We start from the raw sequence: 57671 nt of genomic DNA on the forward strand, positions 1-57671 counted from the left end.
TACGACACCCAGATGGCCGACCAGCTCGACGCGGCCATCGAACAGAACGGCAAGGGCGACCTCGCCGCACTCCTCGCCGGCGGCGACACCTGGACGGTCGTCGGCTGAGTCCGTCCACGGGCGTCCGTCCACGGATATCTGTCCGCAGGCGTCCGTCCGCGGGCATACGTCCGCACGCGCTTTTCTAGGAGGCCCGGGCCTTGAGCGCCCGGGCCTCGTCGTACGCGCCGCGGGCCCGTTCGACGTCGGCCATGCGCTCGTTGGTCCACAGCGCCAGCGACCGCACCTGCTCGGCGGCCTCCCGGCCCAGGTCGGTGAGGGAGTAGTCGACGCGCGGCGGGATGACCGGCTTGGCGTCGCGATGGACGAGCCCGTCGCGCTCCAGCGTCTGCAGGGTCTGGGTGAGCATCTTCTCGCTGACCCCTTTCCCGACCCTGCCGATCGCCCGGCGCAGCTCGCTGAAGCGGTACGAACGCTCCAGGAGCTCGATCAGGACGAGGACGCCCCAGCGGCTGGTGACATGTTCCAGGACCAGTCGGTAGGGGCACATCGCCTCGCCGGCGTCGTATCCGTCCGCTGCCTTGATGCTTACGGCCATATCAGTACCTTACTTCAAGGTGGGCACTTTCCATCAGTTAGTGCAGCTCTTAGGGTGAGTGACATCCGCACCCGTTACATCCGCACCCCACAAGGAGATGTACGTCATGAGCATCGTCGTCACCGGAGCCACCGGACACCTCGGCCGTCTGGTGGTCGAGCAGTTGCTGGAGAAGGTCCCCGCCGAGCGGATCACCGCCGTCGTGCGGGACGAGTCCAAGGCCGCCGCTCTCGCGGCCCGCGGCGTACGGCTCGCGGTCGCCGACTACAACACGCCGGAGACCTTCGACGGCCTGTTCGCGGCCGGTGACAAGGTGCTGCTGATCTCGGGCAACGAGTTCGACAAGGGCCGCGTCCAACAGCACAAGGCCGTCATCGACGCGGCCAAGGCGGCCGGCGTCTCCCTGCTCGCCTACACCAGCGCCCTCGGCAGCCTGACGGCCGCGCTCGCCGACGACCACCGCGCCACCGAGGAGGTCCTGCTCGCCTCCGGACTGCCCTACACACTGCTGCGCAACGGCTGGTACCACGAGAACTACACCGAGAACCTCGCCCCCGTGCTGGCCCACAACGCCGTCGTCCAGGCCGCCGGCGAGGGCCGGATCGCCTCCGCCTCACGCGCCGACTACGCGGCCGCCGCGGTCGCGGTGCTGACCGGCGAGGGCCACGAGAACAAGACGTACGAGCTGAGCGGCGACGAGGCCTGGGGCTTCGCCGAGTACGCCGCCGAGCTGAGCCGGCAGACCGGCAAGGAGATCGTCTACAACCCCGTCTCCCCCGAGGCCTTCGCCGGCATCCTGGCCGGCGCCGGGCTGCCCGAGGCCTTCGCCGGGATCCTCGCGGGCGTCGACGCGTCCATCGAGAAGGGCGAGCTGGCCGTCACCAGCGGTGACCTGGCCCGCCTGGCGGGCCGTCCGACCGCGCCGATCGCCGAGTCCGTCGCGGCGGCGCTGAAGGGCTGACGTCCGCGCCGACACCGGGTGCCGGTCCCACGCGCCTCACCTGTCATGACCGTATGACGGTACGGACATGACAGGCGAGGGTGTGCGGAGCTACCTTCTTTCATGCTGCACGGATTTCCCTCGCACGGGGCCCGGAACGCAGGGGCGCGATGGGCGTCCGAGGTCGTGGAAGAAGGAGACGCCGGTGGCCGGGAAGTCGAGAAGCGAGCAGCGCACAGGTCTGCTGAACGGCTTCGCGGCGTACGGGATGTGGGGGCTCGTCCCCCTCTTCTGGCCGCTGCTGAAGCCCGCCGGAGCGGTCGAGATCCTCGCCCACCGGATGGTGTGGTCGGTGGCGGTGGTCGCAGTCGTACTGCTCGTGATGCGTCGCTGGGCCTGGGCGGGCGAACTGCTGCGGCAGCCGCGCAAGCTGGCTCTGATCACGGTCGCGGCGGCGGTCATCACCGTCAACTGGGGCGTCTACATCTGGGCGGTCAACTCCGAGCACGTGGTCGAGGCCTCGCTCGGCTACTTCATCAACCCCCTGGTCACCATCGCGATGGGCGTGCTGATTCTCAAGGAGCGGCTGCGGCCGGTGCAGTGGGCCGCCGTCGGAGTCGGCCTCACGGCCGTTCTCGTCCTGACGATCGGCTCCGGCCGCCCGCCGTGGATCTCCCTCTGCCTCGCCTTCTCCTTCGCCACGTACGGCCTGGTGAAGAAGAAGGTCAACCTCGGCGGCCTGGAGTCGCTCGCCGCCGAGACCGCGATCCAGTTCCTGCCGGCGCTGGCGTATCTGCTGTGGCTGGGCTCGCGGGGCGACGCGACGTTCGCCGCGCAGGGGCCGGGGCACGCCTCGCTGCTCGCCGCGACCGGCGTGGTGACGGCGATCCCGCTGATCTGCTTCGGCGCCGCCGCGATCCGCGTGCCGCTGTCCACTCTGGGCCTGCTCCAGTACATGGCCCCCGTGTTCCAGTTCCTCCTCGGCATCTTCTACTTCCACGAGGCCATGCCCGCCGAGCGGTGGGCCGGGTTCGCGCTGGTGTGGCTCGCGCTGTCGCTCCTGACGTTCGACGCGCTGCGCGCCGCGCGGCGGGGTGCGCGGGCCCTGAGGGAGTCGGCCCGCGCGGCCGAGTCCGCGGCCGTCGCCGATGCCGTGGGCACGGCCGCCGAGGTCGTGCGTACGGCCGCCGATGCCGGGGTTGCCGCCAGCGAGGTCGCGGGAGTCGCCGCCATCGCCGCGGGGGCCGTCGAGTCGGCCGGTTCGGCGGGTCCGGCGGGTTCTGCGGGTTCGCGCGGCACTTCGTGACAAGCGGGCGGAATCGCCCGGGTCGAAGCGGCAGGGCCTGCGCTCGTACGACATGAGGGCCGGCCCCGGCGATTCCGTTGCCCGCCCGGTCGTGGAACCACTATGAGTGGCTCCATGACGCCGACTCCCACACCCGCGCCCACACCCGTCCCCGTCCCCGTCCCCGTCCACTGGAAACTCGTCATCGACGCCGCCGATCCGCACGCGCAGGCCGACTTCTGGTCCGCCGCGCTCGGTTACGCGGTCGAGGACAACAGCGCCTTCATCGAGCAGCTGCTGAGCCTCGGCGCCCTGCCGGCCGAGGCCGCCCTCGACTTCCACGGCCGCCCGGCCTTCCGGGACCTGATCGCCGTACGGCACCCCGACGACCCGTACGACAAGGAACGCGGCACCGGCCTCGGGCGGCGCCTGCTCTTCCAGCGGGTTCCCGAGCCCAAGACCGGCAAGAACCGGCTCCACCTCGACCTGCACCCCGGCGAGGGCCGGCGCGCCGAGGAGGTCGGGCGTCTGACGTCGCTCGGGGCGAGCGTGCTGCGGGAGATGAAGGAACCGGCGGGCGAGTGGGTGGTCATGGCAGACCCTGAGGGGAACGAGTTCTGCGTCCACTGACGAGTTCCGCGTCCACTGAGGCCGCGCGCTCGCCCGTTCGCCTCGCCTTCCGGCTCTCAGTCGCTCCCCCCGTCCGCCGCTCGCCGCCCCCTGGCTCTGTTCCTGGCGCTCCGCTCGTCACTCGCCGTGGGCGCGGGGCGTCCGGGTGTACGGGTTGTCCGCCGCGACGCGGGCGCGTTCGGCGAGGCGGCCCATGCGGGTGCGGGCCGATTCGAGCTGTTCGAGGTCGTCGGCGGCGGGACCGTCGTCGGCCGTGAGCTCGGTCCACACGCCGATCAGATCGCGCCCGAGGTGCAGACCCTGGAGGGGGTCGCGGACGGCACGCCACGCGGTGGCCGCGCTCTGGACGTTGCCATAGGCCGCCCGCGCGTCCCGGTGGCGTCGGCGGACCCTCGCGAGATCCAGCGACAGGTGGAACGACCTGAGGGCGTCACCGGCCAAGTAGGCGATGTACGCGGTCAGTTCGCGCAGTTTCAGTACCTCGGGGTGTTCCTGGCCCAGCGACCGCGCCGCATCGGCGACGGCGCGCTCCGCCATCCCCGCGGCGGCCTCGATACGGCCCATCTTCACGGCCTCGTTGATCCGGGCGACGGGCTCCGCGAGGAACGCCGACGCGGCGTCGCGTTCCGAGGCCGGCTCCTGCGGACTCGGCGCGAGCACGGCCTCGGCGACGGCGTCGAAGCCGCGTACGGGAGCGGGCTTCGGTTCCGGTTCCGGCTCCACGGCCAGCAGCGACAGAGCCTCCATCGCGGAAACGGGCTTCCGCTCGGGAGCGGCTGCCTTTGGCTCGGGGGCAAGCGCCCGGTCGGAGGCGGGCTTCGGGTCGGGGGCGGGCATCCGGTCAGGGGCGGACTGCGGCTCGGGAGCGGCCATCCCGTCGAGGAAGGGCTGCGGCTCGGGAGCGGGGACGGTCAGCGGGGGCGGACCGAACTCCCCCTTCGGGACGGACGTCGCGGGGTCCGCCGACTCCGGCACCGCCCTCAGCACATGCGTCGACGCGGCCCCGGGCAACGGCTTCGGTTCCGGTACGGCCCGCAGGACGTACGTCGACTTGTCCCGGCGCGGAGCAGCCGGAGCCTCCGGGGCCTGTGCCGATCGCTCGGGGGACACCGGGGCGGCCGGAAGCGGCGGAGCCGGCGGCTCCGGACGCCGCTGGGGCGGCGCCTGCGGCGCGTGGACCCGCGCGTGCGGCACCCCGTGGACCGGCGATTGCGAGACGGGGATGTCCCTGACCTGACGCTCCGGGCCCTCCTCCGCCCCGGAGTGCGGACGCTCCTGGCCCAACGGCCGCGGGACCTCCCGGGCCGGGGGCCGCGGCGCCTCCCCGGCCGGGGGCTGTGGGCGCTCCTGAACCGGGGGTTGCGGACGGCGCTCGTGAGCCGGGGGCTCGGAGAAGGTGCGGGCCGGGGACTGGGAGTGGCCCTCGGCCGGGGCGTGCCGGTGTTCCTGGGCCGGAAGGTGCGGGCGCTGGTCGGACCGCTGCACGGGCGGCTGCACGGGCGGTGCGAGCGGCGCGCCTGGCATGGACGGCGCAGGTGGCGTGGACGGCGCAGGTGGCGCGGGCGGCGCTACGCGTACCGGGTCCGCCGTATAGCGGCTGGAGCCGTCGACGTGCACCTGGAGCGGTACGACGAAGCCGATGCGCTCGTCGTGGATGCTGGCGAGGACCGGGCGGCCGGTGGCGAGGGCCACGCGGTGGAGGTAGTTCAGGATCGCACCCTGGACCGTCTCACCGGGCGCGGCCACGACCGGCATCCCGCCGACCGTGGCACAGCTCGGAGCCCCCGCGGCACCAGGGACCGCGGCCCCCGCCGCCGCGTCCGCCGACGCCGGTACGTGGACGTCGATCGGTGTCATCCCGGTGGCCGGCTGCCCCCCGGCATCGGCCGCCGAGCGCTGCCGCTTGAGTTCCCGCTTCTGTTCGCGGCTGAGTCGAGACATCGGTTCCCTCACGAAGGGGTGGTCGAGGACGGGGACGAGGAGGAAGACGGGGACAGGCTTGAAAACCCGGGCGAGGCCGAGGGCGCGGAGGATGCCGATAAGGACGGCGGGACCACCGCCTCCACGGTCGTCGCCTCGGCGCCGTGCCACGGCCGGCCGTCACCCGCCCGGGTGGGCTCGATGCAGACGTTCGCGCGCGGGCCCGTGCCCGTCCAGCCGTCGCGACCGTGGGCCGTGCCCTCCACGAAGAAGGCGCGGTAGGCCATGACGGCCGTGTCGGCGGGGCCGTCGGCGTTGTCGTCAGAGGTCACGTCCACCATGGTCCACGCCCGGTGGCCGGCCCAGGTGTTCCACTCGTCACCCGCCCCGTTCGCGGGGTGGTACGACCGCTCGGCCGCCGCCTCGGCCGCGGTGAACCAGCGGGCCGAGCGCAGCACGGCATCGTGCTGACCGCAGTCGCCCTTGTCGTCCTTCGTGCCATAGCCGTACGCCACCTCCGCCCACGCCTCCGATACTTCCGCCGCGTCCGTGCCCGTCGACGCCCGACAGGTCCGGCAGGCGTGCGTCCACGCCCAACGGCCTGCCCTACGGGAGCGGCGCCCTCGGTGCCACGGACGGCACCGTGGAAGGCGACGAACCCGGCACGCCCACGACATCACGATGGTCCCGCAGGCCACAGCCCGTCAACGCCAGTACCCCGGTCACGGACACGACCGCCTGTGCGGCGAACACTCTCTCGCGCATCCCGCACGGACTCCCGTTCGCATGCCCGTACAGACGCTCGCCACGCATCGCCGACGCGACTTCGCGCCCGATCCCGTACGCGCCTCCGTGCCCTGCGCCCAGCCGCGAGGTCAGTCTCTCGGCTCCCACCCGATTCCCGCGTCACCACGGCGTCACAGACTCGTCCCAGGAACCCACGCCCCGTTACCCGACGCGCCCGGGCGCCGGGAGGATCAGTGCACCGACGAGGGAAGAGAGCACCCGATGCAGGGGATCGAGGGGGCGGCGATGCGCGCGAGCGAAGGAGTGCCGACGCGCGGGAGCGAGGGCGCGGTGCCGCACGGGCACGAGCCGCGGGGGCCGGGCGGCCCCGAGATATGGATCCGCGGGGCAGTCGGTGAACCGGAACAACCGAGACAGCAGTACGAGGAGGACCGTCAACCCGTCGTGAGCGCACGGCGGTTCTCCTGGGTCGCCACCCATGGCGGAGCCGGCGCCTCCACGCTCGCCACGGTCTTCGGCGGGTATGACGCGGGCCGTGACTGGCCCCGCCCGGACCTGGGCGAGCCGGCCTCGGTCCTGCTCGTCGGGCGTACGCACGCGGCGGGTCTGGACGCCGTCTCGCACACCCTCGACATCTTCCGTCGCGGCGACGCGCCGCCGGGACTCGACCTCGACGCCATCGTCCTGGTCGCGGACGCTCCCGGCCGCCTGCCACGTCAACTCACCCAGCACATCAAGGTGATCGACTCGGTCATAGACGTCTACCGGGTGCCGTGGATGCCCGCGTGGCGCATCGGCGACCTCGCCGGACCGCTGCCGCGCGAGACCGCGTCACTGGCCCGGCTGACCGGGAGAACCACGCCCTGACCACCCGGGTGCGACGGCCGGCCTGGACGGATGCATGCGTGTGCATATATTGTTCACGCGTGTAATCAAGGCCGTTCTTGGCGCGTATCCCTGGGGGAACCATGACCCGCCGATTCCTGTTCGTGCTCGGCAGCAGCCGTACCGGGGGCAACACCGAGTTGCTGGCCCGCAAGGCCGCCGAGCAGTTGCCCGCCGATGTCGAGCGGCGCTGGCTGTCCCTGGCCGAGCATCCGCTCCCCGACTTCACGGACCTGCGCCGGGACGCCGACCCTGTACGTCCTCCCGCCGAGGGCACTCCGGCCACGCTGCTCGACGCCACGCTCGCTGCGACCGACATCGTGATCGCCTCGCCGCTGTACTGGTACTCGGTGTCCGGGCTGACCAAGCGCTATCTGGACTACTGGTCGGGCTGGCTGCGCACGCCCGGCGTCGACTTCAAGGCCACCCTGGCCGGGCGCACCCTCTGGGGCGTCACCGCTCTCGCGCACGAGGAGTCGGAGGTCGCCGACCCGCTGATCGGCACGCTGAACCACACGGCGGCGTACATGAGGATGCGCTTCGGCGGGGTCCTGCTCGGAAACGGCAGCAGGCGCGGCGACGTAATGAACGACGCCGACGCACTGGCGCGCGCGAAGACCTTCTTCGCACAGGAACCACCGCTCGCCCGCTTCCCGTACGAGGTGTGAGGCGTCCCTCTTCCCGGGCGGTGACGTCCCCACGCGGACGAACGCCTAGGCGGTGATGTCCTTCGCCGTGAACCGCGCCCACGCCGCCGACCCGAACACGGCGACGTACAGCCCCTGGAGGCCGAGGTTGCGGACCAGGTCGTCCCAGTAGACGGGCTCGCGCATGAGGTCGGCGAAGGACAGCCAGTAGTGGGAGAAGAAGTACGGCCGGAGCGCGTGCAACTGGGGGATCTGGTCGAGGATCTGGACGGTGATGACGAGGCCGACCGTCGTCGCCATGGCCGCGATGCCGCTGTTGGTGAGGGTGGAGACGAACAGCCCGAGCGCGGCGACACCGGTCAGTGACGCGGCGACGACAAGGGCGATGAGCAACGCTCGGCCCAGCCCCTCGGCGAGACTGATGCGGGTCCCGGAGATCGTCGTCAGCTCGCCCAGCGGGAACAGCAGGGCACCCACCGCGAACGCCGAGACAGCCACCACCAGGGTCGCCACCAGGCAGAACGTCATCGTCGTCGCGTACTTCGTGAGCAGCAGCCGGGTGCGGCCGGCCGGCGCGACGAGGAGATAGCGCAGGGTACCGGCGTTGGCCTCGCCGGCGATCGCGTCGCCCGCGATGACGCCGATCGCCATCGGCAGGAAGAAGGGGAGGGTCGCGGCCAGCGCGGTGAACACCAGGAACAGGCCGTTGTTGGTGATCTGCGCGATGAACGCGGGTCCCTCGCCACCGCCACCGCCCCCGGCCGAGCCGTCTCTCGTCTCGATCCTGACGGCGATGCCGATGAGGATCGGCACGGCAGCGAGCACGCCGAGCAGCGCGATCGTCCGCCAGCGCCGGAACGTGGTGACGAGTTCGTCGCGGAAGAGGCCGAGTGTCCACAGCGGGCTCGGCCCCCGTCCGGCCCTCGGCTCCGCCGCCGCTCCCGCGCGCGTCGCCGCCCGGCCCGCTCCGCTGTCTCCCGACCCCGACCCCGTTGCCGGGTCCGCGCCTGCCCCTGCCCCCGTCTCCGCCTGTGTGTCAGCGTCTGGGTCTGATCCTGTCCCTGTATCTACCCTTGCGTCCGTGTCCGACTTCGGCCGACTTTCAGCCCGCGACATCGAAACCCTCCCCGGTCAGCGCCACGAACGCGTCCTCCAGCGATGCCCGTTCGACTCCGAAGCCGCGGACCCGGACGCCCGCTGTGACCAACGCGGCGTTCAGCTCGGCGAGTTCGCGGTCGGGTGGCTCCGCCGTCACTCCCGTCTCGGTCACGACGAGGTCGGTGACGCCCTGCTCCTTGAGGATCCGCGCCGCGTCCCCCGCGTCCGGGGTGGTCACCACCAGCCGGCCCCGCGCACCCGCCGCGAGGTCGGCCACCGGGCCCTGCGTGATGAGCCGCCCCTGGGCCATCACGGCCGCGTGTGTGCAGACCTGCTCGATCTCGTCGAGGAGATGCGAGGACAGGAAGACGGTCGTGCCGTCGGAGGCCAACTCCCTTACCAGCGAGCGGATTTCACGCATGCCCTGGGGATCGAGACCGTTGGTCGGCTCGTCCAGGACGAGCAGCCTGCGGGGCTGGAGCAGCGCGGCCGCGAGTCCGAGCCGCTGCTTCATGCCCAGGGAGTACGCCTTCGCCTTCTTGCCCGCGGCGGCGGTCAGCCCGACCCGGTCGAGCGCGGTCGCGACGCGTGTCCGCCGGGTACGGGGGTCGGCGGCCGGGTCTGCGGCGTCGTACCGGATGAGGTTGTCCCGCCCGGAGAGGAAGCCGTACAGGGCGGGGCCCTCGATCAGCGCCCCGACGTGCGGGAGCACGGCCCGCGTGGACCGGGGCATGGGCTGCCCCAGCACGCGTGCCGTGCCCGAGGTCGGCTCGATCAGGCCCATCAGCATGCGGATGGTGGTGGTCTTGCCCGAGCCGTTCGGCCCGAGGAAGCCGAAGACGCTGCCCGCCGGGACGGTCAGGTCCAGGCCGTCGACGGCGAGCTGTCCGCCGCGGTACCGCTTGCTCAGCGCGCGGGTGGAGATCACCGCGTCCTCGGCGGACACGGCACCCACGTCTCCCGCTCCGCGCCCAGGCACGCGCACGGCACCGATCCCTCCGCGCACGCGCACGGGCACGGCAGCGAAGCCTCCGCGCGCGGGCAAGGCGTCAGCGCCTCCTGCTCCGCCAGCGAACAAGGCGCCGGTGCCTCCCGCCTCCCGGGCAGGTCCCGTACGGGCGCTCCCCGCCTGCTCGGCGGGGACGGCAGCACCCTTGGCCTGCGCCGGATCGGGCTCGGCGGCGGACAGCTCCTCCATGGGCTCCCTCGGTTCGGTTCGCCTGGGACCTACTGGGCCGCGTTGGCCGCCTTCACCAGCGCGGCCTTGGTGACAGCTCCGGCGTACACCTTGCCGTCGTCGGTGATCAGCGCGTTGACCAGGCGGGTCGAGAAGACCGTGCCCGAGCCGAACTTGCCCTTGACGTGGTCGCCGAGGGAGTTCAGGAACCCGTCGACGTTGCTGTTGCCGGTCTTGCCGGACGCGCCGGACGGCAGGCCCTTGCCACCGGTGTTGAACACCGCGATGGAGCTCCAGCCCTTGCCGATGGTCTTCAGACCGTCGGGACCCTTCGCCGTTCCCTCGTGGCCCTTCGGCAGTGCCTTCTCCACGCGCTTCGGCTCGTCGCCCTTGGCGCGCTTCGACTCGCCGCCCTTCGCCCCCTTGGACTCGCCGCCCTCGGTGACCTTGGCGCCCTTCGGCGGGGTGAAGGCGAACGTCGACGCGGCCGGCCGGGAGAAGTCGACCTGGGTGAAGCCCGCGTCCACGACGGCCGCGCCGCCGCTGGCCGGGGTCAGCGTGAACTTCAGCGGCAGCCCCGTCTTCGCGTCCACCGCGACGCTGATCGCGCCGACCGTGGTGCCGGACTGCCTGGGCTTGATGAGCAGCTTGTAGGCGTCGCGGCCGGCGACGTGCGCGGTGCCGTCGACGGTCACGGAGGTCGTGTCGTCCACGGACTTGAGAGCCTCGTCGGCGAAGTCCTTGGGAGTGGCCGGGACATCCCGCGGCACCTTCCCCTTGGCGCTCTCGCCGGCGCGCCCGGACTCTGCGGACGTCGCGTGGTAGACCTCGTTCGACTTGCTGTCGTAGCCCCACACGTCCTTGCCGTTGTGGATGACGCTGTACTCGGCGGCGTTGTCCAGCAGGGAGACCTTGCCCCTGTCCGGGCCGTCGGTTGCGACCCGCAGCGTGTGCGTGCCCGAGGCCAGTTCGAGGATCTTGGACTGCGGGTCGGCGGAGGATCCGCCGTGACCCCCGGCCGCACCGGACATGAGGCCGCTTTCCAGACCACCCAGGTTGGGCAGTCCGAGATCGGTGCTGATCTTGACCGTGCCGGACAGCTGCTGGACGTCCGACTTGGCGATCTTCTCGATGAGTTGCTGCGCGGTGATCTTCGGCAGGTTGGGGTCTCCGGAGTCGGCGAGCGCCGGGACGAGCCCGATCGTCGCCGCCGCCACCCCCACCACCGCGACCGGAACGACGTACCGCGCGGCCTTGCGTCGCCCGGCGAGCATGTCGTCGGCCTCTGCGGCCCTCGCGCTGTCGTCGGATTCGTACGGTGCCATGTGTGCCTTACCTCCGTCGTCGGCGGCGGCCCTGCCCTCGTTCCGTGCTCCACCCCTAAGCCGCCATTCTCACCCGAACCGGTGAGGAGTGGTGTTCTCCATCTGACCAAATACGCCGGATGAATGCGTCACCCCCCGGGCTCAACTCCGCGTAGTCCTGCGGTATGACGTGAGAGGGCGGTGCCTCCCCCGACCCGTAGGGGTCGTGCCGGGAAGGCACCGCCGTGGTCGCGCACCCGGCCGGAATCCCGCCGCACCGGGCGCTCGTCTCAACGCTGCACGAACACGTAGTCCGCCCGGTAGGGGACGCCCACGACCGTGCCGGGCGAGCAGGACCCGGCCGGGGCGACGCCGCCCACGGTGTTCAGGCGCAGGATCTCCTGCGTGTCGGCCAGCAGGCCGTGCTGCCTGCCGGACCGCGCGGCCCTGAGGTCGAGCTCGGGGATGTTCGTCGCGCCGTTCGGGGTCTTGGCGATCAGCGTGCCGGTGACGGCGCTGCGGTCGGGCGCGATCCACTGCGGGGTACCGGAGTTGGGCTTCACGAACGAGTGAGCGATGTGGCCTCCGAGCAGTGCGGCGACATCGCGCTGCGCGAAGGCGTAGCCACCGCCGTCGGCGGGCTTGCACTCGTAGATCTGCTCGCCCTTGACCACGGACGCCTGGAAGTTGTGCGGCGCGTTCCGGAAGTCGAAGGCGCCCGTGACCTGGTGGAGCTGACCGCGGACGGCCCCGCCCGGGAACTCGGCGGTGTGCAGGTTGGCGTAGAACGAACCGGGGTCGGTCTTCAGCCTGTCGAGCAGGGCCGCGTCCTCGACCTTGACGGTCCCGACGACGGTGTGGCCCTTGATCCTGTCGAGCAGCCCCCCGAAGTCGATCTTGACGCCGCCGTCGGTCCCCTTGGCGCCCTGGTGGATGTGGAGCAGGGTGGGCCTGCCGGTACCGCGCCAGGTCACGGCGACGGAGACCTTGTTCCCCTTGACCTTGATGAACTCCAGTGCCGCGCCGTCCTTGTCGCCGACGGCGGGGCCGCCCTGGACGGGCACTTCATTGGCGCCGCGCAGGCTCGCGGCGAGGACGGTGCCACCGCTGCCGCCCATGACTCCGTGTTGCGTGACGACGGTTTCGTCGCCGCGCCCGGAGTGGACCATGCCGCCGGCTCCGCTCCGGCTCGTGCCGCCGCTCCCACCGCGAGCGCCGTGGTCGGCGGCGACCGCCGGGATGACGGCGGCGGCGACACCGGCCGCGGCGGCCACCGCCACACCGGTCAGGATCAGACTCTTGCGACGCGTCGTGAACGTGGCGTTCGATCCCATGATTCTGTTTTCTCCCCGTAACTGGGCCGACGCCCCCTGCGTCAGCTTCTGCGCAGATGTACGGACCTGGTCCGATCCTGGACTCATTCCAAGTGCGTGACGCCGGTCACATCGCTTCATATCGCCAGAACCGGTCGAATCCGGCGGTTATTCGAGTGAAAACCGGTGCGAATCCGTACTTACGGTTGGCAGCGAACGGGATCGCCCAGCAGTTCAGGGATCAAAGGTCCAGGAATCAAACGATCGAGGGATCGCCATGCTCGCCATCAAGCACGTCACGGGATACGCCGCCACGGGCGCCGCTGTCCTGGCGCTCGCACTCGCCGGATGCGGAGGGGGAGGCGGCGGAAGCAGCGGCGGGAAAAGCTCCACACCGAGCGGCGGCTCCACGCAGAGCAGCGGCTCCGCGGGATCGGCGACGCTGAACACCGCCAGTGTCGCGAAACTGGGCACGGTCGTGACCGACAGCAAGGGATACGTCCTGTACCGCTTCGACGCGGACTCGGCGAACCCGACCAGGATCAGCTGTTACAACACCTGCGCCACGGTCTGGCCGGCGGCCACGACCACGGGCAGCGTGACCACGAACGGCATCGACAAGAGCCTGGTCTCCACGGCGAAACGTACCGACGGCGGCACCCAGATCACCCTCGCCGGCTGGCCCCTCTACCGATACTCCAAGGACACCCAGCCGAAGGAGACCAACGGCCAGGGAGTCGACGGAACGTGGTTCGCCGTGACGCCCAGCGGAGCGAAGATCACCACGCCCGCCTCGACGCCGACATCCACCCCCACGAGCACGGGAGGAGGCGGAGGCTACTGACAGCCGCCTCCGCCGGCCCGGTGCACCACCCGATCAGCCTCAGCCGGCCCGGTGCACCACGGCGTCGACCAGCTCGACCAGCGCGGCCTTCGCGTCGCACTCGCGCAACGGCACCAGCGCGGCGCGCGCCTCCTCGGCGTAGCGCAAGGTGTCCCGGCGGGCCTGCTCGAGCGCGGGGTGCTCCCGCAGCCGGGCCAGCGCCTCCGCGTGCCGCGCGTCGTCCGTCAGGTCGGAGTCCAGCAGCTCGCACAGCGCGACGTCCTCGGCGAGCCCCAGCCGCTCCGCGCGCTCACGCAGCCGCAGCACCGGCAGGGTGGCGATGCCCTCGCGCAGATCGGTCCCCGGCGTCTTGCCGGACTCGTGCGAGTCGGACGCGATGTCGAGGACGTCGTCCGCGAGCTGGAAGGCGACGCCCAGCCGTTCGCCGTACTGCGTCAGCACGTCCACGACCGTCTCGTCGGCGCCTGACATCATCGCGCCGAACCGGCACGCGACGGCGACCAGCGACCCGGTCTTGCCGCCGAGCACATCGAGATAGTGATCGACCGGATCGCGACCGTCGCGCGGCCCCGCGGTCTCCAGGATCTGTCCGGTCACGAGCCGCTCGAACGCCTCGGCCTGGATCCGGACGGCGTCGGGCCCGAGGTCGGCCAGGATGTACGAGGCGCGGGCGAAGAGGAAGTCGCCGGTGAGGACGGCCACCGAATTGCCCCAGCGGGCGTTGGCGCTGTCCACCCCGCGCCGGACCTCCGCCTCGTCCATCACGTCGTCGTGGTACAGCGTGGCGAGATGGGTCAGCTCGACGACGACGGCCGAGGGCACGACACCCGGCGCGTAGGGGTCACCGAACTGCGCGGCGAGCATCAGGAGCAGCGGCCTGAACCGCTTCCCGCCGGCCCGCACGAGGTGCTGGGCGGCTTCCGTGATGAAGGGGACCTCGCTCTTGGTGGCTTCGAGCAAGCCCTCCTCGACAGCCGCCAATCCGGCCTGGACATCGGCTTCGAGAGCCTGGTCCCGCACGCTCAGCCCGAACGGCCCGACGACGGTCACGAGAGGTTCTCCTGTCTGCTGACGATCACATGGCGAACTCGGTCGATCATTCGGTCGATGACACGGTTTGTCGATGTGTCGCTGCCATCACTCAAGTCAGCGTATCCGGTCACGTTTCGATCACCACGAGCGCCCACCGTCCCCCGGCCGACTTCGCTCCGCCAGCAGGTATGCGGGAGTACACCCGGAAGGCACACGGGAAGCACCTGCGTGCCCCAACGGCGGGTACCCCGACTCACGGGCGCCACTCGACCACCGGCGGTATGTTCATGATCAGATGATGTGAAGCGACATGCGATGACATGCGGAGAATCACCTGGAAGCGGTTCCCTTGTCCTATAGCCCCGCCCAATCCGTGTCCCGCCCGGACGCGGCGGTCTTCGCCCTCTGGCCGCGCCGTACGACGTACACCGCCCTCCGAGGTGACTCTCATGCACATCCGTACGTCCTTCCCCTACGAGACCACTCATGAGGACACCCTCGTCCCTCTCTCGGACGGCACCCGTCCGTACGCCCGCGTCTGGCGTCCGCTGACCGAGGAGCCCGTACCGGCGCTCTGGAGTACCTCCCGTACCGCCTGACCGACTGGACGACCCCGCGCGACTGGCAGCGCCATCCCTGGTACGCCGGGCACGGCTACGCCTCCGTCCGCGTGGATGTACGCGGCCACGGCAACCCGGAGGGGCTGCCGAGGGACGAGTACTCCCGGAGCGAGCCGGACGACGGGGTGGAGGTGGTCTCCTGGCCGGCCGCCCAGCCCTGGTGCACCGGCAGGGTCGGCATGTTCGGGATCTCGTGGGGCGGCTCCGCCTCCCTCCAGATCGCGGCCCGCGCGCCCGAGCCGCTCAAGGCGGTCGTCACGGTCCGCTCGACCGACGACCGCTATGACAACGACGTGCACTACGCGGGAGGTTCCGTTCTCGCCGTCGGCCTGCCCGCCTGGGCGGCCACCCCGCTCGCCTTCGCCGCCCGCCCACCGGACCCGGCGCACGTGGGCGAGGTGATGTGGCGCGACATGTGGGTGAAGCGGCTGGAGGCGGTCGACCCCTGTGTACACACCTGGCCGGCGCACCAGACCCGGGACGCGTACTGGCGCGACGGCGGCGTCCGCGGGGACTACGGCGCGATCCGCGCGGCGGTCCTCGCGGTCGGCGGCTGGCACGACCCGTACCGCGACACGGTGCTGCGCCTGGTGGAGAACCTGCCACCGGACCGCGTACGAGGTCTCATCGGCCCGTGTCGCACCAGTACCCGGACCGGGGCCTGCCGCCCGGACCGGCGATCGGCTTCCTCCAGGAGACGCTGCGCTGGTGGGACCACTGGCTCCGGGACAAGGAGACGGACGCGCTCTCCGTCCCCCTGCCGCGCTCGTACGTGATGGACGCGCATCCTCCGGCGACCGTGTACGGAGAGATCGCCGGCCGCTGGGTGGGCGACCCGGCCTGGTCCTCGCCCTCGGTGACCCCGGTCGCGTACGCGCTTCAGGGCGCCCCGGTACTGGTGCGCTCCCCGCAGCACACGGGGGTCGACGCGGGCCGCTTCTTCCCTTTCGGCAACGACGCCGACCTGCCGCCGGACCAGCGGGAGGAGGACGCCCGGTCGGCCTGCTTCGAGTTCGAGGTGGCGGAGGAGACCTGGGTGCTGGCCGCCCCCGGTCGATCTGCGGCTGACGTCAGCGTCACCCAGGGGCCAGGTGATCGCCCGGCTGTGCGACGTGGCCCCGGACGGATCGTCCACGCTCGTCACCCGAGGTGTCCTGAACCTGTCGGCACGCCGGGGCCGCGACCAGGCGGTTCCCCGGAGACCGGGTACTACGGAGAACGTGGCGTTCGACCTGACCGGCATCGGCTACGCGTTCCCGGCGGGCCACCGCATCCGCCTGGGCGTCTCCTCCGCGTACTGGCCCTGGATCTGGCCCCAGCCGGGCTCGGAGGCGGGCTTCACCCTGGACCCGATCGGCAGCACCCTGGAACTCCCCGTACGGACAAGGGAGTCGGACCCCTCGATCACCCTCGGGGAGCCCGAGGAGTCCGAACCCCTCGGCGTGACCGTCTCCGAGACCCTGGACGAGCCCCGCCCGGAACGCCTGGTCCCGCGCGACGTGGCCGCGGGCACCTGGCGCCTGACGCCTGGAGGTGGACCCGGAGCACGGCGGCACCCGCGCGTTCCCCGACGGCCTCGAATGCACGGAGGACGCGCGGGAGACGTACACGATCGACGAGTCGGACCCGCTGTCCGCCCGCGCCCGCTCGACCCGGTCGATCCGGCTGCACCGACCGGACCTGCCCTGGGACGCCCGCGTCGAGACGGTCTCCGCCATCACCTGCGACGCGCGGAACTTCATCACGACCGACGAGGTCGTCTGCAAGGACGGCGACGAGGTCGTCTTCCACCGGACCTGGGGGAAGGGAATCCCGCGCGCTGCGGGCTGCGGGCTGACCGGGACTGGCCTGGCCAACAGGGGCCGGGCCGGGACAACAGGGTCTGGCCGGGCCGGGCCGGGCTGGGCTGGGCTGGGCTGGGCCCTGACCGGGCCTCACCTGGCCGACAAGGCCTGACCGGGCCGGGCCGACAGGGCTTACGGGGACGGGAGTTCGCCCCGTAAGCCCTCTTCGCGCCGCGCGTCCGGACGCCGATCAGCCCGGCGCCCCGACACCGATCCGCCCCGGCGTCCCGACACTGGTCACCTGGCCTCCCCGTACCGATCCGCCGGGCACCCCCGCGCCGATCCGCCGCGCATCCCCCGCGTCGGCATGCCCCGCGTCCCGGCACCGACATCTCGCGTGTGCGCCGAACACCGGTGCCACGGAACGCACTTCACCCCGCGCCCATCAAGGCTCGGGCTGCGCTCGCCCGGTTCGACGCAACTCGGTCCGGCTCGCCCGGACTCGGTCCCGAGTCCGGCGTAGCCCGCTCCGGGCCGCCGAGCCCGGTCGGCGTCCGGCCTGCGCCTCGGCCCCGGACGGGCCGCGCCCGACGTGTCCCGCGCCACAAATCTCGCTGCGCGAGGGGCCGCTCGGTGCCCTCCGGGGGCTCCGCACCCCACCACCACCCGAAGCACAATGCCCGAATTACCCGGTACGCCGCCTTGATGACCCTTGGTCTGGTGAATTGAGTCACCAGCGAGCCGGGGCGCCAACTCGCGCCGCCTCCCGACCAACCCCTTCGCCAAAGGCAAGTTGAGGATCCAATTCCGGCGCAATCGGACTTTTTCCCCGCGCCCTAACCAGGTGAAATCGATCTTCGCAGCCAAATCTTGCCTTGTTCCGGACATGTGCTCTCGCATACGTTCTGGTCGATCCCGGGCGGATCGCCGAATCCTGCCGCCGCCCGGAAACCCACCCACCCACGCACGGCAGGAGCGGGGGAACCACAGGTAAGCCGCCGATCCGGACACACCGGACCGGCTAGGGGTGAAGCCGCGCCCATAACGCGGCCGGGCATCTCCCGCCCGAACCCGACAGCTCACCTCGCAGGCGTCGGAGAGGACATTCGTCATGCCCGTACGAGGCAAGCACCGCCGCATGAAGACCAACGTCATCACCCGGGGCATGATCGCCGCCGGAACGGGTGGCATCGCCCTCGCCCTCCCGCTCGTGAGCGCCACCGGCGCCCACGCAGCGACTCCGGCGCAGGCCCCGCAGCTCACGAAGGCCGCCCACACCGCGGTGATCCCCAACGTGCAGCTCCTCACCTACAAGGTGGTCGCGGGCGACACCCTCTCCAAGGTGGCGCAGAAGCACCCCGAGAGCGGTGGCTGGAAGAAGCTGTACGTGGCGAACCGCGCGGTCATCGGCTCCAACCCCGCCCTGATCCGTCCGGGCCTGAAGCTGACCGTGGGTACGAAGAAGCTGAAGTCGACGGTCGTGACCACCACGGCGAACGCGACCCCGGCCGTCGCCAAGTCCACCCCGGCCACCGCCACCCAGGCCTCGCTCAAGACCTACTCCAACAACCTCGACGGCTGGATCAAGCAGTCCCTGGACGTCATGGCCAAGGCGGGCATACCGGGCAGCTACGACGGCATCTACCGCAACGTGATGCGCGAGTCCTCCGGCAACCCCAACGCCATCAACAACTGGGACTCCAACGCCGCCGCGGGCATTCCCTCCAAGGGGCTGCTCCAGGTCATCGACCCCACGTTCCAGGCCTACCACGTCGCCGGCACGTCGATGAACATCTACGACCCGGTCGCGAACATCAGCGCGGCCTGCAACTACGCGGCCAAGACCTACGGCTCCATCGACAACGTCAACGGCGCCTACTGATCAGACCCTGACGTCCTCGGCTTCGCCCGCGCCCGCCGGCGGCACCTCCTCGGTGCCGCCGGCGGGTGCGTTGCCGCCGCTAGAAGCCGAAGAGGCGCTCCAGGACCACCGCGATCCCGTCGTCCTCGTTCGACAGCGTGACCTCGTCGGCCACCGCCTTCAGTTCCGGGTGGGCGTTGGTCATCGCCACCCCGCGGGCGGCCCAGTCGAACATCGGGATGTCATTGGGCATGTCACCGAAGGCGAGCGTCGAGCACGGGGTGAGTCCCAGGTGCGCCGCGGCCAGAGCGAGGCCCGTCGCCTTGGTCACCCCGCATGGCTGGAGTTCGACGGTGCCGGGCCCGGACATGGTGACCGTCGCCAGCGAACCGACCACTCCCCGCGCCGCGGAGGCCAACTCGTCGTCGGACAGGGACGGGTGGCGGAGCAGCACCTTGCTGATCGGCTCCGTCCAGAGGTCGTCCCGGCGCGGCACCCGCACGGCCGGCAGGGTCGGATGCGGCATCACATACCCCGGCTCGATGAGCGTCAGTCCGTCCACGCCGTCCTGGTCGACCGCCGCGTACAGCAGCCCGACCTCCGCCTCGATCTTGCCGAGCGCCGTCTCCGCCAGTTCCCTGTCCAGGGTGACCGACCACAGCATGCGGTCCGCTCCGGCGTCGTACAGCTGCGCTCCCTGCCCGCACACCGCCAGTCCCTCACCGCCGAGTTCGTCGAGGAGCGGTCGCACGCGCGGTGCGGGGCGGCCCGTCACCACGAGATGCTGGGCACCCGCCTGGATCACCTTCGCCAACGCGGCGCGTGACCGGTCGGAGAGGGTGTCGTCGCCGCGCAGCAGCGTTCCGTCCAGGTCAGTGGCGATGAGTGAATATGCAGTCGGAGCGGCCATGATCCGAAGAATACGGATCGAACGACTCATCGGCCCGGCGTGAACCGGACGACGTCCGGTATCCCGTCAGCAACGCCGTTCACCGTACGGTGGTAAGCGCGTTGCGACCGCTTCGGATCACGCAAGGTCCGCTTCCGCCCACACCGACTTTCCCGCACACGACCGACCACAACACCCCAACACCGCCTCGCTGCAAGCCAACTCGGCGACAGCACGCACCGATGGCAGGCCGGCTCGATGACCCGACGCGACCGACCGACTCGGCGACAGCACGCGCCGCGGCGGGAATCGCCGACGAGCGTCGACAAGTCCGGGGAACGGTAGGCCCGTAGGCCCCCCGGCCAGAGGGGCCGGAAGGCGGGTCCCAAGTCCCCACGGTCGCAGGCAGGTCTCAGTCCCAACGGTCGGACGCGGGTGGACGCATTCCCCAAGTCCCCTTGGCCACTGGCTGGTTCGAGCACGCCGACCTGAGGGCGCGGCCAGGAGGCCGACGGCGAGGGGCCGGCCCGCCAGCCCGCCCCCCTCGGCCGCTCCCACCGTCGGTCGCACCCGCCGTCGGCGTGCCTCACCTCACCCGTGCGCGGCCACCAGATGCCCGGCCAGGCGCGGGGAGGCGAACTCCGTCCCGCACACGAAGCGCATCACCGGCCCGTACGAGGCCGCCGCGGGCAGGCCCGTGAAGTACAGCCCGGGAACGGAGGACCGGTACCCGGCACCCAGCTTCGGTGTACCGCGGCTCACCGCCAGCTCCGCGCGGAGCTCGTGCCCGAGGAAGTCCATCGCGGCGATGTCGACGCGATAGCCGGTCGCCGCGATCACGTGATCGGCGGAGAGCTCGTCCACCCGGCCACCATGCGTCTGCACCGTGAGGACCGGGCTGCCGTCGGGGGCCGCGGCGCCGACGATCCGCTGGACCTCGCGGACCGTGACCTTGCCCTCGAAACGGTCACGGAGCCACCAGGCGCCGAGCGGACCGAGCACCCGGCGGACCAGGTAGTGCCGGGCCTGGGCGGGCAGATAGCGGTAGGGCTGCGGGTAGTAGCTCAGCGCCCACAGGGACCAGGCGCGCCCGAACGGCGACTCGGGGCGCAGCCTGGGCTGCTTCCACGGCGGCGCGCCGAAGTCGACGGCACCCTTGCCCCGGGACACCACCAGCACCTGCGCCCCGGCCTCCGCCGCGAGCGCCGCCGTCTCCAGAGCGGACTGCCCCGCGCCGACGACTATCAGCTCCTTGCCGGAGAAGCGGCTCAGGTCGTGCTGCTGCGAGCTGTGCGAGACCGGGCCGGTCGGCGTGGGACCGTCGGCCGCCGCACCCGCGAGCTCGGCAGGCAGATGAGCCAGCCCGGAGAGCCCGGTGGCCACCACGACCGCCCGCGCGGTGAACAACTCCCCGGAGTCCAGCTTGAGTTCGAACCCCTCGGACCGGCCCGCCCCCTCCCGGCCACGCTGTCGGTCGATCGACACGACCCGCACCCGCTCCAGGTCGGGCAGCAGCTTCTGCTGGAACCACTCCCCGTACGCGATGAACGTGTCGACCGGGATGATGTCCTCGTCCGTGACCAGGCGCGGTATGCCCGCCGCGCCGCAGTAGTCGGCGAGCGTGTGCCCCTGCTGCGGAGCGTCGATACTGGACGCGGCCGGAGTCGACTTGAGGAGCATTCCCTCGGGCATGTGGTCGCGCCAGCTGACCATGGGCTCGCCGAAGACACGCACCGGGACACCACGCGCCCGCAGATGGGCGGCGGTGGACAGACCGAACGGCCCCGCACCGATGACTGCTACCGGATGAATCACGAAGTCCCCTCCCCAGGACGTACTGCGCCTACTTCGCGGTAGAACTGTTGCTACTGCCACGGCGGTTGGTCCGCCACAGCTGATACAGATGCTTCGCGCCGGGCCCCACGAAGCGGGCCAGCATCGTGAAGAACGGCCGCAGGTCGTCACCCGCGAGCCACGCCAGCTCCGTACCGCTCGCGCGGGCCGGCGCGTGCGGGGTCGTATAGCCGCTGCGCCGGTAGGCGAGCAGAGCCGGCAGGTCGATGTTCTCCACGATGTACCGGTGACCGGCCCGCTGTTCCCCTTCGGGAACGGCGCGCCCGGTCAGGTCCAAGTGCATGGCACGGACGACGTCGATCCCCGACCCGTTCTCGAAGAGCCGGAACTGCGCGCCCATGCGCGGGTTGAAGTCGAGAAGCTTGTACTGACCGTCGCGGCGGTCGAACCGCAGGTCGAGGTCGACGATTCCGCTGAAGCCGATCTGTTTGATGAAACGCGCGGCGAGGTCCGCGAGTTCCGGATTGTCCACGACGTACGCGTTCGCCGTCATACCCGCGTGCGGCGGCCACGAGCGGACCTTCACCCCCGTGAACATCGCGAGCGGCGCCGAGTCCGCGCCGAAGTACGCGTGCACGATCCAGTCCTCCGCTTCCTCCCGCGGCAGGTACTCCTGGAGGATCACGCCGGGCTGCGGACCCCAGTCCCGGGCGAGGGTGAGCAGTCCCTCGCGGGTCGCGATCTTCGTCGTGCCGTTCACCGCGGGCCGGCTGCGGCGCACGAACGCCTCGCGGTTCTTGGCGACCAGCGGGAAGAGCGCCTTCTCGGCGAAGGCCTCGATCTCGTCGTACGACTGCGGAAAGGCCGCCGCGGGGCTGGGGATGTCGTGCTCCACGCACAGTTCGTGCAGCCCCTGCTTGCTGGCCAGCCGCCGTGGCAGCTTGGCGTCCACATGCGGGAAGACGAAGCGGTCGGCCAGTTCCTCCTGGTGCTCGGCGATCAGTACGGCGGCCTCTTCGTCGGTCGGGACGAGGACCGTGGGCCGGCCGATGCGCCGGCCGATGCGCAGCAGCCCCTCGACGAGCTGCTCCGGTTCCTCCGTCCCCGTGGTCGGCCATGCGAAGGCGCGCCGCAGATAACGCGAACTCGCGGCCGGCGTGTAACGGTCCTCGGTAATCGCATACATCGGAATGCCGAGCCGGCCCAGACTCCGTATGGCGCCCACACCGCCGTGGTGCAGCGGGTAGTCGCCGAACTTCACTATGAGGCCCGGAACTTCCCGGTCGACGTCGACCGGCACACTCCTGGAGCTCCTGGCCATGGGTCCCCCCACATGTCCCCCCTACGGACCGGACCCACCCCGTCCGTGTCCCCCAAAGGACGCTAAGCCGGAATTACCGCGTCCGACAAGGCCAATTCGGACATTGCAAACTCTTTAGGCCCTGCCACAGCAGGGTCACTCCCCCGTAACGTGTGCCCCGACCACATGAAACGCGTGGAACGCATGGATCACATGGCGAGTACGAATCCGAAAGCGAGGCACCAACCGATGCCCCCCTTCGATGTCCCCGAGGGCGATCCCTTCGGCCCGCACAACCTGCCGTACGGCGTGTTCTCCCTGGCCGACCAGGCCGGCACCCCCGAGCGGCGCGTCGGCGTACGGCTCGGGGACCACGTCCTCGACGCGGGCGCCGCGGCCCGCTCGCTCGGCTCCCCGTACGCCGGGCTGCTCGCCCAGCCGACCCTCGACCCGCTGCTCGCCGCGGGCCGCACCGCCTGGTCCGATGTCCGGCGCGCGCTGACGGCCTGGGTGACCGTCCCGGCCCACCGGGAGACTCTCGCTCCCCATTTCCACCCGCTCTCCGACGTGACGCTGCACCTCCCGTTCACCGTCGCCGACTACGTGGACTTCTACGCCTCCGAGAACCATGCCCGGAACGTCGGCCAGATCTTCCGCCCCGACGCCGCCGACTCCCTCACGCCCAACTGGAAGCACCTTCCGATCGGCTATCACGGCCGCTCCGGCACGGTCGTGGTCTCCGGCACGGATGTCGTACGCCCGTCGGGCCAGCGCAAGGCCCCTACGGACGCCGCCCCCGTCTTCGGCCCCTCGATCCGCCTGGACATCGAGGCGGAGGTCGGCTTCGTGGTCGGCACCCCCTCGGAACAGGGCCGGCCGGTGCATCTGGGCGACTACCGCGACCACGTCTTCGGCCTCTGCCTCCTCAACGACTGGTCGGCGCGCGACATCCAGGCCTGGGAGTACGTTCCCCTCGGCCCGTTCCTCGGCAAGTCGTTCGCCACGTCCGTGTCGGCGTGGATCACCCCGCTGGACGCCCTCGACGAGGCCCGCGTGGCGTCTCCCGACCGCACGCACCCCCTCCTCCCCTATCTCGACGACGCCTCCGAGGACCCGGGCGGCTACGACCTGCGGATCTCCGTCGCCATCAACGGCCACGTCGTCTCCGAGCCGCCCTTCTCCACCATGTACTGGACGGCCGCCCAGCAACTGGCCCACATGACGGTCAACGGAGCCTCCCTGCGCACCGGTGACCTCTACGGCTCCGGAACCGTCAGCGGCCCCTCCGAGGGCGAGCGCGGCTCCCTGCTCGAACTCACCTGGAACGGGCGCGACGCCCTCGAACTCCCCGACGGCAAGCGCACGTTCCTGGAGGACGGCGACGAGGTCACCCTGACGGCCTGGGCGCCAGGGCCGGGCGGAACCCGGGTGGGCCTCGGCGAGGTCCGGGGCCGCATCACGCAGGCCGTCCCCCACTAAGGGTCCCCCCGCCGGGGAAACGAGGTCCGCGTCACGGTGGCCAGGATCCTGGCCACCGTGCCCCCGGTGGAGCGGGCACAGACCGGGAAGCCCCGGGCGGACCGCCGCCCGCTGTCCAGCCGGGGCAGACCGACCGCGCGGTGTCCCACCCGGCACGGACCGGCCGGCCCCCGTCCGGTCCGAATCGACCGCGCCGTGTCCCACCCGGTCCGGACAGAGTGCCCGCCGTACCACCCGGTGCGAGTCGGCCACATGATGCCCATGCCCTGTGCGGGGCGGACGCCGGCCGCCCCGCCAGGCGCGAATCAGCCGCCCGCCGTCCCGGCCGGTGCCGCTACATCCACTCCTCGGGTTCCGGCTCCTGGTCCAGCTCGGGCCAGTCCGGGTCCGGTCCCGCGGCGGCCGCCGGAACCGCCGTGGCCGCGGGTCTTCCGGCGGCCGGCGGCGCTGCGGGTGCGCCGACGGCCGGCTGGGCCGCGGGCGTGCCGCCGCCCAGTGAGGCGAGCACCCCGATGACGCCCTCCCCGTAGGTCGCCAGCTTCTTCTCGCCCACTCCGCTGATGCCGCCCAGGTCCTTCACGGAGGTGGGCCACACCGTGGCGATCTCCCGCAGCGTGGCGTCGTGGAAGATCACGTACGCCGGGACGCCCTGCTCACGCGCCTGCTCGCCGCGCCAGGAACGCAGCGCCTCGAACGCGGGGACGAGCTCGGCGGGCAGCTCGGCAGCAGCGGCCTTGGCCTTGCGCTCGCCCTTGGGCGCCGACGACCGGGACGCGGCCGGCTTCGGCGCCTCCTTGCGCATCGGCACATCACGCTCGCGCCGCAGCACGGTCCCGCTGGCGTCGGTCAGCACCAGCGTGCCGTACTCGCCCTCGACCGCGATCAGCCCCTGGGCCAGCATCTGCCGTACGACGCCCCGCCATTCGGACTCCGCCAGCTCCTCGCCGATACCGAAGACGGACAGCTGGTCGTGGTCGAACTGGATCACCTTGGCGGTCTTGCGCCCCAGCAGGATGTCGACGATCTGGCCCGCGCCGAACTTCTGGCCCCGCTCCCGCTGGAGGCGCACCACCGTGGACAGCAGCTTCTGCGCCGCGACCGTGCCGTCCCAGGTCTCCGGGGGCGTCAGACAGGTGTCGCAGTTGCCGCAGGCCGGGGTGTTCGGGTCCTGGCCGAAGTAGGCGAGGAGCTGGGAGCGCCGGCACTGGGCCGTCTCGCACAGGGCGAGCATCGAGTCCAGATGGGCGGCGGCCCGGCGTCTGAACGCCTCGTCTCCCTCCGAGCCCTGGATCATCTTGCGCTGCTGGACCACGTCCTGAAGGCCGTACGCCATCCAGGCCGTGGACGGGAGTCCGTCACGGCCGGCGCGGCCCGTCTCCTGGTAGTAGCCCTCGACGGACTTCGGCAGGTCGAGGTGGGCGACGAACCGCACGTCCGGCTTGTCGATGCCCATGCCGAAGGCGATCGTGGCGACCACCACCAGGCCCTCCTCCCGCAGGAAACGGGACTGGTGCGTGGCTCGGGTGCCCGAGTCCAGACCCGCGTGGTACGGCACCGCCTCGATGCCGTTGCGGGAGAGGAACTCGGCCGTCTTCTCCACCGAGTTGCGCGAGAGGCAGTACACGATGCCCGCGTCGCCCGCGTGCTCCTCGCGCAGGAAGGACAGCAGCTGCTTCTTCGGGTCGGCCTTGGGAACGATCCGGTACTGGATGTTGGGGCGGTCGAAGCTCGCCTCGAAGTGGCGGGCCATGGGCATGCCCAGGCGCTGGGTGATCTCCTTGTGCGTCGCACGCGTGGCCGTGGCCGTCAGCGCGAGGCGCGGGACGTCCGGCCAGCGCTCGCCGAGCAGCGAGAGCGCCAGGTAGTCGGGACGGAAGTTGTGACCCCACTGGGCCACACAGTGCGCCTCGTCGATCGCGAAGACCGAGATCTTCCCGCGGGACAACAGGTCAAGCGTGCTGTCCAAGCGCAGCCGCTCCGGGGCCAGATAGAGCAGGTCCAGCTCTCCGGCCAGGAACTCCGCCTCGGTCACGCGCCGCTCGTCGAAGTCCTGCGTGGAGTTCATGAACCCGGCGCGCACGCCCAGCGCCCGCAGCGCGTCGACCTGGTCCTGCATGAGCGCGATGAGCGGAGAGACCACAATGCCCGTACCCGGTCTGACCAGGGAAGGAATCTGGTAGCACAGGGACTTTCCGCCACCGGTCGGCATCAGGACGACGGCGTCACCGCCCGCCACCACATGCTCGATGATCGCTTCCTGCTCGCCGCGGAAGGCGTCGTACCCGAAGACCCGGTGGAGTGTGGCCAGTGCCTCGCTCTCGCCCAGCGTCTCCGTCGCGTCCGCTTCGGTCATCACACCCGTCCCGCCCATCGTCCTGTCCCCCGTACGTCGCGCCTCGACCACTGCGTCCACGATAGGGGTCCGCACCGACAGTCCGAGAGTTGTCCACAGGCTGCGAGGGACCGGCTTCCCTACGTACCGGCGCGCGGCGCCCGTCTCACTCCCCTGCACGGCGCGCCCCACCCGGGTTCAACCCGTTGGCCCCGCTTGCATGGCGGCCCTTCGAAGCCGAGGGCCATGCTGCTCGGGCGGGAGGAGGGGGCCCGCAGCCGACGGACCCGTGCAGTCCGTACGCCTCTCTCGCGTCTCTAGGAGCCTTCGCATGTCCCAGCGTCCCCTCAGGACCGCCATCACCCTCGTGACAGCCGCCGCCGCGTCACTCGCCCTGTCCGCCGTTCCGGCCCCGGCCTCGGACGGCCCGGCCAACACGAAGGAAATCCGGGACCTGACCACGGCGTACATGGCCAGCGTCAAGTACCTCGACGAGAAGGTCGCCCTCGCCGACGGATACGTCCCCCATCAGTGCTCCTCGGATCCCGCGGGGCACGGCAGCATGGGCTACCACTACTTCAACGAGTCCCGCTACGGCTCGCTCGACCCGGCGAAGCCCGCGGCCCTCCTCTTCGAGGACGGGAAGGACGGCAAGCGCAAGCTGGCCGGGGTGGAGTGGATCGTGCTGGACTCGGACCAGAACATGAAGACCACCAAGGACCGGCCCTCGATGTTCGGCGGCCAGAAGTTCGACGGTCCGATGCCGGGTCACTACCCCGGTATGCCGATCCATTACGACCTGCACGTCTGGCTCTGGAAGCACAACCCCAGCGGGCTGTTCAACCGCTGGAACCCCACGGTGAAGTGCCCGGCCGCCCCGGCCCAGTCCAACTCGTCGGGCACAACCCACTCCGGATCGTCGGGCAAGGCCCCATCCGGCGCGGCAGGCAAGGCCCCCTCCGGATCGTCGGCCACCGCCCACTCCGCCCACTGAGAACGGCTCGGGGCCCGCTCCCCTTGGAGGGAGCGGGGCCCGAGCCGCGCAAGGCCCTGCTCAGCGCACGAAGACCCCGGCCTGGCTGGCCAGGTTCAGGAAGTACTGCGGGGCCACACCGAGCACCAGCGTGACCGCGACACCCACCGCGATGGCCGTCGTGGTCAGCGGGGACGGCACGGCGACCGTCGGTCCCTCGGGCTTCGGCTCGCTGAAGAACATCAGCACGATCACGCGGATGTAGAAGAACGCCGCGATCGCCGACGAGATCACACCGACGACGACCAGCGCGCCCGCGCCACCCTCGGCCGCCGCCTTGAACACGGCGAACTTTCCGGCGAATCCCGAGGTCAGCGGGATGCCCGCGAAGGACAGCAGGAAGACCGCGAACACCGCGGCCACCAACGGTGACCTGCGTCCGAGACCCGCCCACTTGGACAGGTGCGTGGCCTCACCGCCCGCGTCCCGTACGAGCGTGACGACGGCGAACGCGCCGATCGTCACGAACGAGTACGCGCCCAGGTAGAAGAGGACCGACGAGACGCCGTCAGGCGAGGTCGCGATGACACCCGCGAGGATGAACCCGGCGTGCGCGATCGACGAGTACGCCAGGAGCCGCTTGATGTCGGTCTGGGTGATCGCGACGATCGCGCCACCCAGCATGGTGACGATCGCCACGGCCCACATGACCGGCCGCCAGTCCCAGCGCAGCCCCGGCAGGACGACGTACAGCAGGCGCAGCAGCGCGCCGAACGCAGCCACCTTCGTCGCCGCCGCCATGAAGCCGGTGACCGGCGTCGGCGCGCCCTGGTAGACGTCCGGTGTCCACATGTGGAAGGGCACCGCACCGACCTTGAAGAGCAGGCCCATGACGATCAGGGCCATACCGATGAGCAGCAGGACGTCGTTGCCCATGGTGCCGGCGAGCGCCGGGTCGACGTTCGTGACCGTGCCGTCGACGACGTGCGCGATCGTCGCGTACGACACCGAGCCCGCGTAGCCGTACAGCAGGGCGATACCGAAGAGCGTGAACGCGGAGGCGAAGGCGCCGAGCAGGAAGTACTTGACCGCCGCCTCCTGCGACATGAGCCGCTTGCGGCGGGCCACGGCGCACAGGAGGTACAGCGGGAGGGAGAAGACCTCCAGGGCGATGAACAGGGTCAGCAGGTCGTTGGCCGAAGGGAAGACCAGCATGCCGCTGATCGCGAAGAGCAGCAGCGGGAACACCTCGGTGGTGGTGAACCCGGCCTTCACGGCGGCCTTCTCGCTGTCGCTGCCGGGCACCGACGCGGCCTGCGCGGCGAAGGAGTCGACCCGGTTCCCGTGCGCCTCGGGGTCGAGGCGCCGCTCGGCGAAGGTGAAGACACCGAGGATTCCGGCGAGCAGGATCGTGCCCTGGAGGAACAGGGACGGTCCGTCGACGGCGATAGCGCCCATCGCCGCGATGTGCGCCTTGGTGGTGCCGTATCCGTCCGCCGCGAGCGCGACGACCGCGGCGAACGCCGCGGCCAGTGCGACGACGGCGACGAACACCTGTGCGTAGTAACGCGACTTGCGCGGCACGAAGGCCTCGACCAGAACTCCGATGACCGCCGCGCCGAGAACGATCAAGGTGGGCGACAACTGCCCGTATTCGATCTTCGGTGCGTTGATCTTGGAGATCGGCTCGGCTGCGGTTGCCGCCGTTGTCCACAGGCTGTGGACGGCTGATGCGCTCACTTGGCCGCCTCCACCGCGGGCTGGGGGTCCGTCTTGTGTACATCTGACATGGTCTGCTTGACCGCCGGGTTGACGATGTCGGTGACCGGCTTCGGGTAGACGCCCAGGAAGATCAGCAGAGCGATCAGCGGGGCGACCACCAGGAGCTCGCGCACCCTGAGGTCAGGCATCTCGGCCACCTCCGCCTTGACCGGGCCCGTCATCGTCCGCTGGTAGAGGACGAGGGTGTAGAGCGCGGCGAGGACGATGCCGAAGGTGGCGACGATACCGACGGCCGGATAGCGCTCGAACGCGCCCACCAGGACCAGGAATTCACTCACGAAGGGCGCGAGGCCGGGAAGCGACAGGGTCGCGAGGCCGCCGATCAGGAAAGTGCCCGCGAGCACCGGGGCTACCTTCTGCACCCCTCCGTAGTCGGCGATCAGACGCGAGCCGCGCCGCGAGATCAGGAAGCCCGCCACGAGCATCAGGGCGGCGGTCGAGATCCCGTGGTTGACCATGTAGAGCGTCGCGCCCGACTGGCCCTGACTGGTCATCGCGAAGATGCCCAGAATGATGAACCCGAAGTGCGAGATCGACGCGTAGGCGACCAGTCGTTTGATGTCCCGCTGTCCGACCGCGAGCAGCGCCCCGTAAATGATGCTGATCAGCGCCAGGACGAGGATCACGGGTGTCGCCCACTTGCTCGCCTCCGGGAAGAGCTGGAGGCAGAAGCGGAGCATCGCGAAGGTGCCGACCTTGTCGACGACCGCCGTGATCAGCACGGCGACCGGCGCGGTGGCCTCGCCCATGGCGTTGGGCAGCCAGGTGTGCAGCGGCCACAGGGGCGCCTTCACCGCGAAGGCGAAGAAGAAGCCGAGGAACAGCCACCGCTCGGTGCTGGTCGCCATGTGCAGCGACCCGTTGGCCCGCGCCTGGACGATCTCCTGGAGCGAGAAGCTTCCGGCCACTACGTAGAGGCCGATCACGGCGGCCAGCATGATCAGGCCGCCGACCAGGTTGTAGAGGAGGAACTTCACCGCGGCGTACGAGCGTTGGGTCGCCGCCGCCTCGTCCCCGTGTTCGTGGGCACGGTCCCCGAAGCCGCCGATGAGGAAGTACATCGGGATCAGCATGGCTTCGAAGAAGATGTAGAAGAGGAAGACGTCCGTGGCCTCGAAGGAGATGATCACCATCGCCTCGACGGCCAGGATCAGGGCGAAGAAACCCTGGGTCGGACGCCAGCGCCTGCTTCCGGTCTCGTGCGGGTCGGCGTCGTGCCAGCCCGCCAGGATCACGAACGGCATCAGCAGCGCGGTGAGCGCGACGAGCGCCACCCCGATGCCGTCCACGCCCAACTGGTAGCGCACCCCGAAGTCCGGGATCCAGGCGTGGGATTCGGTGAGCTGGTAGCGGTCGCCGCCGGGGTCGAAACGCACCAGGGTGACCGCGGCGAGCGCCAGGGTGCCGAGGGACACGAGGAGCGCCAGCCATTTGGCGGCGACGCGCCGCGCGGCCGGCACGGCGGCCGTGGCGATCGCCCCGAGGGCCGGGAGCACCGCCGTCGCTGTCAGCAGAGGAAAGGACATCGGTATCAGACCGCCCTCATCAGCAGGGTCGCGGCGACGATGATCGCCGCACCGCCGAACATCGAGACCGCGTAACTGCGCGCGTAGCCGTTCTGCAGCTTGCGCAGCCGCCCGGAGAGGCCGCCCACCGAGGCCGCCGTCCCGTTGACCACTCCGTCGACCAGGGTGTGGTCGACGTACACCAGGGAGCGGGTGAGGTGCTCACCGCCGCGCACCAGCACGACATGGTTGAAGTCGTCCTGGAGCAGGTCGCGCCGGGCGGCGCGGGTGAGCAGGGAGCCGCGCGGGGCGACGACCGGAACGGGGCTGCGGCCGTACTGGAGGTAGGCGATGCCGGCGCCGACGACCAGCAGCACCATGGTCGCCAGGGTGACCGTGAGGGCACTCACGGGCGAGTCGCCCTCCGAGTGCCCGGTGACCGGCTCCAGCCAGTGCAGGAAGCGGTCGCCGATGCTGAAGTAGGCACCCGCGAAGACCGACCCGAAGGCCAGCACGATCATCGGGATCGTCATGGACCTGGGCGACTCGTGCGGGTGCGGCTCGTGGCCCTCGGCGTCGGGCTGCCAGCGCTTCTCCCCGAAGAAGGTCATGATCATCACGCGCGTCATGTAGTACGCGGTGATCGCGGCGCCCAGCAGGGCCACGCTGCCGAGGATCCAGCCCTCGGTGCCGCCCTTGGCGAAGGCCGCCTCGATGATCTTGTCCTTCGAGAAGAAGCCGGACAGGCCAGGGAAGCCGATGATCGCGAGATAGCCGAGGCCGAAGGTCACGAACGTGATCGGCATGTACTTCCTGAGGCCGCCGAACTTCCTCATGTCGACCTCGTCGTTCATGCCGTGCATGACCGAACCGGCGCCGAGGAAGAGGCCGGCCTTGAAGAAGCCGTGCGTCACCAGGTGCATGATCGCCCAGACGTAGCCGATGGGGCCGAGGCCCGCCGCCAGCACCATGTAGCCGATCTGCGACATGGTCGAGCCGGCCAGCGCCTTCTTGATGTCGTCCTTCGCGCAACCGACGATCGCACCGAACAGGAGCGTGACCCCGCCCACGACGGTGACGACGAGCTGGGCGTCGGGCGCCGCGTTGAAGACGGCGGCCGAGCGCACGATCAGGTACACACCAGCGGTCACCATGGTGGCGGCGTGGATGAGGGCCGAGACCGGGGTCGGGCCCTCCATCGCGTCCCCGAGCCAGGACTGCAGCGGCACCTGGGCGGACTTGCCGCAGGCGGCGAGCAGCAACATCAGGGCGATGGCCGTGAGCTTGCCCTGGGTGGCGTCCCCGGCCGCCCCCGGGTGTCCTTCGGAGCCGAGCAGGGGCCCGAAGGCGAAGGTCCCGAAGGTCGTGAACATCAGCATGATGCCGATGGACAGGCCCATGTCGCCCACGCGGTTGACCAGGAACGCCTTCTTGGCGGCGGTGGCCGCGCTGGGCTTGTGCTGCCAGAAGCCGATCAGCAGGTACGAGGCGAGACCGACACCCTCCCAGCCGACGTACAGCAGGAGGTAGTTGTCGGCGAGGACGAGCAGCAGCATCGCCGCGAGGAACAGGTTCAGATAGCCGAAGAAGCGGCGGCGGCGCTCGTCGTGCTCCATGTACCCGATCGAGTACAGGTGGATCAGCGAGCCGACACCGGTGATCAGCAGGACGAACGTCATCGACAGCTGGTCGAGCTGGAAGCCGACGTCCGCGCGGAAGTTTCCGACGGCGATCCAGCTGTACAGATGCTGGGTGAAGGTCCGGTCCTCAGGACCCTTCCCGAGCATGTCGGCGAAGAGCACGGCGGCGATCACGAAGGAGGCGGCCGCGAACGCGGTGCCGACCCACTGGCCGACGGCGTCGAGCCGCCGTCCGCCGCACAGCAGGACGACCGCTCCGAGCAGAGGCGCCGCTACCAGCAGCGCAATCAGGTTCTCCACGATTCAGCGACCCCTTACAGCTTCATCAGGCTGGCGTCGTCGACCGAGGCCGAGTGGCGGGAACGGAACAGCGACACGATGATCGCGAGCCCGACCACGACCTCCGCGGCGGCGACGACCATCGTGAAGAAGGCGATGATCTGGCCGTCGAGATTGCCGTGCATCCGGGAGAAGACCACGAAGGTGAGGTTGCAGGCGTTGAGCATGAGCTCGATGCACATGAACACCACGATCGCGTTCCGCCTGATCAGCACACCGGTGGCGCCGATCGTGAACAACAGGGCGGCGAGATAGAGGTAGTTGACCGGATTCACTTGGACGCCTCCTCCGTCTTCGTGCGCTCCAGGCGCTCCTCGGCGCGCTGCTCCAGCGCCTTCAGATCGTTCAGCGCCTCGGCCGACACGTCACGGATCTGCCCGCGGTCGCGCAGCGTCTTGCTGACGGTCAGCTCGGACGGAGTGCCGTCGGGGAGCAGGCCCGCGATGTCCACCGCGTTGTGCCGGGCGTAGACACCCGGCGCCGGCAGCGGCGGGACGTGCTTGCCCTCGCGCACGCGCTGCTCGGACAGCTCGCGCTGGGTCTTGGGCCGCTCGGTGCGCTCGCGGTGCGTCAGCACCATGGCGCCGACGGCGGCCGTGATGAGCAGGGCGCCGGTGATCTCGAAGGCGAACACGTACTTCGTGAAGATGAGGGCGGCGAGGCCCTCCACGTTGCCGTTCGCGTTCGCCTTCGCCAGGCCGTCGAAGTCCTCGATGGAGGCGTTGCCGATACCGGCGAACAGCAGGACTCCGAAGCCGAGTCCGCAGACCAGGGCCAGCCAGCGCTGCCCCTTGATGGTCTCCTTCAGCGAGTCCGCCGCGGTGACGCCGACGAGCATGACGACGAAGAGGAAGAGCATCATGATCGCGCCGGTGTAGACGACGATCTGGACGATGCCCAGGAAGTACGCGCCGTTGGCGAGGTAGAACACCGCCAGGATGATCATGGTCCCGGCGAGGCACAGCGCGCTGTGCACGGCCTTCCTCATGAAGACGGTGCACAGGGCGCCGATCACCGCGACGGTGCCGAGGACCCAGAACTGGAAGGCCTCTCCGGTGGAGGTGGAGTACGCGGCCAGGTCGGTCATGCCTTCTCCCCCTCTCCGGCGGCCGTACCCGAAGGAGTGGCCGAGGGGTGCGACTCGCCCTTGGAGACGGCCACCTGACGCTCGGTGCCGGGCGCGGCCTCGGTCACCAGACCCCGGTAGTAGTCCTGCTCGTCCGTGCCCGGGAAGATCGAGTGCGGTGTCTCGACCATGCCCTCCTCAAGGCCGGCGAGCAGCTGCTCCTTGGTGTAGATGAGGCTGGCGCGACTGCTGTCCGCGAGCTCGAACTCGTTCGTCATCGTCAACGCGCGCGTGGGGCACGCCTCGATGCACAGGCCGCACAGGATGCAGCGGGCGTAGTTGATCTGGTAGACGCGGCCGTACCGCTCGCCCGGGGAGTAGCGCTCCTCCTCGGTGTTGTCCGCGCCCTCCACATAGATGGCGTCCGCGGGGCAGGCCCAGGCGCACAACTCGCAGCCCACGCACTTCTCCAGGCCGTCCGGATGGCGGTTGAGCTGGTGCCGGCCGTGGAACCGCGGCGCGGTGGTCTTCTGCTGCTCCGGGTACTGCTCGGTCAGCCGCTTCTTGAACATGGCCTTGAAGGTCACGCCGAAACCGGCGACGGGGTTCTGGAAACCCGGTTTGGTCTCCTTCGGCTCCTCAGCCATCGGACCCCTCCTTTCCGTCACGAGATCCGGTAACCGATCCATCACTCGCAGTATCGGACCCGCCACTGACAACCAGCTCCCGCTCGTGGCGCGGACGGCGCCGCGGTACCGGCGGCAGCTCCTGGCCGGGCAGCGGGGGCACGGGGAATCCACCGGCCATCGGGTCGAAGGCGGCGGGCTCGGCGGGCGTCTCCTGGGCTCCCTGCTTGTCGCGGAAGATGTCCGCGATGAACGACAGCAACAGGAGGACGAGGACGCCTCCGCCGACGTACAGGGCGATGTCCGCGAAGGCGACGTGCTCGTTGCGCAGCGTCCGTACCGTCGCGACGAGCATCAGCCAGACCACGGAGACCGGGATGAGCACCTTCCAGCCGAGCTTCATCAGCTGGTCGTAGCGGACGCGCGGCAGCGTGCCGCGCAGCCAGATGAAGAAGAACAGCAGCAACTGCACCTTCACCACGAACCAGAGCATCGGCCACCAGCCGTGGTTGGCACCCTCCCAGAAGCTGCTGATCGGCCACGGGGCCCGCCAGCCGCCCAGGAAGAGCGTCGTCGACACGGCCGAGACCGTCACCATGTTCACGTACTCGGCGAGCATGAACAGCGCGAACTTGATCGACGAGTACTCGGTGTTGAAGCCGCCGACAAGGTCGCCCTCGGACTCCGGCATGTCGAAGGGGGCCCGGTTGGTCTCGCCGATCATCGTCACGATGTAGATGAGGAACGAGACCGGCAGCAGCACGATGTACCAGCGGTCGTGCTGCTGCTCGACGATCGTCGAGGTCGACATCGACCCGGAGTAGAGGAACACCGAGGCGAACGCGGCACCCATGGCGATCTCGTACGAGATCATCTGCGCGCAGGACCGCAGACCGCCCAGCAGCGGATAGGTGGATCCGGAACTCCAGCCGGCGAGCACGATCCCGTAGATGCCCACCGAGGCCACCGCGAGGATGTAGAGCATCGCGATCGGCAGGTCGGTGAGCTGCATCGTGGTGCGCTGACCGAAGATCGAGACCTCGTCGTCCGCGGGCCCGAAGGGGATCACCGCGATCGCCATGAAGGCCGGGATGGCCGCGACGATCGGCGCGAGGACGTAGACCACCTTGTCCGCGCGCTTGACGATGAGGTCTTCCTTGAGCATCAGCTTCACGCCGTCGGCGAGCGATTGGAGCATGCCCCAGGGCCCGTGCCGGTTGGGGCCGATGCGCAGCTGCATCCAGGCGACGACCTTGCGCTCCCACACGATGGAGAAGAGCACGGTCACCATCAGGAAGGCGAAGCAGAACACCGCCTTGACGACGACCAGCCACCAGGGGTCGTTGCCGAACATCGAGAGATCTTCAGCGGCGAGGTACGGCTTCATGCCTCCACCTCCTTGGGGGCCTCGGCGGCGATCGTCGCCGGGCCGATGCGGACGAGTGCGCCGGGCAGCGCGCCGGTGTCGGAGGCGACGCCCCCACCGGTCGAGTTCAACGGGAGCCAGACCACGCGGTCGGGCATCTCGGTGATCTGCAGCGGGAGTTCGGCCACTCCGGCGGGACCCGTCACGGCGAGGACGTCGCCGTTCTTGACCCCGGCCTCGGCGGCCGTGGCGGCCGACACGCGCGCGTGTGCGGCGTGCCGGGTCCCGGCGAGCGCTTCGTCGCCCTCCTGGAGACGCCCCCGGTCGAGCAGCAGCCGGTGCCCGGCCAGTACGGCCTCGCCGGCGGCCGGACGGGGCAACTGCACCCCGGTCTCCAGGGGTTCGGTGGCACGCGGCCCGTCCCAGGCGCCCAGCCGGTCGAGTTCCGCGCGCGTGGTGCGCAGATCCGGCAGCCCCAGGTGTACGTCCATGGCGTCGGCCAGCATCTGTAGGACGCGCGCGTCGGTGGGTGCCAGGCGCCGGGTCATCTGGTCGGGCTTGAGGGCCGCCTCGAAGGAGCGGACCCGGCCTTCCCAGTTGAGGAAGCTTCCGGCCTTCTCGGCGACCGCGGCGACCGGCAGGACGACGTCCGCGTGCTCGGTGACCTCACTGGGCCGCAGTTCGAGCGACACCAGGAAGCCCACCTCGGACAGGGCCGCACGCGCGCGTGCCGGGTCGGGAAGGTCGGCGACCTCCACGCCCGCGACCACCAGGGCCCGCAGTTCGCCGCCGGCGGCCGCCTCCACGATCTGGCCGGTGTCCCGGCCGTAGCGGTGCGGGAGTTCGGAGACGCCCCAGGCGACCGCGACCTCGTCCCGCGCGCGCGGGTCGGTGGACGGCCGTCCGCCGGGCAGCAGCGACGGAAGCGCGCCCGCCTCGATCGCGCCGCGTTCCCCGGCCCGGCGCGGGATCCACACCAGCCGGGCACCGGTGGCGGTGGCGGCCCGCACGGCGGCGGTCAGCCCTCCCGCCACGGCGGCCAGCCGCTCACCGACGGCGATCACCGCGCCCTCGGCGCGCAGCGCCTCGGCGGCCTTGGCGCCGTCGCCCTCCAGGCCGACACCACTCGCGAGCGCGTCCAGCCACTCGGTCTCGGTGCCGGGCGCGGCCGGCAGCAGCGTGCCGCCCGCCTTCTCCAGGCCGCGTGTGGCGTGTGTGGCGAGGGAGAAGGTCTTCTGCCCGTGCCCGCGCCACGCCTTGCGCAGTCGCAGGAAGACGCCGGGCGCCTCCTCCTCGGACTCGAAGCCCGCCAGCAGTACGGCGGGCGCCTTCTCCAGAGAGGTGTATGTGACGCCCGTACTGTCGAGGTCCCGGCCGCGTCCGGCGATCCGGGCGGCCAGGAAGTCGGCCTCCTCGGAGCTGTGCACGCGCGCGCGGAAGTCGATGTCGTTCGTGTCGAGGGCGACGCGCGCGAACTTGCTGTACGCGTAGGCGTCCTCGACGGTGAGCCGGCCGCCGGTGAGGACACCGGCCCGGCCGCGGGCCGCCGTCAGCCCCTGCGCGGCGGCCTCCAGGGCCTCCGGCCAGGAAGCGGGCTCGAGGACGCCCTCGGCGTTGCGCACCAGGGGCGTGTCGAGGCGGTCGCGCTGCTGCGCGTACCGGAACCCGAACCGCCCCTTGTCGCACAGCCATTCCTCGTTGACCTCGGGGTCCGGCGCCGCGAGGCGCCGCATCACCTTGCCGCGCCGGTGGTCGGTGCGCGTCGCGCAGCCGCCGGAGCAGTGTTCGCACACGGAGTGCGAGGAGATGAGGTCGAAGGGGCGCGAGCGGAAGCGATACGCCGCCGAGGTGAGCGCGCCCACCGGGCAGATCTGGATCGTGTTGCCGGAGAAGTACGACTCGAACTTGTCGCCGTCACCGGTGCCGACCTGCTGGAGCGCGCCCCGCTCGATCAGCTCGATCATGGGGTCGCCCGCGATCTGGTTGGAGAAGCGGGTGCAGCGGGCGCACAGCACGCACCGCTCGCGGTCGAGCAGCACCTGTGTGGAGATCGGGACCGGCTTCTCGTACGTCCGCTTCCTGCCCTCGAACCGGGACTCGGCGTTGCCGTGCGACATCGCCTGGTTCTGCAGGGGGCACTCGCCGCCCTTGTCGCAGACCGGGCAGTCCAGCGGGTGGTTGATGAGCAGCAGCTCCATCACACCGTGCTGTGCCTTCTCGGCGACCGGCGAGGTGAGTTGAGTCTTGACGACCATCCCGTCCGTACAGGTGATCGTGCAGGAAGCCATGGGCTTGCGCTGGCCCTCGACCTCGACGATGCACTGGCGGCAGGCGCCGGCCGGGTCGAGGAGCGGGTGGTCGCAGAACCGGGGGATCTCGATGCCGAGTTGTTCGGCGGCCCGGATGACCAGGGTGCCCTTGGGCACGCTCATCTCTACGCCGTCGATCGTCAGCGAGACGAGATCCTCCGGCGGGACCGCCGCTTCCCCGCCTCCGGAGGGAGCGCTGGTGGTCACTGTCATGCGTTCACCTCCGTGTGCTTGTCCGCCCAGGCCGTGGACCTGGCCGGGTCGAAGGGGCAGCCGCGGCCCGTGATGTGCTGCTCGTACTCCTCGCGGAAGTACTTGAGCGAGGAGAAGATCGGCGAGGCGGCACCGTCGCCGAGGGCGCAGAAGGACTTGCCGTTGATGTTGTCGGCGATGTCGTTGAGCTTGTCGAGGTCGGACATGGCGCCCTTGCCTGCCTCGATGTCCCGCAGCAACTGCACGAGCCAGTACGTCCCTTCGCGGCAGGGCGTGCACTTGCCGCAGGACTCGTGGGCGTAGAACTCGGTCCAGCGGGTGACGGCGCGGACGACACAGGTCGTCTCGTCGAAGCACTGGAGTGCTTTCGTGCCGAGCATGGAACCCGCGGCGCCCACTCCTTCGTAATCAAGGGGGACGTCGAGATGCTCGTCGGTGAACATCGGGGTCGAGGAGCCGCCCGGCGTCCAGAACTTCAGACGGTGACCGGGGCGCATCCCGCCGCTCATGCCGAGGAGTTGGCGCAGCGTGATGCCGAGCGGTGCCTCGTACTGGCCGGGACTGGTGACATGGCCGCTGAGTGAGTAGAGCGTGAAGCCCGGAGACTTCTCGCTTCCCATCGACCTGAACCATTCCTTGCCATTTTGGAGAATTGCGGGAACTGACGCGATCGACTCGACGTTATTTACAACAGTTGGGCACGCATAGAGACCCGCGACAGCAGGGAAAGGGGGGCGGAGCCGCGGTTGACCACGGCGGCCTTCGAGCGAGTCGAGCAGTGCGGTCTCCTCACCGCAGATGTACGCGCCCGCGCCCGCGTGCACGGTGAGCTGGAGGTCGAGTCCGCTGCCCAGGATGTTCTCGCCGAGGTAGCCCGCCGCGTAGGCCTCACGTACGGCCTCGTGCAACCGCCGCAGTACGGGGACCACTTCACCGCGGAGATAGATGAAGGCATGCGAAGACCGGATGGCATAGCACGCGATCACAATGCCCTCGATGAGGCTGTGCGGGTTCGCGAAGAGGAGCGGGATGTCCTTGCAGGTTCCCGGCTCCGACTCGTCGGCGTTGACAACTAGATAGTGGGGTTTTCCATCTCCCTGGGGAATGAACTGCCATTTCATTCCGGTCGGGAATCCCGCGCCGCCGCGGCCGCGCAGTCCGGAGTCCTTGACGTACGCGATCAGGTCGTCCGGCGACATGGCGAGTGCCTTGCGCAGGCCCTCGTACCCCTCGTGCCTTCGGTAGACGTCCAGCGACCAGGACCTGTCCTCGTCCCAGAAGGCCGACAGCACGGGTGCGAGCAGCTTTTCGGGACTTGTTTCGTTGATCTCGGCTGCCAAGGTCATCACTCCCCCTCCTCTGCCACGGGACCCGCCGGGTGGGACGGGTCGGAGGCCGACGTGTCCTGCGGCGCGTCGTGCGAGCTCGGGTGCTCGGCGGGCCGCTGGTTCTGAGGTGCCCCTCCGCCTCGCGGATGCACCACGCGCGCGGGGGCGCTCTCTCCCTTGGCCAGGCGCAGTCCCACCAGTGAGGCGTGGCCCGCGCTGCCGCCGGCCTCCACCGCGCCCTCGCGCTCGTCGGGGAAGCCCGCCAGGATCCGGGCGGTGTCCTTGAAGGTGCACAGCCGGGCGCCGCGGGTCGGGTCGACGTCCACTCCCGCGCGCAGGTCGTCGACGAGACGCTTGGCCGAGTCGACGGTCTGGTTGTCGAAGAACTCCCAGTTGACCATCACGACCGGCGCGAAGTCGCAGGCCGCGTTGCACTCGATGTGCTCCAGGGTGACCTTGCCGTCACCGGTGGTCTCTCCGTTGCCGACGCCCAGGTGGTCCTGGAGGGCCTCGAAGATGGCGTCGCCGCCCATGACGGCACACAGGGTGTTGGTGCAGACACCCACCTGGTAGTCACCGCTCGGCTTGCGCCGGTACATCGAGTAGAAGGTCGCGACCGCGGTGACCTCGGCCGTCGTCAGACCCAGTACCTCCGCGCAGAACCGCTGTCCCGTGCGCGTGACATGGCCCTCCTGCGACTGCACGAGATGCAGCAACGGAAGGAGCGCCGAGCGGGAGTCGGGGTAGCGGGCGATGATCTCGCGCGCGTCCGCCTCCAGCCGGGCCCGGACATCGGCCGGGTAGTCGGGCGCTGGCAGTTGGGGCATGCCCAGGCTGACGCCCTCGGGGGTGGTGGTCACCGGTCGACGCCTCCCATCACGGGGTCGATGGACGCGACGGCGACGATGACGTCGGCGACCTGGCCGCCCTCGCACATCGCCGCCATGGCCTGCAGGTTGGTGAAGGACGGGTCACGGAAGTGGACCCGGAAGGGGCGGGTGCCTCCGTCGGAGACGACGTGCACCCCGAGCTCGCCCTTGGGCGACTCGACCGCCGCGTACGCCTGTCCCGGCGGCACGCGGAAGCCCTCGGTCACCAGCTTGAAGTGGTGGATCAGGGCCTCCATGGAGGTGCCCATGATCTTCTTGATGTGGTCGAGCGAGTTGCCGAGACCGTCGGGGCCGAGCGCGAGCTGGGCGGGCCAGGCGATCTTCTTGTCGGCGACCATGACCGGGCCGGGCTGCAGCCGGTCCAGGCACTGCTCGATGATCCGCAGCGACTGGCGCATCTCCTCCAGGCGGATCAGGAAGCGCCCGTAGGAGTCGCAGGTGTCGGCGGTCGGGACCTCGAAGTCATAGGTCTCGTAGCCGCAGTACGGCTGGGACTTGCGCAGGTCGTGCGGCAGACCCGCCGAGCGCAGGACCGGGCCGGTGGCACCGAGGGCCATGCAGCCGGCCAGGTCGAGGTAGCCGACGTCCTGCATACGGGCCTTGAAGATGGGGTTCCCGGTGGCGAGCTTGTCGTACTCGGGGAGGTTCTTCGTCATCTTCTTCACGAACTCGCGGATCTGGTCCACCGCGCCCGGGGGCAGGTCCTGCGCGAGTCCGCCGGGGCGGATGTACGCGTGGTTCATCCGCAGGCCGGTGATCAGCTCGTAGATGTCGAGGATGAGCTCACGGTCGCGGAACCCGTAGATCATGATCGTGGTCGCGCCCAGCTCCATGCCTCCGGTGGCGATGCACACCAAATGGGAGGAGAGTCGGTTCAGCTCCATCAGGAGCACGCGGATGATCGTGGCGCGGTCGGTGATCTGGTCCGTGATGCCGAGGAGTTTCTCGACGGCGAGGCAGTACGCGGTCTCGTTGAAGAACGGCGTCAGGTAGTCCATGCGCGTCACGAACGTGGTGCCCTGCGTCCACGTACGGAACTCGAGGTTCTTCTCGATGCCGGTGTGGAGGTAGCCGATGCCGCAGCGGGCCTCGGTGACCGTCTCGCCGTCGATCTCCAGGATGAGCCGGAGCACGCCGTGGGTGGACGGGTGCTGCGGGCCCATGTTGACGATGATGCGTTCGTCGTCGGACTTGGCCGCCGACTGCGCGATCTCGTCCCAGTCGCCGCCGGTGACCGTATATACGGTGCCCTCGGTCGTCTCGCGGGGCGAAGCGGCTGATGCCCCGGAAGGGGTCTGCGTGCTCATGAGTACGACCTCCGCTGGTCCGGAGCCGGGATCTGGGCGCCCTTGTACTCGACGGGGATGCCGCCGAGGGGGTAGTCCTTGCGCTGCGGGTGGCCCTGCCAGTCGTCCGGCATCATGATCCGCGTCAGTGCCGGGTGACCGTCGAAGATCAGCCCGAAGAAGTCGTACGTCTCGCGCTCGTGCCAGTCGTTCGTCGGATAGACGGAGACGAGCGAGGGGACGTGCGGATCCGCGTCGGGGGCGCTGACCTCCAGGCGGATCAGCCGGTTGTGGGTGATCGAGCGCAGGTGGTAGACGGCGTGCAGCTCGCGGCCCTTGTCGTGCAGGTAGTGGACGCCGGAGACGCCGGTGCAGAGCTCGAACCGGAGGGCCGGGTCGTCGCGCAGGGTCTGGGCGACGCGGAGCAGGTACTCGCGTTCGACGTGGAAGGTGATCTCGTCGCGGTCGACGACCGTCTTGTCGATGACGCTCTCGGGGACGAGTCCCTGTTCCTCCAGGGCGCCCTCCAGTTCGTCGGCCACCTCGTCGAACCAGCCGCCGTAGGGGCGGGCGGCCGCGCCGGGGAGCCGGATCGAGCGGACCAGGCCGCCGTAGCCGGAGGTGTCGCCGCCGTTCTCCGCGCCGAACATGCCGCGCTGGACGCGGATCTCCTCGCCCTTGTCGCCTCGCTGGCCGGGAAGGTTGGAGGCGCCGAGGTCCTTCTCGGGGTTGACCCCGTTGCCGTTCGCGTCGCTCACCGCAGCAGGCCCTTCATCTCGATGGTGGGAAGCGCCTTGAGCGCCGCTTCCTCCGCCTCGCGGGCCGCCTCCTCGGCGTTGACGCCGAGCTTGGAGGTCTGGATCTTCTGGTGGAGCTTGAGGATCGCGTCCATCAGCATCTCGGGGCGCGGCGGGCATCCGGGCAAATAGATGTCGACCGGGACGATGTGGTCGACGCCCTGCACAATGGCGTAGTTGTTGAACATTCCGCCCGATGACGCACAAACCCCCATGGAGATCACCCACTTGGGATTGGGCATCTGGTCGTAGACCTGCCGCAGCACCGGCGCCATCTTCTGGCTCACCCGGCCGGCCACGATCATCAGGTCGGCCTGGCGAGGTGACCCACGGAAGACCTCCATACCGAAGCGCGCCAGGTCGTAACGCCCGGCGCCGGTCGTCATCATCTCGATGGCACAGCAGGCGAGTCCGAACGTCGCGGGGAAGACGGACGCCTTGCGCACCCAGCCCGCGGCCTGCTCGACGGTGGTCAGCAGGAATCCGCTCGGCAGCTTTTCTTCGAGTCCCATGTCTTAAAGGCCCCTCAGTCCCATTCCAGGCCGCCGCGCCGCCATACGTACGCGTACGCCACGAAGACGGTGAGCACGAAGAGCAGCATCTCCACGAGCCCGAAAACACCCAGGGCGTCGAAGGTGACGGCCCAGGGGTAGAGGAAGACGATCTCGATGTCGAAGACGATGAAGAGCATCGCCGTCAGGTAGTACTTGATGGGAAAACGCCCGCCGCCGACCGGCGTGGGGGTCGGCTCGATGCCGCACTCGTACGCGTCGAGCTTGGCGCGGTTGTACCGCTTCGGACCGATCAGCGTGGCCATGACCACGGAGAAGATCGCAAAGCCTGCCCCGAGGGCTCCCAGTACGAGGATCGGCGCATACGCGTTCACGCTCCTCGCTCCTCTCAGTCGGCACTGACTGGTGGCGGTTCGACGAGCCTGCGCCCCTGCCTCACCAGCACCGCGAACCTCACCCGTCCCGGCGAAGATCGCGGACATGTGAAGCAGGTCACAAGCCCAACTGCCTCGCATCTTATGCCCGGCGGTCTGTGATCTGCGACACGGGGTATTGCACAAGCTTTGTGATCTCCACCACCTGACGAACGATCATGAAGTCGGATGAGCGGTGATCTTCACACGCGAAGCGTCAGGTCGGTCACCAGACGTGACATTTTCGTTCATCGCCGCAGGCCCAGGGGGGCGTCTCAATATCAAGAGACTTCCGCTGCATGCAAATTGGTGTTGGACGCACCCCCTTGATAGAGGAGCGCGTTCACACTTCAGGGGGGGATCACTGGACGGATGTGGACACGTGCGCGCGTTCACGAGCAGGGGCGGCCTGGAGGCTGCCGGGGTTCACGCGCGGGACGCCACCGCCCGAGTGACCGTTCCGTGACCTGCGCCACATCTACCTATGAGTCAGATAAGCCGGGCTTGGCCATCGGTTTCAACCGGTGGTAGGCGGAGGGCAATTCGGACGTAATACTGAAAGGCCATGATCACGGGCCTAGTGGACGATGTCCGCAATGCCCGTTACGGCGTCAATAAAGAGTGACGCGCGACGAATTCGGCCGCCGATTGAACAACTGTGGCGCACCACACGTTTCTTGAAGGTATGAGGGAGCCCCTGGTACCGCTAGTACCCATGTCCCACACCGCACACATACGAAGCCACCGGAAGCCCCGCCGCAACGCCCCGTCGCTCGCGATGCGCGCCGGAGTTGCCGGTGGCGTCCTCAGCACCCTGGCAGTGGCCGGGGCAGCGGGTTCGGCGAGTGCCGCCGAGCCCGTGACGCAGACGCTGGAACTGCCGACCCTGACGGCCGATCTGGCCACCCAGGTCGCGCAGTCCGCGGACGCCACGCAGCAGACCGCGGCCAACTACGAGCTGCAGGCGGAGCGCGACGCGGCCGCCGCCAAGGCCGCCAAGCAGGCCAAGGCCGACCTGGCCGACGCCAAGAAGAAGGCGGAGACCAAGCAGAAGGCCGAGGCGGCACGCAAGGCCGCGGCGGCCGACGCCGTCTCGCGTTCCTCGGCGCGGACCGTCCTGTCCGCCAGCGCCTCCACGTCCACGAACATCGCCGCTCCGGCCAGCGGCAGTGTCGCGACCGTGATCGCGTTCCTCAAGGCGCAGGTCGGCGACGCGTACGTCATGGGCGGCACCGGACCCAACGCGTGGGACTGCTCCGGTCTGGTGCAGGCGGCGTTCAAGCAGGTCGGCGTCGACCTGCCGCGTGTCTCGCAGGACCAGTCGGTGTCCGGTACGCCGGTTTCGCTGTCCAATGTTCAGGTCGGCGACATTCTGTACTGGGGTTCGGCGGGTTCGGCGTACCACGTCGGTGTGTACATCGGTAACGGGCAGTACCTGGACGCGGCCAACCCCGGCAAGGGTGTCGTGATCCAGGACCTTTCGGGCTACCCGGCGACGGGCGCGGTGCGCGTGCTCTGACCCACGGGTGTCTTCCGGAGGGCCGCTTCCTGTGCGGGGAGCGGCCCTCCGGCCTGTCCTGGAGGCGGTTCTCCGGCGGCCTGATCCGGAGGCCGGTTCTCCGGCGGCCAGTTCCAGAGGGCAGTTCTCCGGCGGCCTGCTCGGGAGGCGGTTCTCCGGCCCGGGCCGGGCTGTTCGGGTACGCCGCGCGACGGCATGCGCCAGGGTGGGAACCGGCGCCGGAGGGCGGCGGACCGCCGTCGGCCGCGGTGCCCGCGCCCGAAGGAGACAGCGATGCCCCGTGTGTTCGTCCAGGGAAGCCCGGTCGGCTCGTACCCGCCGCTCACGCCGGAGGCCCGACGCGGAACGGTCCGCAGGATCACCGAGGTCGGGGAAGAGGTTCTGCACCGCCCCTGTCGGGACGTGACCGAGTTCGGCCCCGATCTCGCCGCGCTCATCGACGACATGTTCCTGACCATGTACGCCGCGGACGGCGCCGGCCTCGCCGCGAACCAGGTCGGTGTGGATCTGCGGCTCTTCGTCTACGACTGCCCCGACGACGACGGGGTCCGGCACGTCGGCCACATCGCCAACCCGGTCCTGGAGCGGCTCGCACCCTCCGGCCGACGCCTCCTGGACGAGGGCGAGGGGTGTCTGTCCGTCCCGGGGGCCGTCGTGGACGTACCCCGCCCCGACCGGGCCGTCGTGCGGGGCGTGGACAAGGACGGGAACCCGCTCGTCATCGAGGGGACGGGGTACTTCGCGCGCTGTCTGGAGCACGAGAGCGACCATCTCGACGGACACGTCTACCTGGACCGGCTCTCCCGGCGGGACCGCAAGGACGCCCTGCGGCAGGTGGCCGAGCGGCGCGAGCGGGTGGTGGCCCGTCGCGCCGCCAAGGAGTCGGAGCTGTCCCGGTGACCGCTCGGGCGGCCCGTCCGGTCAGGCCTTCGGGGCCACCTTCGAGAGGCCGTTGATGATGCGGTCCATCGCGTCGCCGCCCGTCGGGTCGGTGAGGTTCGCGAGCATCTTCAGCGTGAACTTCATCAGCATCGGGTGGCTCAGGCCGCGCTGGGTGGCGATCTTCATGACCTTCGGGTTGCCGATGAGCTTCACGAAGGCGCGGCCGAGGGTGTAGTAGCCGCCGTAGGTGTCCTTGAGGACGCGCGGGTAGCGCTGGAGGGCCAGTTCGCGCTGGCCCGGGGTGGCACGCGCGTGGGCCTGGACGATGACGTCGGCGGCGATCTGGCCGGACTCCATGGCGTAGGCGATGCCCTCGCCGTTGAAGGGGTTCACCAGGCCGCCGGCGTCACCCACCAGGAGCAGGCCCTTGGTGTAGTGCGGTTGACGGTTGAAGGCCATCGGGAGTGCGGCGCCGCGGATCGGGCCGGTCATGTTCTCGGGGGTGTAGCCCCAGTCCTCCGGCATCGAGGCGCACCAGGCCTTCAGGACCTCGCGCCAGTCCAGCTCCTTGAAGGAGTTGGAGGTGTTGAGGACGCCGAGGCCGACGTTCGAGGTGCCGTCGCCCATACCGAAGATCCACCCGTAGCCGGGCAGCAGGCGGTCCTCGGCGCCCCGGCGGTCCCACAGCTCCAGCCACGACTCCAGGTAGTCGTCCTCGTGACGCGGCGAGGTGAAGTACGTACGGACGGCGACGCCCATCGGGCGGTCCTCGCGGCGGTGCAGGCCCATCGCGAGGGAGAGGCGGGTGGAGTTGCCGTCGGCCGCCACCACCAGCGGGGCGTGGAAGGTCACCTCCCGCTTCTCCTTGGAGTCGGCGTCGCCCAGCTTCGCGTGCACGCCGGTGATGCGGCCGGTGCGGTCGTCGATGATCGGGGCGCCGACGTTGCAGCGCTCGTACAGCCGCGCGCCCGCCTTCTGCGCCTGCCGCGCCAGCTGCTCGTCGAAGTCGTCCCGCTTTCGCACGAGTCCGTAGTCGGGGTAGGAGGCGAGATCCGGCCAGTCGAGCTGGAGGCGGACGCCGCCGCCGATGATCCGCAGGCCCTTGTTCCGGAGCCAGCCGGCTTCCTCGGAGATGTCGATGCCCATCGACACCAACTGCTTGGTGGCGCGCGGGGTCAGCCCGTCACCGCAGACCTTCTCGCGCGGGAAGGCCGTCTTCTCCAGGAGCAGGACGTCGAGCCCCGCCTTCGCCAGGTAGTACGCGGTGGTGGAACCGGCTGGCCCGGCCCCGACGACGATGACGTCGGCGGTGTTTTCGGAGAGGGGTTGGGGCTCGGTCACGGCGGGGTCTCCCCAAGACTCGAAATCAACGTGCCGACGGGCACTGGACATGGGCAGTCTATGCAGCGGTACCGATCACCCGGCTGAAGGGCTGCCCCGTGAACCGAGCTCTCCCCGACGTACGCCTGCGCGTCCCCACCGACGAGGACGCCCTCGCGTGGCACCGGGTCTTCGACGACCCCGAGGTCATGGAGTTCCTCAGGGGCCACACGGCCGAGCCGTCCGTGTACGAGGAACTGACCGCGCGCCAGCGGCGGCACGACGCTGAGTACGGATTCTGCCTGTGGACGATGGTCGGCCCGGGGGACGAGGTGCTGGGCTTCACGGGCGCGCAGCCGTGGCCGCACTCCTGGGGGCCGGCCGGACAGATCGAGATCGGCTGGCGGCTGGGGCGGGCGCACTGGGGCAAGGGGTACGTCACGGCGGCGGCGCGGACCACCCTGGAGCGAGTCCGCGCGGCGGGCGTCACGGACGTCGTCGCGATGGTCGACGCGGCCAACGCCCGTTCCATCGCGGTGACTCAACGGCTCGGCATGGAGCTCACGGATCGGTTCACGCTGCCCTCGTCGACGCAGGAGGGCCACTGCTACCGACTGGCCCTCTGACGGAATCCGGAAGGCCTCCTCACGGCTTCCGGAAGGGCACGGGCGAGGCTTACCCTGCCGGTACCGCTGGGGGTGACGTCTGTGCGCATAACACCCAAGACACCCGAAGTACGCGTACCGCGACTCGTCGGTCTGATGGCCGTGGACGCGCGTGAGACGGCAGAGGCGCGGGGTGTGCTGCTCGCCGCGCCCGACCGGCCCGACTTCCATCGGACGGTCGTCGACTACGTCGTACGGCAATTTCCGCAGCCCGGGGCCGAAGTGCCGCGCGGAGCCGTCGTCACCGTGTGGTTCGACCTCGGGGACGCGGAGGGCGGCGCCGGAGTGCGCGAACCCCGGCCGCCCCGCCCGCCGTCGGGCGGGCTGCGCCGCGAACTCGACCAGCCCGGCGACCCGTTCGAGGTTCTCAGGTAGCCGGACCTCAGGTAATCGGACCTCAGGCAGCCGGTTCCCAGGTAGCCGGTCCTCCGGGGTGGGCAGTCTCTCCGGCGTGGGCAGTCTCTCCGGGGGGTGGGCGGGGCCGGGTGGTTCAGGCCTGCTTGTAGCCCCGGTGGAGGGCCACGATGCCGCCCGTCAGGTTGCGCCAGGCCACCTTCGACCAGCCGGCCTTCTGCAGCCGCTCGGCCAGTTCCGGCTGGGTCGGCCAGGCGCGGATGGACTCGGCGAGATAGACGTACGCGTCGGGGTTGGAGGAGGCGGCACGGGCGACCGGGGGCAGCGCGCGCATCAGGTACTCGGTGTAGACCGTGCGGAACGGCGCCCAGGTGGGGTGCGAGAACTCGCAGATCACGACGCGCCCGCCGGGCTTGGTCACGCGGTACAGCTCGCGGAGCGCGGTGTCGGTGTCCTGCACGTTGCGCAGCCCGAAGGAGATCGTGACGGCGTCGAACGTGTCGTCCTTGAAGGGCAGCCTGGTCGCGTCACCGGCCGTCAGCGGCAGCCAGGGGTGGTTCCGCTTGCCGACGCGGAGCATCCCGAGGGAGAAGTCGCAGGGGACGACGTACGCGCCGGTGCGGGCGAAGGGGAGCGACGAGGTCGCCGTACCGGCCGCGAGGTCGAGGATCTTCTGTGCGGGGCGCGCGTCGACCGCCTTCGCGACCTCCTTGCGCCACACCCGGTCCTGGCCGAGCGACAGCAGGTCGTTCGTCAGGTCGTACCGTTCCGCCACGTCGTCGAACATCGAGGCGACTTCGTGCGGCTGCTTGTCCAGGGATGCGCGGGTCACGATCCCATTGTGGCAGTACGGGCCGGGCGACTCTCCGGCGCCCGGCCGCAGAATCGGACGCGGTCGGGGGCGCCCGCCCGGGGCCTGGTTCCTCGCGCAGGTCAAAGGCCGCCTTCCGCGCACGAGGACGAGCGCCGCACCCGTCCCGGTGAACCGTGGGGACGGGTGCGGCGCTGCCCGGCGGCCCGGGTGTCCGCCGCCGGCCGATCGGGGTCCGCGGACGGCCGTGGGCCACCGCGGGGACTACGACGGACTCCGACGGACGGACTACGGGATCTCGGTGAACAGCGCGACGATCCTGTGGTTGGCGTTCATGGTGATCCGGTAGCTCGGCGTGGTGACATTCTGGGGGACGCCGTCGACCTCCCAGCCGGCGAACTGGAATCCCCCGTTGGGGGTGGCGGTGACGGTGACCACCGAACCGGGGTCGTACGGGCCGTACTCGCTGGGCTTGACGCTGCCTCCGGCGACGGGGCTGGTGGCCAGGTCGAGAGAGACACGGTCGGTGACCGTCGAGGCGCGGTAGCCGGCCAGGAACTCGGCGGCCTGTGTCGCGACGGCGGCGTTGTTGTTGTCCGCGTCACCGAGGGCCTGGTCGTTGAGCAGGTTCTCCGTGTTGGAGTACTGGTTGACGACCTGGCACCGCAGGGTGCAGGCGCTGGAGTAGGCCATGATCGTGTGGTGCCGCTGGTCGGGGGTGACCCAGCCGTAGTTGAAGGTGCCCACGGGAGTCGTTCCCCCCTGGTTCACCACCGTCTTGCGGTCGTGCATCAGACCGAAGTTGTGGCCGATCTCGTGCGCGAGGTTCTCCCACCCGGTGATGGAGTAGGCGCTGGTGACCGAGAAGGCGTCGTTGTCGGTCGCCGGGCCCGCCGGGTTGGGCAGGTCGGCCTGCCCGGAACTGTCCTCCGGGGGGATGGCGGCGACGAGCGCCACCAGGTCGGCGCCGAATGCCGCCCGCTGGGCGGCGGCCGTGGCGCCGAGGGTCAGGTTCGCGGGGTTGCTGATCATGCTCAGCAGGGTTCCGGCGTTCTCGCGGGCGACGCCCGTCGCCTGGGTCTGGTACGAGTGGACGACGTGGACGCTGGCAGGCACTCCGCTGGTCGCGAGCGCCCTGTTGAGCTGGTTCACGCCGTAGTTGATCCGGCCCTGGACCGCCCCGACGCTGCCGAGTTCGGTGACGGTGGCCGGGGTGTAGGCGACGACGATGTCGATGGCCGCGGGGTTTTCGGGGGTGGCGACCCGCAGACCCGGCTTGTGGGGCTTGTGGGACCTGCTCGGCGGCAGGGTCACCGTGTCGACACCCTGTCCGCTGGGGGGCAGCTTCAGGGTGTCGATCTCCTGGAGCAGGTACCGGCCCGGACGCTTGGCCAACGGCGAGTACTGGTACTGGAGGAAGCCGACCTCGATCTCGCCAGAGAGGGTGACGGGCCCGGCGGTGCAGGCTCCGATGACGGACACGGAGATGGTGTTCTCGGGATGTCCGGGGTCGTGACCGGCCCAGAACACCGTGCCGTCCGCCTCCAGGCTCTTGAAGTCCTCGACCGCCGTGAAGCCCTTGCCGTGGTCGAAGAGGGGGAACGTGCGGCGCTCGGGCTTCCCGTCCGTCTCCTTACGGCACAACGAACGGAATTCCTGGGGATCCGTGCGCATCACGGCGCTGCGCTTCACCCAGGGCTCGTGGTGGTCGTGCCCGCCGACGGCTCCGGCGGCAGGGGTGTTCAGGGCCAGCGCGAGGGTGGAGGTGAGGGCGGTCGCCGCGGTGGAGGCGGCGAGCAGGGAACGACGCATGAGGTACGTCAGCCTCTCTGTGGGGGTTTCTCCTCATGCTCGTAACCAAGATCGCGCCCGGCACCTTCTGCACGTGCTCGCACGGCCAACCGGGGCCAGGTTCACTCGGATACCGGCCTGTCCAGGACCAGTCGGCCCTTCCCGCCATGCGGCCCCGCCGGAGCCCGCGTCAGACGCCCGCGGGGCGGTCGTCACGGCAGCAGTCGGGGCTTCTTTCGGGCGGCCACGTCCTCGACCCAGCCGAACAGGGGGATCGCGATCCAGATCAGCGCCCAGCCGATCGCGAACATGAACCACTGGCTCTCCAGGGGCAGCCACTTCTCGAAGGCCGGTACGTTCCAGAACTGGTCGATCAGCGGGACGGCCAGGATCAGCGCGATCTCGTGCCAGAGGTAGATCGTCACCGCGCGCCCATTGAAGATCGTCACCGTGCGGTCGAGCCGCTTGAAGCGGGCGAGCCACGCGAAGTCGACGTCGTGGTACGCCTTGAAGTACATCAGCAGCGTCACGAAGCCCGCCGACCAGAAGGCCTGTGCGAGAGGGATCTCGTCGAGGTCGTACGTGCCGAACTCCGCCTGGTGCGCGAGGGCGTACCAGCCGCCGTACGCGAGGGCCCCCAGCGAGGCGAGGACCACGGCGGCCGGCTTCAGGCGCCGGAGCACCCCCTCGCGGTGCGCGAAGCCGACGAGCCAGCAGAACAGGTAGGTGGCGAGGTCCGTGAGGGCGCTGCCGAAGCGGTCGTACGACGGCTGCCAGCCGTACTGGAAGACCACGATCGGGACGAGCGAGAGCAGCAGCACCGGGATCGGGGCCTTGCGGAAGATCTTCAGGAGCAGCGGGGAGAGCAGTACGAACCAGAGGTACGTCCGCAGGTACCAGAGGATCTCCCAGGCCTGCACGCCCCACTGGTTGCCCGGCGGGTCCCCGACCGGGACGATCCAGAACACGATCTGCCAGCCCGGCATCCAGCCGTGGACCAGCATCGCCATCACGACGAAGAAGCCCCAGAACCAGAACGGCGGCAGCAGTCGCCGCATCCGGCTTCTGACCACCTTGAACGCGGGGCGTTCCAGGGACTTGGCCATCAGCGTGCCGGCGAGCGCGAACATCACGCCCATCGACGGGAAGACCAGGCCCGCCCAGGCCCAGCCGAAGGTGTGGTAGGTGACGACGCGGACCAGGGCGACGGCGCGGAGGGCGTCGAAGTAGCGGTCGCGGCCCCCTGCGCCGCCTCTCGCCTTCGCTGACGCGTTGGCCGTCTCCGTCTCCGTCTGTGTCTCCGTCGGGGCAGGCTCCTCCGGAGGGGTCCGGGGAGGGGTCTCGGGACCGTACTGCCACTGTTCCTCGTACGGCACCGGCTGTTCGTACGGCACTGAAGACTCGTACGGCACCGGAGGCTCGTAAGGCACCGGCACCGGCACCGGGTCCTTGTACCCGGTCGGCTGTTGGTACTGCACCGGCTGTTGGTACGGCATCGGCTGCTCGGGCTGTTGTCCGTACGGCCGGGGCTGGTCGTACGGCTGCCCGTACCCGGGGTCGTACGCGTATCCGGGGCCGTATCCGTCGTCGTAGCCCTGCTGTCCCTGTTGTTCCGCGCCCCAGGTCATCTAGCTCACTCCTGCCGGGGTTCCGACCTCGCCCGTGCGCTTGAGCTTCTGCCAGCGGAGGCGGCCGCCGGTCAGGGCCGTGACGCAGGAGTGGATCAGAACCAGGTACATCATCTGGCGGTAGGCGAGTTGCTGTAGCGGCAGCATCGCGAGGTAGCGGTACTTCTCCCGGTCGAGCCGGAACGCGTAGGCCGCGCAGACCAGTTGGACCGCGAGGACGGTCAGCCAGGCCAGGAGCGCGGCCCGGAAGTCCACGAAGATCATCGAGTAGAGGGTGAACACGTCGATGAGCGGCGCGAACACCGGCGTGACGATCTGGAAGAGGACCACCAGCGGCATGCCCACGCGACCGAAGCGGCCCGAAGGCCCCTTGTCCGTAAGGGACTTGCGGTGCTTCCACAGCGCCTGCATCGTGCCGTAGCTCCAGCGGTAGCGCTGCGACCACAGCTGCCTGAACGAACCGGGCGCCTCCGTCCAGGCCTTGGCGTGCTCCTGATAGACGACCCGCCACCCCGCCCGGTGCATGGCGATGGTGATGTCGGTGTCCTCGGCGAGCGTGTCCTCGCTCATGCCGCCCACCTCCAGCACCGCGTCCCGGCGGAACGCGCCGATGGCGCCGGGGATGGTGGGCATGCAGCGCAGCAGGTCGTACATGCGGCGGTCGAGGTTGAAGCCCATCACGTACTCGATGTGCTGCCAGGCGCCGATCATGGTGTCGCGGTTGCCGACCTTGGCGTTGCCCGCGACCGCCCCGATCTCCGGGGCGGCGAAGGGCTGCACGAGCTGGTGCACGGCGTCCGGCTCGAAGACGGTGTCGCCGTCCATCATCACGACGATGTCGTAACGCGCGTTGCGGACACCGTTGTTGAGCGCGGCGGGCTTGCCCGCGTTCTCCTGCCGGATGACGCGGACGTTCGGCATGCCGAGCGACTCGGCGATCTCGGACGTGTTGTCCTCGGAACCGTCGTCGACCACGATGATCTCGATCGGATGCGTGCTCCTCGCCAGCGACCTCAGGGTGTTGGCGATGCATTCCTTCTCGTTGTACGCGGGCACGATGACGGTCACCGGCCGGGTGACCGTCGGCCCCCAGCTGAACTTCCCGCCCCGGCCGCGTCCGCGGTTGCGCTGCCGGTGGTGGCGGCGGGCGAGGACCAGCATCATCGCGAACCGGCCCATGACGGCGACGCCGACGACGACGAGGAACCAGGACAGGGCCGGTACGACCCATTCGGCGACCGCCACGGCGTAGACGAGCGCCCTGCCCTCGTAGAGGGTCGCGCCGGTGGCCTTCCGCTGGGCGGCCTGCGCGGCGCCGCCCGACGTCGAACCGGGGCCCGCCTGCTGCCCGTTCGCCTGCCCGCTGCCCGTCTTACCGCCGGTCTCCTGCCCGCTGTTCGTCCGACCGCCAGGAACGGGGCTCGAACCGGTGGCCGTTCCGTTGCCGCGCGCCCGGGACGCGGCCCGGTTCCGTTCGGCCTGGGCGCCGCTGACGGTGGTGAAGGTGTAGCCCTTCGCCTTCATCTTCTTGATGTACGCGCCGAGCGCCGCGACCGTCTGCGAGCGGTCGCCGCCCGCGTCGTGCATGAGGACGATGGCGCCCTGGTTGTTCTTCGGCGTCGCCCACTGGACGATCTTCGAGACGCCCGGCTTCTTCCAGTCGTCGCTGTCGGTGTCGACGAAGACGCTGGTGTAGCCGAGGCCGCCGAGCTGCTTGTAGACGGGCCAGCTGTAGTTGTCGACGGCGCTGATCTCCGACGAGTACGGGGCGCGGAACAGCGTGGTGGTGATACCGGCCGCGCCCGCGAGGGCCAACTGCGTCTGCTTCAGCTCGCGTTGGAGGCGTGCGGTGCTCTGGTAGGAGAGGTCGACGTGGGTGAAGGTGTGGATGCCGACCTCGTTGCCCTGGTCCACCAGGGTCTTCACCACGTCCGGGTAGCGGGAGACCATCGAGCCGACCATGAAGAAGGTGGCCTCGACGTCGTTCTCCTCAAGGACCTTGAGGACTTCGGGCGTCCAGTTCGCGGTCGGCCCGTCGTCGAAGGTCAGCACGATGGTCTTCTTCGGTACGGACTGCGTCTTCGCGGCGCCGCCCGCGAAGGTCAGGATGGGCCCGCCGTCGAGGATCTCCTCGGGGACCTTGTCGTAGGCCGCGCCGTCGCGCACCCGGGCGTCGTTGCCGATCTCGGAGCGCAGATAGCCGTCGAGCAGCATCACGCTGACGAGTGCCAGCAGGAGCAGCAGGGCGAGGATCACACGGGGTTTCTGCAGCGCCGCGGCCTTGCCGGCGGCCCGCTCCATCCTGGAGGGGGCACGCCGACGGCCGCGCGCGGGCGTCGTCGTAGTCATGAGAGTGGGTGCGCCCCCGTCAGTTGGCGCCGGTGGAGGCGGACGCCCCGGCGGTTGTCGTGGGAGCGGAGGAGGGCGCGGAGGAGGGCGCGGACCCGGTGGGCGGTCCCGACGGCGGGGTGCCGGTGGGCGCTCCGGTCGGGGCGCCGCCGGGTACGCCGCTGGGGGCGAGGCCGCCCTGCTGTACGCCGTAGCCACCGCCGGGCGCGGAACCGGCCCGGCCGCCGTCGAAGGGGAGGAGCGAGGACGGCGTCAGCGAGGTGCCCCAGCCCATGAAGGCCATGCCGAGCACGACGGCGTAGCCGAGGCAGACGACGCCGACGAGCATGCCGACTCTGCTCAGCAGGCGGGCGCGGCGCCCGGAGTTGTCAACGAACACGGGGCCGTCCACGGCCCCGCTACCGCGTTTGCGGCGGCGGCCACGCACCTGGGCATGGTTTTCGATGGCGGACTCGGATTGCATTCCCCAGACGGTAGGGCGCGTTTATGTGTCAGAAACTCTGACTTCCGTGTGAGCGGCCCATGAGGGATGCCCCAACCTGTATTTTCTCCATGAGAATCAAGGAATGCCCGCGCAGCTCAGGCCAGATGGATATGGAAGATATGCACCATTATGAAGTCCGAATCACCCGGTTTGTCGACACTCTCTCCCGCGATTCCGATGTCTGATCTGCATTCGGCAATCCAGTCCGGGTGTGACACATTTCCAGTTGGGAAACGACCGTTTGTTTCCGTCCTGAGACAGAAATCGCGAGAGATCACGAGAGCGGGTGCGTACACGATGCGGAGTTTCCTGAGGCCGGCCGCGGGGGTCGTCTGCCTGGCGGCCCTGGCCTGTGCGGGGTGCTCCTCGACCGGCGGCGGCGCCTCGGACACGGCGTCCGCGCGGCCCGGCCGGACGACGGCCGCGGCACCGAACCCGGGATCGACGAAGTCGTCGGCCACCTCGTACGCCCCGTACGTGAGCGCCACGACCCCTGTCGGCACCGACTCGGCGGGGGCGCCGACCACGTACAACCTGGCCTTCGTGATCTCCGACGGCAGCGCCTGCACGCCGAAGTGGGACGGGATGTACGCCATCGGCGACACGGCCGTGAAGTCCCGGATATCGGCGCTCAAGAAGTCCGGCGCGAGTGTGCGGGTGTCGTTCGGCGGCGCGGACGGCAAGGAACTGGCGTCGACGTGCGACAGCGCGAGCGCCCTCGCGGCGGCCTACGGCGCGGCCCTGGACGCCGCCGGCTCCACGCAGGCGGACTTCGACATCGAGGGCGCCCGGTTGAGCGACTCCGGCTCGGTCGCGCGGCGCTCCGAGGCCATCGCGCTGCTCCAGAAGAAGCGCCCCGGCCTGACGGTGTCCTTCACCCTGCCCGTCATGCCGTCCGGCCTCGACGCCGACGGCCTGGCGCTCCTGGAGTCCGCCAACGACCACTCCGTGGACGTCTCCACCGTCAACATCATGACTATGAACTACGGCAGTTCGTACGCCGACGACATGGGCGACTACGCGATCACGTCCGCCGAGGCGGCCCACGGTCAGCTGAGGAAGGTGTTCGGGCTGTCGGACGCCGACGCCTGGCGGGGGCTCGCGCTCACCTCGATGATCGGCGTCAACGACGTCGCCAACGAGACGTTCGGCCTCTCGGACGCGGCGCAGGTAAGGGCGTTCGCCGAGAAGAAGGGGGTGGCGTGGCTGTCGATGTGGGCGACGTTCCGGGACCAGCAGTGCGAGAAGGGCAGCGCCACCGCGGGCGACGCGTCGACCGACTGTAGTGGTGTGAAGCAGAGTTCGGGGGCGTTCGCCAAGGCGTTCGCGGGCTGAGCCGGCGACACGTGCCGTGATCAGCGGCTCCGGTACACCAGCCGCCCGCCGATCACGGTCGCCACGCAGGTCCCGGCACCGCGCCGGACCAGTTCGGCGCGGTCCGCCACGTCGAACACGGCGAACCGGGCGGGACCGCCCGGCGTCAGCCCCGGCAGCAGGATCAGCGGGGTCGGGGACAGCGATGCCGGCCCCGCGAGCGGGTCCGGCCGTCGCCCCACCGCGAGACCGACCCTGCGCACCGCGTCGACCACGACTCGCGACCGCAGGTCACCGGCCACCGCCACCGTGCCGTGCGCCAGCAACCGCTGGATCCCGCGCCGCGCGCTCGCGCCGACGCGTGCGGGATCGGCGCGGAAGATCCGTTTGGCCCGCTCCCCGCCGATGGGCTCCGTGCCGAAGCCTTCGGCCTCGCGCGGGTCCGGGTGGTACACGGCCTCCAGGAGCTCCGGGCCGTACGGGTTGAGCAGTCCCGGCGTCAGGATGCCGGGCCAGCGCCGCACCCTCGCATCCGGGTGGGCGGCGGCCAGTTCCTCGTACGGGCCGACGGCGGCGACGGCTGCCCCGTCGACCAGGACCGAGGTCCCGGTCGACCGCTCGGCTACATGAAGTGTCAGCACAGTGGGATCAGTTGGAGGCGAGCAGCTTCAGCTCGGGGTGGGCCGTGCCGCCCTCGATCGCCGTCGAGGAGATGTGGGACATGACGCGCTCGTCGACCGGGTCGTTCGCCGGGTCGTCGTGGACGACGATGTGCTCGTACGTCGTGGTCCGCTGGGCGGGGACGCGGCCCGCCTTGCGGATCAGGTCGATGATCTCCATGCGGTTGGAGCGGTGCTTCGCGCCGGCGGAGGAGACGACGTTCTCCTCCAGCATGATCGAGCCGAGGTCGTCCGCGCCGTAGTGCAGGGAGAGCTGGCCGACCTCCTTGCCGGTGGTCAGCCAGGAGCCCTGGATGTGGGCGACGTTGTCGAGGAAGAGGCGGGCGATGGCGATCATCCGCAGGTACTCG

Annotated in this window: 48 protein-coding genes, 1 pseudogene and 1 riboswitch (1 of these 50 running past the window's edge); of the genes and pseudogenes, 15 read left to right on the plus strand and 34 right to left on the minus strand. The window is 70.1% G+C overall.

The window, feature by feature from the left end:
• Positions 1-184 precede the first annotated feature (184 nt).
• Positions 185-598 (minus strand): winged helix-turn-helix transcriptional regulator, encoded by a 414-nt coding sequence (locus ACZ6KY_RS34745; protein WP_469314238.1) that lies wholly within the window; start codon positions 596-598, stop codon positions 185-187.
• Positions 599-704: 106 nt separating this feature from the next.
• Here ACZ6KY_RS34745 and ACZ6KY_RS34750 point away from each other — a divergent pair, with 106 nt between their 5' ends.
• The 3 genes from ACZ6KY_RS34750 to ACZ6KY_RS34760 all read left to right on the plus strand — a co-directional run bounded on the left by ACZ6KY_RS34750 (position 705) and on the right by ACZ6KY_RS34760 (position 3453).
• A complete protein-coding gene (locus ACZ6KY_RS34750) occupies positions 705-1559 on the plus strand; it encodes an SDR family oxidoreductase (protein ID WP_469314239.1) in 855 nt (284 codons plus the stop codon).
• A 184-nt stretch (positions 1560-1743) separates the two neighbouring features.
• Complete coding sequence (gene rarD, locus ACZ6KY_RS34755; protein ID WP_469314240.1) at positions 1744-2844, plus strand: EamA family transporter RarD; 1101 nt, start codon at positions 1744-1746, stop codon at positions 2842-2844.
• 114 nt (positions 2845-2958) lie between these two features.
• Entirely contained in the window at positions 2959-3453 is a 495-nt protein-coding gene (locus tag ACZ6KY_RS34760; protein ID WP_469314241.1) for a VOC family protein, read from the plus strand.
• A 117-nt stretch (positions 3454-3570) separates the two neighbouring features.
• On the opposite strand, the gene ACZ6KY_RS34765 is transcribed toward ACZ6KY_RS34760, so the two are convergent.
• Positions 3571-5394, minus strand: coding sequence for a hypothetical protein (locus tag ACZ6KY_RS34765; RefSeq protein WP_469314242.1), 1824 nt, complete (start codon positions 5392-5394; stop codon positions 3571-3573).
• A gap of 8 nt (positions 5395-5402) precedes the next feature.
• Positions 5403-5888: a hypothetical protein gene (locus tag ACZ6KY_RS34770; RefSeq protein ID WP_469314243.1), complete on the minus strand. Its 486-nt coding sequence runs from the start codon at positions 5886-5888 to the stop codon at positions 5403-5405.
• Positions 5889-6381: 493 nt separating this feature from the next.
• Between ACZ6KY_RS34770 and ACZ6KY_RS34775 the strand changes: the two genes are divergently transcribed.
• The gene (locus ACZ6KY_RS34775) at positions 6382-6987 is read left to right on the plus strand and encodes a DUF6668 family protein (RefSeq protein ID WP_469314244.1); all 606 of its coding nucleotides are present in this window, start codon (positions 6382-6384) and stop codon (positions 6985-6987) included.
• Between the two features lie 101 nt (positions 6988-7088).
• Positions 7089-7673, plus strand: a complete 585-nt coding sequence (locus ACZ6KY_RS34780; RefSeq protein ID WP_469314245.1) for a flavodoxin family protein — start codon at positions 7089-7091, stop codon at positions 7671-7673.
• A gap of 45 nt (positions 7674-7718) precedes the next feature.
• On the opposite strand, the gene ACZ6KY_RS34785 is transcribed toward ACZ6KY_RS34780, so the two are convergent.
• The 4 genes from ACZ6KY_RS34785 to ACZ6KY_RS34800 form a co-directional block, all read right to left on the minus strand.
• Positions 7719-8552, minus strand: coding sequence for an ABC transporter permease (locus ACZ6KY_RS34785; protein WP_469314292.1), 834 nt, complete (start codon positions 8550-8552; stop codon positions 7719-7721).
• Positions 8553-8754: 202 nt separating this feature from the next.
• Positions 8755-9948, minus strand: coding sequence for an ABC transporter ATP-binding protein (locus ACZ6KY_RS34790; protein ID WP_469314246.1), 1194 nt, complete (start codon positions 9946-9948; stop codon positions 8755-8757).
• A 29-nt stretch (positions 9949-9977) separates the two neighbouring features.
• Positions 9978-11252 (minus strand): LolA family protein, encoded by a 1275-nt coding sequence (locus tag ACZ6KY_RS34795; RefSeq protein ID WP_469314247.1) that lies wholly within the window; start codon positions 11250-11252, stop codon positions 9978-9980.
• Between the two features lie 269 nt (positions 11253-11521).
• Complete coding sequence (locus ACZ6KY_RS34800; RefSeq protein ID WP_469314248.1) at positions 11522-12565, minus strand: CHRD domain-containing protein; 1044 nt, start codon at positions 12563-12565, stop codon at positions 11522-11524.
• Between the two features lie 256 nt (positions 12566-12821).
• On the opposite strand from ACZ6KY_RS34800, the gene ACZ6KY_RS34805 reads away from it, so the two are divergent.
• Positions 12822-13388, plus strand: a complete 567-nt coding sequence (locus tag ACZ6KY_RS34805; RefSeq protein WP_469314249.1) for a hypothetical protein — start codon at positions 12822-12824, stop codon at positions 13386-13388.
• A gap of 39 nt (positions 13389-13427) precedes the next feature.
• Here ACZ6KY_RS34805 and ACZ6KY_RS34810 read toward each other — a convergent pair whose 3' ends face one another.
• On the minus strand, positions 13428-14438 hold the full coding sequence (locus tag ACZ6KY_RS34810; protein ID WP_469314250.1) for a polyprenyl synthetase family protein: 1011 nt from the start codon (positions 14436-14438) through the stop codon (positions 13428-13430).
• Between the two features lie 431 nt (positions 14439-14869).
• Here ACZ6KY_RS34810 and ACZ6KY_RS34815 point away from each other — a divergent pair.
• Positions 14870-16867, plus strand: a pseudogene (locus ACZ6KY_RS34815) (CocE/NonD family hydrolase); the annotation flags it as partial.
• A gap of 904 nt (positions 16868-17771) precedes the next feature.
• Positions 17772-17932: riboswitch (cyclic di-AMP (ydaO/yuaA leader) on the plus strand.
• Positions 17933-17935: 3 nt separating this feature from the next.
• The gene (locus tag ACZ6KY_RS34820; RefSeq protein ID WP_469314251.1) at positions 17936-18706 is read left to right on the plus strand and encodes a transglycosylase SLT domain-containing protein; all 771 of its coding nucleotides are present in this window, start codon (positions 17936-17938) and stop codon (positions 18704-18706) included.
• A gap of 79 nt (positions 18707-18785) precedes the next feature.
• Here ACZ6KY_RS34820 and ACZ6KY_RS34825 read toward each other — a convergent pair whose 3' ends face one another.
• From ACZ6KY_RS34825 to ACZ6KY_RS34835, 3 genes are all read right to left on the minus strand, one after another.
• Complete coding sequence (locus tag ACZ6KY_RS34825; RefSeq protein ID WP_469314252.1) at positions 18786-19595, minus strand: HAD family hydrolase; 810 nt, start codon at positions 19593-19595, stop codon at positions 18786-18788.
• 570 nt (positions 19596-20165) lie between these two features.
• Positions 20166-21389: an FAD-dependent oxidoreductase gene (locus tag ACZ6KY_RS34830; RefSeq protein ID WP_469314253.1), complete on the minus strand. Its 1224-nt coding sequence runs from the start codon at positions 21387-21389 to the stop codon at positions 20166-20168.
• Positions 21390-21417: 28 nt separating this feature from the next.
• Entirely contained in the window at positions 21418-22689 is a 1272-nt protein-coding gene (locus tag ACZ6KY_RS34835; protein WP_469314254.1) for a carboxylate--amine ligase, read from the minus strand.
• Between the two features lie 228 nt (positions 22690-22917).
• On the opposite strand from ACZ6KY_RS34835, the gene fahA reads away from it, so the two are divergent.
• Complete coding sequence (gene fahA / locus ACZ6KY_RS34840) at positions 22918-24147, plus strand: fumarylacetoacetase (RefSeq protein ID WP_469314255.1); 1230 nt, start codon at positions 22918-22920, stop codon at positions 24145-24147.
• 334 nt (positions 24148-24481) lie between these two features.
• On the opposite strand, the gene recQ is transcribed toward fahA, so the two are convergent.
• Positions 24482-26518 (minus strand): DNA helicase RecQ, encoded by a 2037-nt coding sequence (gene recQ, locus ACZ6KY_RS34845; RefSeq protein WP_469314293.1) that lies wholly within the window; start codon positions 26516-26518, stop codon positions 24482-24484.
• Between the two features lie 292 nt (positions 26519-26810).
• On the opposite strand from recQ, the gene ACZ6KY_RS34850 reads away from it, so the two are divergent.
• Complete coding sequence (locus ACZ6KY_RS34850; protein ID WP_469314256.1) at positions 26811-27473, plus strand: hypothetical protein; 663 nt, start codon at positions 26811-26813, stop codon at positions 27471-27473.
• A 60-nt stretch (positions 27474-27533) separates the two neighbouring features.
• On the opposite strand, the gene nuoN is transcribed toward ACZ6KY_RS34850, so the two are convergent.
• From nuoN to ACZ6KY_RS34920, 14 genes are read right to left on the minus strand one after another with little or no spacing between them, the layout of a single operon-like run.
• Positions 27534-29192, minus strand: coding sequence for an NADH-quinone oxidoreductase subunit NuoN (gene nuoN / locus ACZ6KY_RS34855; RefSeq protein ID WP_469314257.1), 1659 nt, complete (start codon positions 29190-29192; stop codon positions 27534-27536).
• Positions 29189-30760: an NADH-quinone oxidoreductase subunit M gene (locus tag ACZ6KY_RS34860; RefSeq protein ID WP_469314258.1), complete on the minus strand. Its 1572-nt coding sequence runs from the start codon at positions 30758-30760 to the stop codon at positions 29189-29191. The genes nuoN and ACZ6KY_RS34860 overlap by 4 nt, the downstream gene beginning before the upstream one ends.
• 5 nt (positions 30761-30765) lie before the next feature.
• Positions 30766-32679, minus strand: a complete 1914-nt coding sequence (gene nuoL / locus ACZ6KY_RS34865) for an NADH-quinone oxidoreductase subunit L (RefSeq protein WP_469314259.1) — start codon at positions 32677-32679, stop codon at positions 30766-30768.
• A 14-nt stretch (positions 32680-32693) separates the two neighbouring features.
• Positions 32694-32993, minus strand: coding sequence for an NADH-quinone oxidoreductase subunit NuoK (nuoK, locus tag ACZ6KY_RS34870; protein ID WP_355840740.1), 300 nt, complete (start codon positions 32991-32993; stop codon positions 32694-32696).
• Entirely contained in the window at positions 32990-33805 is an 816-nt protein-coding gene (locus tag ACZ6KY_RS34875; RefSeq protein ID WP_469314260.1) for an NADH-quinone oxidoreductase subunit J, read from the minus strand. The genes nuoK and ACZ6KY_RS34875 overlap by 4 nt, the downstream gene beginning before the upstream one ends.
• The gene (gene nuoI / locus ACZ6KY_RS34880) at positions 33802-34431 is read right to left on the minus strand and encodes an NADH-quinone oxidoreductase subunit NuoI (protein WP_469314261.1); all 630 of its coding nucleotides are present in this window, start codon (positions 34429-34431) and stop codon (positions 33802-33804) included. The genes ACZ6KY_RS34875 and nuoI overlap by 4 nt, the downstream gene beginning before the upstream one ends.
• Entirely contained in the window at positions 34424-35797 is a 1374-nt protein-coding gene (gene nuoH, locus ACZ6KY_RS34885) for an NADH-quinone oxidoreductase subunit NuoH (protein ID WP_469314262.1), read from the minus strand. Before nuoH ends, nuoI begins: the two co-directional genes overlap by 8 nt.
• A complete protein-coding gene (locus ACZ6KY_RS34890) occupies positions 35794-38298 on the minus strand; it encodes an NADH-quinone oxidoreductase subunit G (RefSeq protein WP_469314263.1) in 2505 nt (834 codons plus the stop codon). The genes nuoH and ACZ6KY_RS34890 overlap by 4 nt, the downstream gene beginning before the upstream one ends.
• Positions 38295-39647: an NADH-quinone oxidoreductase subunit NuoF gene (gene nuoF / locus ACZ6KY_RS34895; RefSeq protein ID WP_365878066.1), complete on the minus strand. Its 1353-nt coding sequence runs from the start codon at positions 39645-39647 to the stop codon at positions 38295-38297. The genes ACZ6KY_RS34890 and nuoF overlap by 4 nt, the downstream gene beginning before the upstream one ends.
• Positions 39644-40486: an NADH-quinone oxidoreductase subunit NuoE gene (gene nuoE / locus ACZ6KY_RS34900; RefSeq protein ID WP_261704925.1), complete on the minus strand. Its 843-nt coding sequence runs from the start codon at positions 40484-40486 to the stop codon at positions 39644-39646. The genes nuoF and nuoE overlap by 4 nt, the downstream gene beginning before the upstream one ends.
• Entirely contained in the window at positions 40483-41823 is a 1341-nt protein-coding gene (locus ACZ6KY_RS34905) for an NADH-quinone oxidoreductase subunit D (RefSeq protein ID WP_469314264.1), read from the minus strand. The genes nuoE and ACZ6KY_RS34905 overlap by 4 nt, the downstream gene beginning before the upstream one ends.
• Positions 41820-42560, minus strand: a complete 741-nt coding sequence (locus tag ACZ6KY_RS34910; RefSeq protein WP_469314265.1) for an NADH-quinone oxidoreductase subunit C — start codon at positions 42558-42560, stop codon at positions 41820-41822. The genes ACZ6KY_RS34905 and ACZ6KY_RS34910 overlap by 4 nt, the downstream gene beginning before the upstream one ends.
• Complete coding sequence (locus tag ACZ6KY_RS34915) at positions 42557-43111, minus strand: NuoB/complex I 20 kDa subunit family protein (RefSeq protein WP_003998928.1); 555 nt, start codon at positions 43109-43111, stop codon at positions 42557-42559. The genes ACZ6KY_RS34910 and ACZ6KY_RS34915 overlap by 4 nt, the downstream gene beginning before the upstream one ends.
• 14 nt (positions 43112-43125) lie before the next feature.
• Positions 43126-43485, minus strand: a complete 360-nt coding sequence (locus ACZ6KY_RS34920) for an NADH-quinone oxidoreductase subunit A (RefSeq protein ID WP_037627175.1) — start codon at positions 43483-43485, stop codon at positions 43126-43128.
• A 724-nt stretch (positions 43486-44209) separates the two neighbouring features.
• Here ACZ6KY_RS34920 and ACZ6KY_RS34925 point away from each other — a divergent pair.
• Both ACZ6KY_RS34925 and def read left to right on the plus strand, forming a co-directional pair.
• Positions 44210-45043 carry a C40 family peptidase gene (locus ACZ6KY_RS34925; protein WP_469314266.1) on the plus strand — a complete coding sequence of 278 codons (834 nt, stop codon included), beginning with the start codon at positions 44210-44212 and terminating at the stop codon, positions 45041-45043.
• 273 nt (positions 45044-45316) lie between these two features.
• On the plus strand, positions 45317-45943 hold the full coding sequence (def, locus tag ACZ6KY_RS34930) for a peptide deformylase (RefSeq protein ID WP_469314267.1): 627 nt from the start codon (positions 45317-45319) through the stop codon (positions 45941-45943).
• A 21-nt stretch (positions 45944-45964) separates the two neighbouring features.
• Here def and ACZ6KY_RS34935 read toward each other — a convergent pair whose 3' ends face one another.
• On the minus strand, positions 45965-47266 hold the full coding sequence (locus tag ACZ6KY_RS34935) for a geranylgeranyl reductase family protein (protein ID WP_355840752.1): 1302 nt from the start codon (positions 47264-47266) through the stop codon (positions 45965-45967).
• Positions 47267-47364: 98 nt separating this feature from the next.
• Here ACZ6KY_RS34935 and ACZ6KY_RS34940 point away from each other — a divergent pair, with 98 nt between their 5' ends.
• Together ACZ6KY_RS34940 and ACZ6KY_RS34945 are read left to right on the plus strand one after the other, a co-directional pair.
• Entirely contained in the window at positions 47365-47871 is a 507-nt protein-coding gene (locus ACZ6KY_RS34940; protein WP_469314268.1) for a GNAT family N-acetyltransferase, read from the plus strand.
• 81 nt (positions 47872-47952) lie between these two features.
• Complete coding sequence (locus ACZ6KY_RS34945; RefSeq protein ID WP_351124539.1) at positions 47953-48285, plus strand: PASTA domain-containing protein; 333 nt, start codon at positions 47953-47955, stop codon at positions 48283-48285.
• A 115-nt stretch (positions 48286-48400) separates the two neighbouring features.
• Here the strand turns inward: ACZ6KY_RS34945 and ACZ6KY_RS34950 are convergent, their stop codons facing one another.
• The 5 genes from ACZ6KY_RS34950 to ACZ6KY_RS34970 form a co-directional block, all read right to left on the minus strand.
• A complete protein-coding gene (locus ACZ6KY_RS34950; protein ID WP_261704917.1) occupies positions 48401-49096 on the minus strand; it encodes a demethylmenaquinone methyltransferase in 696 nt (231 codons plus the stop codon).
• A gap of 267 nt (positions 49097-49363) precedes the next feature.
• Entirely contained in the window at positions 49364-50887 is a 1524-nt protein-coding gene (locus tag ACZ6KY_RS34955) for an InlB B-repeat-containing protein (protein ID WP_469314269.1), read from the minus strand.
• 191 nt (positions 50888-51078) lie between these two features.
• Positions 51079-52494: an acyltransferase family protein gene (locus ACZ6KY_RS34960; protein ID WP_469314270.1), complete on the minus strand. Its 1416-nt coding sequence runs from the start codon at positions 52492-52494 to the stop codon at positions 51079-51081.
• On the minus strand, positions 52495-54843 hold the full coding sequence (locus ACZ6KY_RS34965) for a bifunctional polysaccharide deacetylase/glycosyltransferase family 2 protein (protein WP_469314271.1): 2349 nt from the start codon (positions 54841-54843) through the stop codon (positions 52495-52497).
• Between the two features lie 19 nt (positions 54844-54862).
• Complete coding sequence (locus ACZ6KY_RS34970; protein ID WP_469314272.1) at positions 54863-55306, minus strand: hypothetical protein; 444 nt, start codon at positions 55304-55306, stop codon at positions 54863-54865.
• 318 nt (positions 55307-55624) lie between these two features.
• Here ACZ6KY_RS34970 and ACZ6KY_RS34975 point away from each other — a divergent pair, with 318 nt between their 5' ends.
• Positions 55625-56662: a chitinase gene (locus ACZ6KY_RS34975; RefSeq protein ID WP_469314273.1), complete on the plus strand. Its 1038-nt coding sequence runs from the start codon at positions 55625-55627 to the stop codon at positions 56660-56662.
• A 20-nt stretch (positions 56663-56682) separates the two neighbouring features.
• Here ACZ6KY_RS34975 and ACZ6KY_RS34980 read toward each other — a convergent pair whose 3' ends face one another.
• Both ACZ6KY_RS34980 and mqnC read right to left on the minus strand, forming a co-directional pair.
• Complete coding sequence (locus ACZ6KY_RS34980; protein ID WP_469314274.1) at positions 56683-57282, minus strand: imidazolonepropionase-like domain-containing protein; 600 nt, start codon at positions 57280-57282, stop codon at positions 56683-56685.
• A 7-nt stretch (positions 57283-57289) separates the two neighbouring features.
• Positions 57290-57671, minus strand: the final stretch of a protein-coding gene (gene mqnC / locus ACZ6KY_RS34985) for a cyclic dehypoxanthinyl futalosine synthase (protein ID WP_469314275.1). Its footprint extends 833 nt past the window's final position; 382 of the gene's 1215 nt are visible here — the last part of the coding sequence; the start codon falls outside the window, past its right edge; the stop codon is at positions 57290-57292.

The organism is Streptomyces sp. NPDC042002, from assembly GCF_055588305.1.

Bases quoted from the DNA above. Each gene is read 5' to 3' on its own strand.
- ACZ6KY_RS34745 (WP_469314238.1), bottom strand. From the start codon at position 598: ATGGCCGTAAGCATCAAGGCAGCGGACGGATACGACGCCGGCGAGGCG.
- ACZ6KY_RS34750 (WP_469314239.1), top strand. From the start codon at position 705: ATGAGCATCGTCGTCACCGGAGCCACCGGACACCTCGGCCGTCTGGTG.
- ACZ6KY_RS34760 (WP_469314241.1), top strand. From the start codon at position 2,959: ATGACGCCGACTCCCACACCCGCGCCCACACCCGTCCCCGTCCCCGTC.
- ACZ6KY_RS34765 (WP_469314242.1), bottom strand. From the start codon at position 5,394: ATGTCTCGACTCAGCCGCGAACAGAAGCGGGAACTCAAGCGGCAGCGC.
- ACZ6KY_RS34775 (WP_469314244.1), top strand. From the start codon at position 6,382: ATGCAGGGGATCGAGGGGGCGGCGATGCGCGCGAGCGAAGGAGTGCCG.
- ACZ6KY_RS34780 (WP_469314245.1), top strand. From the start codon at position 7,089: ATGACCCGCCGATTCCTGTTCGTGCTCGGCAGCAGCCGTACCGGGGGC.
- ACZ6KY_RS34790 (WP_469314246.1), bottom strand. From the start codon at position 9,948: ATGGAGGAGCTGTCCGCCGCCGAGCCCGATCCGGCGCAGGCCAAGGGT.
- ACZ6KY_RS34795 (WP_469314247.1), bottom strand. From the start codon at position 11,252: ATGGCACCGTACGAATCCGACGACAGCGCGAGGGCCGCAGAGGCCGAC.
- ACZ6KY_RS34800 (WP_469314248.1), bottom strand. From the start codon at position 12,565: ATGGGATCGAACGCCACGTTCACGACGCGTCGCAAGAGTCTGATCCTG.
- ACZ6KY_RS34805 (WP_469314249.1), top strand. From the start codon at position 12,822: ATGCTCGCCATCAAGCACGTCACGGGATACGCCGCCACGGGCGCCGCT.
- ACZ6KY_RS34820 (WP_469314251.1), top strand. From the start codon at position 17,936: ATGCCCGTACGAGGCAAGCACCGCCGCATGAAGACCAACGTCATCACC.
- ACZ6KY_RS34825 (WP_469314252.1), bottom strand. From the start codon at position 19,595: ATGGCCGCTCCGACTGCATATTCACTCATCGCCACTGACCTGGACGGA.
- ACZ6KY_RS34835 (WP_469314254.1), bottom strand. From the start codon at position 22,689: ATGGCCAGGAGCTCCAGGAGTGTGCCGGTCGACGTCGACCGGGAAGTT.
- fahA (WP_469314255.1), top strand. From the start codon at position 22,918: ATGCCCCCCTTCGATGTCCCCGAGGGCGATCCCTTCGGCCCGCACAAC.
- recQ (WP_469314293.1), bottom strand. From the start codon at position 26,518: ATGGGCGGGACGGGTGTGATGACCGAAGCGGACGCGACGGAGACGCTG.
- ACZ6KY_RS34850 (WP_469314256.1), top strand. From the start codon at position 26,811: ATGTCCCAGCGTCCCCTCAGGACCGCCATCACCCTCGTGACAGCCGCC.
- ACZ6KY_RS34860 (WP_469314258.1), bottom strand. From the start codon at position 30,760: ATGTCCTTTCCTCTGCTGACAGCGACGGCGGTGCTCCCGGCCCTCGGG.
- ACZ6KY_RS34875 (WP_469314260.1), bottom strand. From the start codon at position 33,805: ATGACCGACCTGGCCGCGTACTCCACCTCCACCGGAGAGGCCTTCCAG.
- nuoI (WP_469314261.1), bottom strand. From the start codon at position 34,431: ATGGCTGAGGAGCCGAAGGAGACCAAACCGGGTTTCCAGAACCCCGTC.
- nuoH (WP_469314262.1), bottom strand. From the start codon at position 35,797: ATGAAGCCGTACCTCGCCGCTGAAGATCTCTCGATGTTCGGCAACGAC.
- ACZ6KY_RS34890 (WP_469314263.1), bottom strand. From the start codon at position 38,298: ATGACAGTGACCACCAGCGCTCCCTCCGGAGGCGGGGAAGCGGCGGTC.
- ACZ6KY_RS34905 (WP_469314264.1), bottom strand. From the start codon at position 41,823: ATGAGCACGCAGACCCCTTCCGGGGCATCAGCCGCTTCGCCCCGCGAG.
- ACZ6KY_RS34915 (WP_003998928.1), bottom strand. From the start codon at position 43,111: ATGGGACTCGAAGAAAAGCTGCCGAGCGGATTCCTGCTGACCACCGTC.
- ACZ6KY_RS34925 (WP_469314266.1), top strand. From the start codon at position 44,210: ATGAGGGAGCCCCTGGTACCGCTAGTACCCATGTCCCACACCGCACAC.
- def (WP_469314267.1), top strand. From the start codon at position 45,317: ATGCCCCGTGTGTTCGTCCAGGGAAGCCCGGTCGGCTCGTACCCGCCG.
- ACZ6KY_RS34955 (WP_469314269.1), bottom strand. From the start codon at position 50,887: ATGCGTCGTTCCCTGCTCGCCGCCTCCACCGCGGCGACCGCCCTCACC.
- ACZ6KY_RS34960 (WP_469314270.1), bottom strand. From the start codon at position 52,494: ATGACCTGGGGCGCGGAACAACAGGGACAGCAGGGCTACGACGACGGA.
- ACZ6KY_RS34965 (WP_469314271.1), bottom strand. From the start codon at position 54,843: ATGACTACGACGACGCCCGCGCGCGGCCGTCGGCGTGCCCCCTCCAGG.
- ACZ6KY_RS34970 (WP_469314272.1), bottom strand. From the start codon at position 55,306: ATGCAATCCGAGTCCGCCATCGAAAACCATGCCCAGGTGCGTGGCCGC.
- ACZ6KY_RS34975 (WP_469314273.1), top strand. From the start codon at position 55,625: ATGCGGAGTTTCCTGAGGCCGGCCGCGGGGGTCGTCTGCCTGGCGGCC.